Genomic DNA, 55,442 nt, shown 5'->3' on the forward strand with positions numbered 1-55,442 from the left:
GCTCACGGCCAGCAGGAGGATGCTGCTCGGGTCACGTTGCACGGCGTCGGCCGCGGCGCGGATGCGCTGGCTAACCTGGCCGATGTTGTCTGCTATCGTCGACATTCAAGATGCACCCGTGGATATGGAGTCCGCGGCATTCTACTGGAAATGGAAAGCCCTATGGATATCACTCAATTGCTGACGGCCAGCGTGCGCCGTGGCGCCTCCGACCTGCATCTGTCGGCGGGTCTGGTGCCGATGTTGCGTATTGATGGCGAGGTATGGCCATTGGATTGGCCGGTGCTTTCACCACCGCAAGTAGCGGACTTGTTGAGCCCTTTGCTCAATCAACACCAGCAAAAGGATTTCGAAACATCTCTTGAAACGGATTTTGCGTTCGAGCTGCCGGACGTGGCGCGGTTCCGGGTAAACGTGTTCCAGCAGGCACGTGGCGTGGGCGCGGTGTTTCGCACCATTCCCTGCGAGGTCCAGAGCCTGCAAAGTTTGGGGCTGGGCGAAATCTTCCAGCGCATCGCCCGCTTGCCGCGCGGCCTGGTGCTGGTGACCGGACCCACCGGCTCGGGCAAGTCCACCACGCTGGCGGCGATGATCGATGACCTCAATCGGCATCGGCGCCAGCATATCCTTACGCTGGAAGACCCCATCGAGTTTATCCACCGGCCGAACATGGCCTTGATCAACCAGCGCCAGGTGCACCGCGACACCCACAGCTTCTCGACGGCCCTGCGCTCGGCCCTGCGCGAAGACCCGGACGTGATCCTGATCGGCGAATTGCGCGACCTGGAAACCATTCGCCTGGCGTTGACGGCGGCGGAGACCGGGCACCTGGTGTTCGGCACCCTGCACACCACTTCGGCGGCCAAGAGCGTGGACCGGCTGGTGGATGTGTTCCCGGCGGGGGAAAAGGCCATGGTGCGCTCAATGCTGGCGCAATCGCTGCAGGCGGTGGTGTCACAGGTGCTGGTCAAGAAGCTCGGCGGCGGGCGCGTGGCGGCCCATGAAATCATGCTGTGCACGCCGGCCATTCGTAATCTGATCCGCGAGGACAAGGTGGCGCAGATGGTCTCGGCGATTCAGACCGGCGGGGCGGTGGGGATGAAGATGCTGGACATGAGCTTGCAGGCGCTGGTGAGCGAGGGGCTGATCAGCCGGGAGGACGCACGCGAGAAGGCAACAGTGCCTGGGGATATATAGCGTCATTGCAAACAATGAAAGCCAATGTGGGAGGGGGCTTGCTCCCGATAGCGGTGTACCCGTCAGCTCATCTTTAGCTGACCCACCGCCATCGGGAGCAAGCCCCCTCCCACATTTACTGCACGTGAGCCTGGAAAATCAGCGCTGCACGATCCGCAGGTTGTTGTTCTGCTCTTTGGGCAATACGCGCTTGGCGATCACGTAGTTCTTGTCCCAGAACGGCTTTTTCAGCGTGTCGATGCTCACCGACTTGCCACGACGCGGCGCGTGGATGAAGCGGTCGTTGCCCAGATAAATGGCAACGTGGTTCACCTGGCGGCTCTTCAACTTGAAGAACAGCAGGTCGCCCGGCTTCAGGTCCTTGCGGTCAACCTTCTGCCCGTGGCCGGCGGCCATGGCGTTGGACGTACGCGGCAAATCCACCGCCTTGACGTCATTGAAGGCATATTTCACCAAACCGCTGCAGTCGAACCCTTTACTTGGGCTGCTGCCGCCCCAACGATAAGGAGTACCGAGCACATTCACGGCGCGGCTCAAAACAGTGCTGCTCTGTTTGGTGTTGACGGCCATCAGCGCCGGAGTGGCTTTGCCGTGGGCCTTGCTCAGTTGAGTCGGGCGCTTGACGGTCAGCTTGGCTGATTTGGCGTTGACTGGGGTGCTATGAACTTTAGGGGTGAAACCGTTAACGTTGGGAAGACGTTGCTCACGATTGGTGGCGTGGGCGGCCAGTGGCATTAATAGGCAGATGGTTAGCCATGTCTTGAAAAAAGGTCGCATTCGGCGTGGCTCATATGGGTTAGCGCGCAACTTTATAACAGCTTTTTGTGTCGATCTCAGGCCGTTTGTCGACTCAACCTTGACGGTAAAATCAGGAAAAAGGCGACGATTGCCTGTCATTGTCGGACACAAGTCAGGTGGCATAAGGCTTTCAGGGCAGGGAAGATACCATTTGCCGTACGTCGGGCGCCTGTAAAAAAGTCACAAAGAAAGTGAAAAAATTTATCTATCGAGGCAAATGAGGTACGCGATGAACACCTATCAACAGATTGGCCAGCAGCAAGACACCCACAGCAAGGTGATCGGTTACCTGCTGTGGATTTTCGGTTTTACCGGCGCGCATCGCTTTTATTACGGCAAACCCGTGACCGGAACGATCTGGTTTTTCACCCTGGGCTTGCTGGGTATCGGCTGGCTGATCGACTTCTTCCTGATCCCGGCCATGGACCGTGAAGCCGACCTGCGTTTTACCGCCGGGCCTGTCGAATACAACATCGCCTGGATTCTGCTGGCGTTTCTGGGCGTGTTCGGTGTGCACCGCATGTACCAGGGCAAATGGATCACCGGCCTGATCTACCTGCTGACCGGCGGGTTGTTCCTGGTGGGGGTGTTGTATGACTTCTGGACGTTGAATACGCAGATATCGATCCGCAATGCCGAGCGCAACAGCGGCCGATAAATCGCGTAGCCCTGATGGAGCTCATAAGCCTGATGGAGCTCAACTGTGGGAGGGGGCTTGCTCCCGATAGCGGTGGACCCGTCAGCTCATCTGTTGCTGACCCACTGCAATCGGGAGCAAGCCCCCTCCCACATTTACTGTGACCACTTTAAAGGGGTGTCAGGCCTGGTAGCTGATGCGTCCGTCGACCAAGGTATAACGCACCGTCGCCGGCAGGCTATGCCCGATAAATGGGCAGTTCTCACCCTTGGACAGCCAATGCTCCCCGGCAATCGTCGAGCTGGCCGGGTCAAACAACACCAGGTCCGCCGCCGCCCCCACTGCCAGCTTGCCCGCCGGCAGGCGCAACGCTTCGGCCGGGCCACTGCTCAGGCGCGCCAGCAGCGTCGGCAAATCCAGCAAGCCGTCTTCCACCAGGGTCATCGCCAGCGGCAGCAACAGCTCAACGCTGCTGATACCCGGCTCGGTCGCGCCAAATGGCGCCAGCTTGGCGTCACGTTCGTGGGGCTGGTGATGGCTGGAAATCGCCGACACCACACCGGATTTGATCGCCGCCCGCAAACCCTCGCGGTCGGCCAATGTGCGCAGCGGCGGCTGCACGTGGTACAGGCTGGAGAAGTCGATCAGCGCTTCATCCGTGAGGATCAACTGATACAGCGCCACGTCCGCCGTGACCGGCAGGCCACGGGCCTGGGCCTGGGCAATCAGGGCAACCCCGCGTGCGCTGGTCAGTTGGCTGAAATGTGCGCGCACGCCGCTTTGTTCCACCAGCAGCAGGTCGCGGGCCAGGGCCACGGTCTCGGCGGTTTCCGGGATGCCGGGCAGGCCGAGGAAGCTGGCCACGGCGCCTTCATGGGCCAGGCCGCCTTCGGCCAGGTCGCGGTCCTGGGAATGAAAGATCACCGTCAGGTCGAAGGTGGCCGCGTACTCCAGGGCACGGCACAGGGTGCGGGTGCTGCGGAAGCTCTCCAGGCCGTTGCCGAAGGCCACGCAACCGGCGTCGCGCAGGGCAATCAGCTCGGCCAGTTGTTCGCCGTCCAGGCCTTTGCTCAGGGCGCCGATGGGGAACACCTTGCAATTGCCGGCTTCGCGGGCGCGGTCGAGGATCAGTTCGGTCACCGCCGAAGTGTCCAGCACCGGTTTGGTGTGCGGCGGGCAGCACAGGCTGGTCACGCCACCGGCAGCGGCGGCGCGGGTTTCGCTGGCGATGCTGCCCTTGCGGCTGTAGCCCGGCTCGCGCAGGGCAACGTTCAGGTCCACCAGGCCCGGCGCGGCCACCAGGCCGTTGGCGTCGATGGTCTGGCTGGGACTGAAGCCGTTGGGGGCGGCGCCGATGGCAATGATCTTGCCGGCTTCCAGATGCAGATCGGTGACGTGATCCAGGCCACTGGCCGGGTCGATAACGCGCGCGCCAAGAATGCTGAGCTTCACTGGGCGTTCTCCTGCTCGAATTGACGTTGCGCGGTTTGCCCGCTCATGGCCATGGACATCACCGCCATGCGCACGGCGATGCCGTAGGTCACCTGGTTGAGAATCACCGACTGGTTGCCGTCGGCCACCGCCGACTCGATCTCCACCCCCCGGTTGATCGGGCCCGGGTGCATCACGATGGCATCGGGTTTCGCGCCGGCCAGCCTTGCGGTGGTCAGGCCGAACAGGCGGTAGAACTCGCCCTCGCTCGGCAGTAGCCCACCGGACATGCGTTCGCGTTGCAGGCGCAGCATGATCACCACGTCCACATCCTTGAGGCCTTCGGCCATGTTGGTGTAGACCTTGACGCCGTACTGCTCGATGCCGATCGGCAGCAGGGTCTTGGGCGCAATCACGCGGATATCCGGGCAGCCCAGCGCTTTGAGGGCCAGCATGTTCGAGCGCGCCACCCGCGAGTGCAGGATGTCGCCGACGATGGCCACCGAAAGGTTTTCAACGCTGCCCTTGTGCCGCCGGATGGTGAGCATGTCGAGCATGCCCTGGGTCGGGTGGGCGTGACGGCCGTCGCCGCCGTTGATGATCGCCACCTGCGGGCACACGTGCTCGGCGATGAAGTGCGCGGCGCCGGAGTCGCCGTGGCGCACCACGAACATGTCGGCGGCCATGGCTTCGAGGTTGCGCAGGGTATCGAGCAGGGTTTCGCCCTTGCTCGCCGACGAGGTGGACACGTTCAGCGTGATCACGTCGGCCGACAGGCGCTGGGCCGCCAGTTCAAAGGTGGTGCGCGTGCGCGTGGAGTTCTCGAAGAACACATTGCAGATGGTCTTGCCGCGCAGCAGCGGTACCTTCTTCACCGCGCGTCCGCCCACTTCGAGGAACGAGTCGGCGGTGTCGAGGATTTCGGTGAGCAGTTCGCGGGGCAAACCGTCGAGGGACAAGAAATGTTGCAACTGACCCTGAGCATTGAGCTGCAGCGGGCGCTTGGCATCTAAAGGCGTCATCGCGGGGACTCTTTACAAGGCGGTTTAAAGGGCGAGGTCTTGCAGTTCGAGTTCGAGCGGCGTGGGACCGGACAATTTTACCCGCTGGTGGGCTGCCAAAGACAGCGTGGCGCCGACCACGTCCGGGCTGATCGGCAATTCGCCAGCGTCCAGGTCCAGCAGGCACACCAGCGTCACGCTGGCCGGGCGCCCGTAGTCGAACAGCTCGTTGAGGGCGGCGCGGATGGTGCGGCCGCTCATCAGCACGTCGTCGATCAGCACCAGATGCTGGCCCTCCACCTCAAACGGCAGCGCCGAGGGTTGCACCTGCGGGTGCAGGCCGTTCTGGCTGAAGTCGTCGCGGTAGAACGACACGTCCAGGGTGCCCAGCGGCGACTCGCTGCCCAGCTCGGTCAGCAGCGCCTGGGCCACCCACACACCGCCGGTGCGAATGCCGATGAAGCGCGGTTCGCTGATGCCACGGTGTTCCAGGTGGGCGCTGAGGCGTGTCGCCATCTGGGTGATCAGTTCGGCGGGATTGGGCAGGCTCATGGGGGCTCCTTGGTAGGCCTCGCGCAGGCAAGGTCCGGGCTCAAACGTAAAAAGACGCGGCATGCCGCGTCAGTCAGGATGCAAATAAAGCCGTGTTTTCATCCAGCCAGCCCTGCAACAACAGGGCGGCGGCGATGGCGTCCACCGGGTTGTCGCGGTAACTGCCCTTCTGCCCGCCACGGTCACGGCGTTCACCCTTGGCTTCAAAGGTGGTCAGGCGTTCATCGTGGGTATAGAAGGGCAGGTTGTAGCGGCCATTGAGGCGGCGCGCGAATTTTTCGGCGCGCAGGCACATCTCGCTGGGGGTGCCGTCCATGTTCAAGGGCAGGCCGACCACCACGGCGTCGGGCTTCCATTCATTGATCAGGGCTTCGACCTGATTCCAGTCCGGCACGCCGTTCTGGGCCTTCAAGGTGCACAGTTCGCGGGCCTGGCCGGTAATTACCTGGCCGACGGCCACGCCGATCTGTTTGGTGCCGTAGTCAAACCCGAGAATCAAGCGCAAGGCCATCAGGCGTGCCCCGCCTGGCTGGTCAGCAGGTTGAGGTTGACGCGCAGCTTGGCGGCGGCCGCGTCCAGGCGCAGTTCGCTGGCGGTGTTGAACAGGATGTCGGCGTCGAACGGGCAGGTCAGCCAGGCGTTGCTCGCCAGCTCCGCCTCCAGTTGCCCGGCTTCCCAGCCGGCGTAGCCCAGGGTGATCACGCTTTGCGCCGGGCCCACGCCGTCGGCGATGGCGAACAACACATCCTGAGAGGTGGACAGCGACACACCGTCCAGGTCCACCGTGGCCTGGAACGTCGGCCCGGTCGGGTGCAGCACGAAGCCGCGATCGGTTTGCACTGGTCCGCCGATGTAGATCGGTACGCCCTGGCAACGGGCGGGCGTGTCGATGTCCGGGCGCAGTTGCTCAAGGATATCGGCCAGGTTCAGTTCCTGCGGGCGGTTCACCACCAACCCCATGGCACCATTGGCGGTGTGCTCGACGATGTAGGTCAAGGTTTGCGCAAAATTCGGGTCGGCCATGTGGGGCATGGCGATCAGGAAATGGTGCTTGAGGTAGGTCGGGCTGACATTTTTCATGTCCGGTAGTGTGGCGGTGGAGGGGCGACCTGACAAGCTGGGGATGAATGGCCCAAGGCAATTTGTCATCAGTTGCTGTACAGCCGATCACCCTTGGCGAATTTCCAGGTGCGGATGATTTCCAGGCGGTCCACGTCGTTCAGGTCGCCGGAAAACGGCGCAAAGGGCGCGGCCAGGCGCACGATGCGTTGGGCCGCCTGGTCCAGCAGCGGCTGGCCGGAGGACTCCAGCACCTGCACTTCATACAGCGTGCCATCACGGTTGATTGACACCAATAGACGCAAATTCCCGTAAATCTGCTGGCGTCGCGCTTCTTCCGGGTAGTTCAGGTTGCCGATGCGCTCGACCTTCTTGCGCCACTCGTCCTTATACCAGGCACCTTTATCGCGCATGGTCGAAGCAGCGTTGAGGCGGTAGATGCGCGGGCGCTTGGCGTACAGTTGTTGTTCGTGGGCCAGTTCGGCTTCCAGGCTGGAAATCTCGTCGGACAGGGTCGAGCTGTCGAACGTCGGTGCCGGCTTTGCCGGTTCGGGCTGCGGGTCGGTTTTGGTCTTTTCGCGCTGCACCGGCGCTTTCTGCGGTTTGGGCGCGACGGTAGTCACCGCAGGCTTGGGCGTGGCCTGTTTGACCTCTTGCTTGGGCGCCGGCGGCGGGGAGACCTTATTGACCTTGTTGTCCTGGAAGGGCGCCACTTCAGTGGTCTTGGGCACGGCTTTCTTGTCGAGCGTGCCGCTGCCCTGCTGGTTTTCCTGGGCGAGAAAATCGGCCTTCTCGGGCGCCTTTTCGCTCTTGAACGTGGCGAGGGTGATTTCCAGCGTCCGGGTGATCTGCCTCGGCTCGACCATGGTAAAGCCCACACCGAGGATCAAAGCCAGGTGAATCAACGCGGCCAGAAACAGGGTAAATCCGAGCCGATCAGCCGGGCGCACGCCGCTGTGGGAGAGTTCGGGGGGCAGTTCTGGCGGGAGCGTCATGACAAAAAAACCAACATCGCGCGTTTCACAGGTGGGGCATGATAACGCAATGTTGGCGTGTGTCCGGCTGTCTATGTCACTTGGATTGCAGCTTGCGCTCAATCGCGGCCATCAGCATTTCGCCGATGTTCGTGCCAAATGCATTATCGATCTCGCGAATACAGGTCGGGCTGGTCACGTTGATTTCCGTGAGGTTCTCACCGATCACGTCCAGGCCGACAAACAGCAGGCCCTTCTCGCGCAGGGTCGGGCCGACCTGTTCTGCAATCCAGCGATCCTTGTCCGACAGCGGACGCGCTTCACCGCGCCCACCCGCCGCCAGGTTGCCGCGGGTTTCGCCCGCCGCCGGAATCCGCGCCAGGCAGTAATCCACCGGCTCGCCGTCGATCATCAGGATGCGCTTGTCGCCGTCCTTGATCGCGGGCAGGTAGGCCTGGCCCATGATCTGCTGGGTGCCCAGCACGGTCAGGGTCTCCAGGATCACCGACAGGTTGGGGTCGCCGGCGCGGTGACGGAAAATCGAGGTGCCGCCCATGCCGTCCAGTGGCTTGAGGATCACATCCCCATGCTTGGCGGCAAATTCACGCAGCACATCGGCACGACGGCTGACCACGGTGGGCGGCGTGCACTGTGGGAACAGCGTGGCGAACAGCTTTTCGTTGCAGTCGCGCAGGCTCTGCGGCTTGTTGACGATCAGCACGCCGGCGCGCTCGGCCTGCTCCAGCAGGTAGGTGGAATAGACGAATTCCATGTCGAACGGCGGGTCCTTGCGCATCAGGATCACGTCCAGATCGCTCAGCGGGCTGTCGATTTCGTCTTGCAGCTCGAACCACTTCCCGGGGTTGGCAAACACCTGCAGCGGGCGCATGCGGGCACGGGCCTCGCCGTCGCCCTGGTAAAGGTCGCGCTGCTCCATATAGAACAGCGTCCAGCCGCGTGCCTGGGCGGCCAGCAGCATGGCCAGCGAGCTGTCCTTTTTATAGGAGATGCTGGCGATAGGGTCCATGACAATGCCGACGCGAACGCTCATGGGGATTTCCTCTGCAGATAGGGCGCATAAAAAGTGGCGTCAGAGTGGCGCTGCGGGTGTTGTGGGTCAAGGAAAAACCACCGCGCGGGTGCCTCGATAGATTGCACCCCGAGACTGTGCTAAAAAGACTGCCACGGCGCACCAGCCCTTGAATTCCAAGGCTTGCGGCGCTCATGCTGTGCGTCATCAGGCAGCACGCACGAAAAACCGATTCGCTGTGGCGATGGTAGAGCAACTATGGAACAGCATTCCAACGCCTTGAGAGTGATGGTGATCGACGATTCGAAAACGATCCGCCGCACCGCCGAGACTTTGTTGAAGAACGTGGGCTGCGACGTGATCACGGCCATCGACGGTTTCGATGCCCTGTCCCGGATTGTCGATCATCACCCGCACATTATCTTTGTCGACATCATGATGCCGCGCCTGGATGGCTACCAGACCTGCGCGCTGGTGAAGAACAACCCGGCGTTCAAGGCGATCCCTGTGATCATGCTGTCGTCCAAGGACGGTCTGTTCGACAAGGCCAAGGGGCGCATCGTAGGGGTCGATCAGTTTTTGACCAAGCCGTTCAGCAAGGAAGAACTGCTGGGCGCGATCAAGGCCTGCGTGCCGGGGTTTGCCGCAGTAGAACAAGCACACTGACGCCGTCCCCCCTTGGGCCGGCGCCGACCAATGTAGTGGGGAAAACCATGGCACGTGTTCTGATCGTCGACGATTCGCCGACCGAAATGTACAAACTCACCGGCATGCTGGAAAAGCACGGCCACCAGGTGCTGAAAGCCGAGAACGGCGCGGATGGCGTGGCCCTGGCCCGTCAGGAAAAGCCCGACGCCGTGCTGATGGACATCGTGATGCCTGGCCTCAACGGCTTCCAGGCCACGCGCCAACTGTCCAAGGAGCCGGAAACCAACGGCATCCCGATCATCATCATCACCACCAAGGACCAGGAAACCGACAAGATCTGGGGCGCGCGCCAGGGCGCCAAGGATTACCTGACCAAACCGGTGGACGAAGACACCCTGATCGCCACCCTCAACAAGGTGCTGGCCGGCTGACGGCACGCGATCATGACCGAGTCCCACACCGCCTTCGAGCTGCTGCTGGACATCGACCGCCGCTGTCGCCTGCTGGCCGCCGACCTGCCGTCCCAGGAAACCCGCCTGCAGCGCTGGAGCGGCATCGGCTTTCGCCTGGGGCAGCACTGGTACGTGGCGCCCATCGGCGAAGTCGCCGAGGTGCTGCATGAACCGCGCTGCACCTTGATGCCCGGCGTGAAACCCTGGGTCAAGGGCGTGGCCAACCTGCGCGGGCGACTGTTGCCGGTGATGGACCTGGGCGGGTTCCTCGGCCTGCCGCTGTCCAGGGTGCGCAAGCAGCGGCGGGTATTGGTGGTGGAGGTCAACGAGCTGTTTGTCGGGCTGCTGGTGGACGAGGTGGTGGGGATGCAGCATTTCGCACAAGACGCGCTGGTGAGCGATGCCCGCCCCGACGCGCCGTATATCCAGGGCCGCTTCGACGGCGAGCCGCAATGGCAGGTGTTCAGCCCCTTCGCCCTGGCCGAGGCCCCGGGCTTTATGGATGTAGCCGCATGACCACCCCGACCACGCCCAGGCCCCAGGCCGCGTCGCGCAGCCGTTCACAGATCATCGTGCTGTTCATCGCGTTGATCGTGTTCATCATGCTGCTGTTCGCCAACTTCGCGTACCTCAACACCCAGTCCACCTACGACAAACAGTACATCGGCCACGCCGGCGAGCTGCGCGTGCTGTCCCAGCGCATCGCCAAGAACGCCACCGAAGCCGCTGCCGGCAAGGCGGCGGCGTTCAAGCTGCTCGCCGAAGCGCGCAACGACTTCGCGCAGCGCTGGGGCTACCTGAAAAAAGGTGATCGGGACACCGGCCTGCCCGCCGCGCCCAGTGCCGTGCGCAACGAAATGCGTGCGGTGCAGACCGACTGGGAAGCGCTGCTGAAAAACACCGACGCGATCCTCGCCAGCGAACAGACGGTGCTGTCCCTGCATCAGGTGGCCGCGACCCTGGCCGAAACCGTGCCGCAATTGCAGATGGAATCGGAAAAGGTCGTCGACATCCTGCTGCAGCGCGGTGCCCCGGCCAGCCAGGTGGCCCTGGCCCAGCGCCAGTCGTTGCTGGCCGAGCGCATCCTGGGTGCGGTCAATACCGTGCTTGCCGGCGACGAAACCGCCGTGCAGGCCGCCGACGCCTTTGGCCGCGACGCCAACCGCTTTGGCGTGGTGCTCAATGGCATGCTCAACGGCAACCCCGGGCTGCGCATCACCCAGGTCGAAGACCGCGACGCCCGCGCGCGGCTGACAGAAATCGCCGAGCTGTTCGAGTTCGTGTCCGGCTCGGTGGATGAAATCCTCGAGACCTCGCCGCAACTGTTCCAGGTGCGTGCCTCGGCGAGCAATATCTTCAACCTGTCGCAGACCCTGCTCGATGAAGCCTCGCACCTGGCCACCGGTTTCGAAAACCTCGCCAGCGGACGCAGCTTCGACACCCTCGGCGGCTACGTGCTGGGCTTGCTGGCGCTGACCTCGATCATCCTGATCGGTTTGGTGATGGTGCGCGAAACCAATCGCCAGTTGCGTGAAACCGCCGAGAAGAACGAGCGCAATCAGAACGCGATCATGCGCCTGCTCGATGAAATCGAAGACCTGGCTGACGGCGACCTCACCGTAACGGCCTCGGTGACCGAGGACTTCACCGGCACCATCGCCGACTCGATCAACTATTCCGTGGACCAATTGCGCGATCTGGTCGCCACCATCAACCTTACGGCGGGCCAGGTGGCCGGTGCCGTGCAAGAGACCCAGGCCACCGCCATGCACCTGGCCCAAGCCTCGGAGCATCAGGCCCAGCAGATCGCCGAAGCCTCCACCGCCATCAACCAGATGGCCCAGTCCATCGACCACGTCTCGGCCAACGCCGCCGAATCCTCGGCGGTGGCCGAGCGCTCGGTGGAGATCGCCAACAAAGGCAACGAGGTGGTGCACAACACCATTCACGGCATGGACAACATTCGCGAACAGATCCAGGACACCGCCAAACGCATCAAGCGCCTGGGCGAGTCGTCCCAGGAAATCGGCGATATCGTCAGCCTGATTGACGACATCGCCGACCAGACCAACATCCTCGCCCTGAACGCCGCGATCCAGGCGAGCATGGCCGGTGACGCCGGGCGCGGGTTCGCCGTGGTGGCCGATGAAGTGCAGCGCCTGGCCGAGCGCTCATCGGCGGCCACCCGGCAGATTGAAACCCTGGTGCGGGCGATCCAGGCCGACACCAACGAAGCGGTGATTTCCATGGAGCAGACCACCACCGAAGTGGTGCGCGGTGCGCGATTGGCCCAGGACGCCGGTGTGGCGCTGGAGGAGATCGAAGGGGTGTCCAAGACCCTGGCGGCGCTGATTCAGAGTATTTCCAATGCGGCGCAGCAACAGACGTCGTCGGCGGGGCAGATCTCCCTGACCATGAACGTGATTCAGCAGATCACCACCCAGACCTCGTCGGGCTCGACGGCAACCGCGGAGAGCATCGGCAACCTGGCCAAAATGGCCAGCCAGTTGCGGCGTTCGGTGTCGGGCTTCACCCTTCCGCCGCCCAAACCGGTCGACGATTGAAATGCGATTCAAATGTGAGAGGGGGCTTGCTCCCGACAGCGGTACATCAGTCAATGAATCAGGTGCCTGACCCACCGCCATCGGGAGCAAGCCCCCTCCCACAGGGGATCTCCTTTACTGTCGAGATCTTGGCAACACCAGCAACCCACGAATTCTAAGCGGAGCAGTTATGGTTGATCGGCACGACTACGTGGCCCTCGAATGGGTCAAGGGCGACATTGCCGAAACCCTGAAACAGGCCCGTTCGGCGCTGGATGCGTTTGTCGAAACCCGCGACGCCGACGCCCTGGGCGAGTGCCTGGCGTGCATCCATCAAGTGCATGGCGCGCTGCAAATGGTCGAGTTCTACGGCGCGGCGCTGCTCGCCGAAGAGATCGAGGCACTGGCCCTGGCGCTGCAGGCCGAGCGCGTCAGCCAGCGCGACGAAAGCGTCCGCCTGCTGCAACAGGCCCTCGGCCAACTGCCGCTGTACCTGGACCGCGTGCACAGCGCCCGCCGCGATTTGCCGCTGGTGGTGCTGCCGTTGCTCAACGACCTGCGCAGCGCCCGTGGCGAAAGCCTGCTCTCGGAAACCAGCCTGTTCAGCCCGCAGCTGCTGTCGATTGCGCCGCTGCCCGACGACGCCCTGGCCCAGCGCGATCAGCCCGAGCTTCACGAACAATTGCGCCAGTGGCAGCACTGGCTGCAGCAGGCGCTGGCCGGATTGCTGCGTGAAGACCACGGCCCGAGCAACCTGGAAGACATGGCGCGGGTGTTCGCGCGTCTCGAAACGCTGTGCCAGGGCGCGCCGCTGTTGCCCTTGTGGCAAGTCACCTCGGCGCTGGTCGAGGGCATGCTCACGGGCGTGATCGCCAACAGCCCGGCGTTGCGCAGCCTGCTCAAGGCCAGTGGCAAACAACTCAAACGCCTGCTCGCCCAGGGCATTGGCGGGATCAACCAGCCGGCGCCGGATGGCTTGCTCAAAAGCCTGTTGTTCTACGTGGCCAAGGTCAGCCGGCCAACGCCGCGCATGCAGAGTTTGAAAGAACGCTACGGCCTGGATGACGCCTTGCCCGACAGTGCATTGGTGGACGCCGAGCGTGCGCGCCTGGCCGGGCCGGACCGCAATGCCATGGGCTCCGTGCTCGGTGCGTTGTGTGAGGAGCTGGTGCGGGTCAAGGAGCGGCTGGACCTGTTCGTGCGCAGCGACCGCCAGCACATCGGCGACCTCGACGCGCTGCTGGCGCCGCTGCGTCAGATCGCCGACACCCTGGCGGTGCTGGGCTTCGGCCAGCCGCGCAAAGTGATCATCGACCAGTTGGCCGTGGTGCAGAGCCTGGCCCAGGGGCAGCGCGAGCCCAATGATCCGGTGCTGATGGATGTGGCGGGCGCGTTGCTCTACGTCGAGGCCACGCTGGCGGGCATGGTCGGCACCGTGCAGGCGCAGGGCCGCGAAGAGAGCCGCCTGCCCACCACCGACCTGACCCAGATTCACCAGTTGGTGATCCGCGAATCCTGCCAGTGCCTCAAGCAGGCCAGAGAGCTGGTGATCGATTGCCTCGAAGCCGATTGGGACCGCCAGCACCTGGAGTCCCTGCCGGAGCTGCTGAGCCAGGTGCGTGGTGCGCTGGCCATGATCCCCTTGCCCCGCGCGGCGAGCCTGATGCGCGGCTGCGCCGACTACGTGAATGAACAACTGATGGTCAACGATGCCGCACCGTCCGAGGTGCAGCTGGAGCATTTCGCCGAGGTGATCAGCAGCCTGGAGTACTACCTCGAACGCCTGCTCCAGGACCCCGACGCCGACGGCGAACGGGTGCTGGAGATGGCCACCCAGGGCCTGACCGCGCTGGGTTACCTGCCTGCGGCCAAACCCTGGCGCCAGGCGCTGGTGGCGCCGGAGGGTGCGCTTTCGAGCGATGAGGCGCCGAGCCAGTCGCAGTTCGACGCCCTGGCCAGTCCCACCTCACGCCTGAACCCGCCGGCCCGACAACGCCCCGGCAGCCTGTTGCCGCCGCCGGCCGACGAAGCCCCCGTCGACGACGAACTGCGCGAAGTCTTCCTCGAAGAAACCGACGAAGTCCTCGAGGTGCTGCACCGTGACCTGCCCAACAGTGCCGACAAAACCGCCCAGGCCGAAATGCGCCGCGCCTTCCACACCCTCAAGGGCAGCGGCCGCATGGTGCGCGCGCTGGTACTGGCCGAGCTGGCCTGGGCCGTGGAAAACCTGCTTAACCGCGTGCTGGAGCGCAGCGTGGCCCTCGGCGCCGACGTGCAACAGGTGCTGGATGAAACCGTGGCCCTGCTGCCGGAACTGATCGCCGATTTTGCCAGCGGTAACCAGCACCAGCGCGATGAAGTCGACGCCCTGGCCGCGCGCGCCCACGCCTTGGCCAGCGGCACGCCGACCCACGCGGTCGAACCCCACGACCCGATGCTGCTGGAGATTTTCCGCAACGAAGCCCAGAGCCACCTCGAGAGCCTCAATCACTTTCTGCACCAGGCCGCCGAACATGTTCCGCTGCACGTCAGCGATGCCCTGCAACGCGCGCTGCACACCCTCAAGGGCAGCGCCTACATGGCCGGTGTGTTGCCCATCGCCGAACTGGCGCGTCCGCTCGATCACCTGACCCGTGAATACAAGGCCCACCGCCTGCCGCTGGACCTGGACGAAGTGGAGTTGCTGCTGGAAGCCGAAGGCCTGTTCCAGCAAGGCCTGCGCCAGTTGCATCGCGACCCGCTGGTGCCGATCAAAGGCGCGGCAGCGCTGATCAACCGCACCCAGGCGCTGCTCGACCAGCAGCTTCAAGCCTTGCTCGACGCCCCCGGCACAGGCCTGCGCATCAAGCGCGACCCGCAGTTGATCAGCAACTTCCTGGCCCAGGGCATGGATATTCTGCTGGATGCCGAAAGCCTGCTGCGCCGTTGGCAGCAGCACCCCGGCGAGCGCCAGGAGCTGAGCGCGCTGCTGGACGAATTGACCACCCTGGGGGAGGGCGCGCACCTCGCCGACCTGCACCCCATCGACGCCCTGTGCGAAGCCTTGCTCGACCTGTATGGCGCGGTGGAAGAAAGCAGCCTGGCGGTCAGCGCGCGGTTTTTTCATGAGGCCGAACAGGCCCACGAAGCATTGATCAACATGCTCGACCAGTTGGCCGCCGGCCAGGAAATCAGCCCGGCGCCGGCCCGTTTGCAGGCCCTGCGCGAGCTGCTCGACGATGCACTCGACCCGTCCGCCACCGGGCTGATCACCCGCGACGGCCACAACGCCCCGAACATCGCCGAACTGGGCGCCGCCACGGCGCAGTTGGAGCAGGCAACGGCGATGGACGACGAGATTGTCGAGATCTTCCTCGAAGAGGCGGTGGACATTCTCGACAGCGCCGGCCAGTCGCTCAAACGCTGGCTGCTGGACCCGGAAAACGCCGCGCCGCTGTCCCCCCTGCAACGCGACCTGCACACCCTCAAGGGGGGCGCGCGCATGGCCGAAATCGAGCCGGTAGGCGACCTGGCCCAGGAACTTGAGTGCTTGTACGAAGGCCTGGTGGACCGCCGCTACAGCTACTCGGCCGAACTGTCGCGTTTGCTGATGGCCAGTCACGAGCAGTTGGCCTTGCAGCTGGAAGAGCTGCACGATCACCAGCCATTGAGCGACAGCCGCGAACTGATCGACGCGCTGCGTGCGTTTCGCCAGGCCAGTACGCCGGCTGCACCGGTTGCCGCACCGCAGGCCACCAGCGCCGACCCCGAACTGCTGGATATCTTCCTCGAAGAAGCGGCCGATATCCTCGACAGCTCCGGCGCCGCGCTGCTGCGCTGGCAGGCCGAGCCGGGCGGTCGCCAGGAAGTGGAAACCCTGCTGCGCGACCTGCACACCCTCAAGGGCGGCGCGCGCATGGTCGAGATCGCACCGATTGGCGACCTGGCCCACGAGCTGGAGTTTCTCTACGAAGGGCTGTCCGCCGGGCTGCTTGCGCCGTCGGCCGAGCTGTTCGCGTTGCTGCAAGGCTGCCACGACCGCCTGGCACAGATGATCGACGCGGTCGCCGATGGCCTGCCGGTGGGCTCGGTGGACAAGCTGATCACGCGCATCAGAAGCCTGGTGCAGCCCAGCGTTGAACCGCTGGAGCCGGTGGCGTTGCCCGCCGGCAAGACCGAAGCAGCCGTCGACCCCAACGCCGACATGGTGAAAATCTCCGCCGACTTGCTTGACGACCTGGTGAATCTGGCCGGCGAAACCTCGATCTTCCGGGGCCGTATCGAACAGCAGGTCAACGACGCGCGCGCCGCATTGAGCGAGGTGGAAACCACCATCGAGCGCATGCGCGACCAACTGCGCCGGCTCGACAGCGAAACCCAGGGCCGCCTGCTCAGCCGCCAGCAGGCCGAGGCCGAGCGCCTGGGCTATGAAGAATTCGATCCGCTGGAAATGGACCGCCATTCACAGTTGCAGCAGTTGTCCCGCGCGCTGTCCGAGTCGGCCAGCGACCTGCTGGATCTCAAGGAAACCCTTGAACGCCGCAACCAGGATGCCCATGACCTGTTGCAGCAACAGGCGCGCATCAACACCGCCTTGCAGGAAGGCCTGATGCGCACGCGCATGGTGCCGTTCGAACGCATGCTGCCGCGCCTCAAGCGCATCGTGCGCCAGGTGGCGCAGGAGCTGGGCAAAGACGTGGAATTCGTGGTCGGCAATGCCGAGGGCGAGATGGACCGCAACGTGCTGGAACGCATGGTCGCGCCGCTTGAGCATATGCTGCGCAACGCCGTCGACCATGGCCTGGAATCGCGCGAGGCGCGCCTGTCGGCGGGCAAGCCCGAGACCGGCCGCATCACCCTGGACCTGACCCACGAAGGCGGCGACATCGTGTTCGACATGCGCGACGACGGCGCCGGCGTGCCCCTCGACGCGGTGCGGCGCAAGGCGATCAAGCGCGGGCTGCTCAAGCCCGATCAGGAGATGAGCGACCGCGACGTGTTGCAGTTCATCCTGCAGCCGGGGTTTTCCACCGCCGAGAAAATCACGCAGATTTCCGGGCGTGGCGTGGGCATGGACGTGGTGCATGAAGAGGTGCGCCAGCTGGGCGGCTCGATGGTGATCGATTCGACCTCGGGAGCGGGCGTGCACTTTCGCATTCGACTGCCGTTCACCGTGTCGGTCAACCGGGCGTTGATGGTGCAGTGCGCCGACGATCAATACGCGATCCCGCTCAACACCATTGAAGGCCTGGTGCGCGTGCCCCCCCATGAACTGGCTGGGCATTATCAGCAGGACCCGCCGTGTTACGAGTACGCCGGCCAGCGCTATGAGCTGTTCTACCTGGGCGACCTGTTGCACACCGTCGGCTGCCCGAAACTGCTGGGCGAGTACCAACCGGTGCCGGTGTTGCTGGTGCACTGCAATGAGCGACGCGTGGCGGTGCATGTGGATGCCATGGCGGGCACACGCGAGATTGTGGTCAAGGGCCTGGGGCCGCAGTTTGCCGGGGTGCAGGGGCTGTCCGGCGCAACGATCCTGGGCGATGGCCGCGTGGTGCTGATCATCGACCTGCTGGCGCATATTCGCGCGCGGCAACCGGCCTTGCCGGCGCAGACGCTGGACGCGCCGCTGGTGCTCAACGACCCGCTGAAAAAGCGCCCGCTGCTGGTGCTGGTGGTGGACGATTCGGTCACCGTGCGCAAAGTCACCAGCCGCCTGCTGGAGCGCAACGGCATGAACGTGCTCACCGCCAAGGACGGCATCGACGCCCTGGCCGTGCTTGAGGAGCACACCCCGGACCTGATGCTGCTCGACATCGAAATGCCGCGCATGGACGGTTTCGAAGTGGCGATCCAGGTGCGTAACGACCCACGGCTGATGCGCCTGCCGATCATCATGATCACCTCGCGCACCGGCCAGAAACACCGCGACCGCGCCATGGCCATCGGCGTCAACGACTACCTGGGCAAGCCGTACCAGGAGTCGGTGCTGCTGGAAAGCATCGCCTATTGGAGCAAGTCCCATGCTTGACCACCGCGCCAGCCAGGTCACCGGCCTGCTGCTGCCCCTGGCTGATCGTCACTTGGTATTACCCAACGTTGCCATTGCCGAGTTGATCGACTTTCAGCGTGGAGAACCAGCCAGTGACGCACCGCCGTGGTATCTGCGGCAAGTGACCTGGCGTGATCGGCAGATTCCGTTGATCAGCTTTGAAGCGGTGTGCGGCGAAGCCAGCCTGACCGGCGAGCGTTCGCGCATCGTGGTGCTGAACGCGCTCGGCGGGCGGCCAACGCTGAAGTTCATTGCGCTGGTGATCCAGGGCATTCCCCGCTCGTACAAACTCGACAGCGAATTGAGCTACGTGGACGTGCCGCTGTGCCCGCTGGAGCTGGCGGCGGTGCAAGTGGGCGAGCATGTGGCGAGAGTGCCGGATTTGATGGGGCTTGAAGCGCTGCTGGTCGAGTCCGGCCTCGCCTGATGACATGTCGTGTGAAGACTCCATGTGGGAAGGGGCTTGCTCCCACAGTGAATCGCGCTCGGCTTCAGCGCTCAATCGATCCGCGCAAACCGCTCAATCACTGGCTGCTCACGGTGCTCTGCCTGCCACAGGTCGTAGGCGCTTTGCATCGATATCGGAGCATTCCTTACCGTCTGTCGGGATAACACGCTCGAATACGGCTCTCGGAATTTTCCTGCAGGATTTTGGGCTGTGCATGAACTTGTTGAGCACGGCCAGCGCGCCTAGTCTTCGTCCCGTCATCGCAAAAAACGGTGACACGGACGTGCAAGTCCGGTTACATGTCGGCGCATAAACGCCCATAGCCATTCAGCGGGCGTTTTTTATGCCTGCTGTACTTGTTATGGCAGCTGCGCGCGGGAGATCTTTCGAGGTCTGCCGGGGTCCGATATGCCCGGTCTTGCACACCTGCGCACAGCTGCCACCCTTATTCGCGTGCAAGCGGAAAGGGCGCAGCCTCCATCACATATCGGAGCTGTAAATCATGTTCAAACCCACCCCGAGTTCACCCCTCTTCACCGTAACCCCCAAGCAAACCACCGAAACCTTGCTGGTCAACGCCAGCGAAACCCTGTCGTCCCTCAACGCACTCACTTGCACGCTGGCCTTCGATCTGGACGCTTCCCAGCGCGCGATCATGCTCGGCATTCAACAGCTGGCCAAGCTCGGCCAATTGCTGGTCGACAGAGCACTGGAGCAAGTCAGTCCTTCGCCTATCTAAACCACGCCACCGAGCAAATGTATGGGGCTTGCTCCCGATAGCGGTGGGTCAGTTGCCTATTTATCAACTGACCGCCTGTTATCGGGAGCAGACTCCCTCGAACATTTTGTGCTTGATCGTTCCCATAAAGGGACCTATCGTTCCCTTATTGGGACTCTCCGGCCTTCACCATGCAAACCTTATCGCTCAGTTCCGCGCTTTTCACCGTCACCCAGCAGAAAGTGCTTGGCCTGCTGTTCGGCAAGCCCGAGAAAAGTTTCTTCACCAATGAAATCGCGCGCTGGGCCCAGGTGGGTAAGGGTAGTCTCACCCGCGAGCTGACGCGTTTGCAGCTGGCCGGCATCCTGAGCGTAACGCGCCAGGGCAACCAGACCCATTACCAGGCCAACCCTCTGTGCCCGATCTACTCGGAGATGCTGGCTATCGTGCGCAAGACGCTTGGCCTGGATGAGCCATTGCGCAACGCACTGGCACCGTTCGCCGCGCAGATCACCTGGGCGTTTGTTTACGGCTCCATCGCCAAGGGCGAGGCGCACTCATCCAGTGACATAGATCTCATGCTGATCGGCAAAAGCCTCAACTACAGTGAAGTCATGGAACAGCTCATACCGCTGGAAGAGCAACTGGGCCGCACCATCAACCCGACGCTTTACACCCCTCAAGACTGGATCGGCAAATGGAATGCCGGCAACAGCTTTGTGCAACGGGTCGTACAGCAGGACAAGATCAATCTGATTGGGGGAAATCCCCTGGAATCCATGGATGGACAGCAAGGCAAACCTGGAGAATCTGCAACGTAGTGGTGGCTTGAAAGCCGAGCCGCCGGATCGCAAGGAATGTGATGGGCTGATGCGCTCGGCCCGTGACCGGTTGAAAGACGCCGCAACCGCGCCGCTATCGTTCGCCAGTCGTTTCGACCTGGCCTACAACGCCGCTCATGCCATGGCGCTTACAGCCTTGCGTCTGCAAGGGTATCGCTCCGACAAACGCTATCTGGTTTTTCAATGTCTGGTACACACCACCGAAGCGAACAAGGTGGAGGTGAGGTTATTGGTGCTGTGCCATGAGCGCCGAAATCTGGCGGAATATGAGGGCTACATGGATGAAGACGAGGCGCTGCTAAGTCAATTGATGAGCGCCGCAATGGCGCTGTTGAAGAAAGTGGAAGAGCTTCTTGCTGGTCATAAATGGGGATAACGCGCCTTTCCTGCGACCGCGATCCACTGAACACCACTGAGTAAATGTGGGAGGGAGCAAGCCCCCTCCCACATGTTGTTCTTCACTCAGCCCAATTCAGCATTTGCTGATACTCCATTACTCCAGCCGTAACGATCCGCCGTCCAGCTTGATTGATAGCCCTCCCATTCACTCCTAAGGTAAGCCCACGACAGCAAACCCGTGGAGCAACCATGACAACAACAAGCACCCCGAACGCGCGCTGGACGCGGCGGCGCGACGAGAAGCGGCGGCGGCTCGGGCTGGTTTCGCACTACGCAGACGGGGCTGTGTTGCCCGGCGACAGGATCGTCGAAGCCCTCCAAGCGCTGATCCTTCCCGGCGACCGCGTGGTGCTGGAGGGCAATAACCAGAAGCAAGCCGATTTCCTCTCCCGCTCGCTGGCCAAGGCCGACCCCGCCAAGCTCCACGATTTGCACATGATCATGCCCAGTGTCGGCCGTTCCGAGCACCTGGACCTCTTCGAAAAAGGCATCGCCCGCAAGCTGGATTTCTCCTTCGCCGGCACCCAGTCCCTGCGCATCAGCCAGTTGCTCGAAGACGGCCTGCTGGAAATCGGTGCGATCCACACCTACATCGAACTGTACGCGCGCCTGGTGGTGGACCTGATCCCCAACGTGGTGCTCTCGGCCGGGTTCATGGCCGACCGCGCCGGCAACATCTACACCGGCGCCAGCACCGAAGACACTCCGGCGCTGATCGAGCCCGCCGCGTTCAGCGATGGCATCGTCATCGTGCAGGTCAATCAGTTGGTGGACGACGTCACTGATCTGCCCCGTGTCGACATCCCCGCCAGTTGGGTGGATTTCGTGGTGGTGGCCGACAAACCGTTCTACATCGAACCGCTGTTCACCCGCGACCCGCGCCACATTAAGCCGGTGCATGTGCTGATGGCGATGATGGCGATCCGTGGCATTTACGAAAAACACAACGTGCAGTCGCTCAACCACGGCATCGGTTTCAACACCGCCGCTATTGAGTTGATCCTGCCCACCTACGGTGAATCCCTGGGCCTGAAGGGCAAGATCTGCCGCAACTGGACCCTCAACCCGCACCCCACGCTGATCCCCGCCATCGAAAGCGGCTGGGTGGAAAGTGTGCACTGCTTCGGTACCGAGCTGGGCATGGAAAACTACATCGCCGCCCGCCCGGATGTGTTCTTCACCGGCCGCGATGGCTCGATGCGCTCCAACCGGATGTTCAGCCAGCTTGCCGGCCAATACGCGGTGGACCTGTTCATCGGCGCCACCCTGCAAGTGGACGGCGACGGCCATTCCAGCACCGTCACCCGTGGCCGCCTCGCCGGTTTCGGTGGTGCGCCGAACATGGGCCACGACCCGCGCGGTCGTCGCCACGGCACTCCGGCGTGGCTGGACATGCGCCACGGTGACGCGCCCGAAGCGTTGCTTGAACGCGGCAAAAAACTCGTGGTGCAAATGGTCGAGACCTTTCAGGAAGGCGGCAAACCCACCTTCGTCGACACCCTCGACGCGGTGGACGTGGCGCGCAAAAGCGGCATGCCCCTGGCGCCGATCATGATCTACGGCGATGACGTCACCCACTTGCTCACCGAAGAAGGCATCGCCTACCTGTACAAGGCGCGCTCCCTCGAAGAGCGCCAGGCGATGATCGCTGCCGTTGCCGGGGTCACCGCCATCGGCCTGCGCCATAACCCCAAAGACACCGCGCGCATGCGCCGCGAAGGCTTGATCGCCTTGCCCGAAGACCTCGGTATCCGCCGCACCGACGCCACCCGCGAGCTGTTGGCCGCCAAGAGCGTGGCCGACCTGGTGGACTGGTCCGGTGGCCTGTACAACCCGCCCGCCAAATTCAGGAGCTGGTAAATGCGCGCCCTCAAACTGCATGAACTGAGCCTCGCTGATCGCCTGGCCGATCTGGCCGTCGATGCGCTGATCGATGAAGCCGACCTGTCGCCCAAACCCGCACTGGTGGACCGTCGTGGCAACGGCGCTCACAGCGATCTGCACCTGGGCCTGATGCATGCTTCGGCGTTGTCGCTGTGGCCGATGTTCAAGGCCATGGCTGAAGCGGCGCTGGAATGCGGCGAGGTCGGCGTGCCGCTGCGCGAAGCTCTCGGCCGTATCGGCCGCGAAGGCGAGCAGGCGATGCTCGTCACCACCGACGGCGTGAACACCCATCGCGGGGCGATCTGGGCGCTCGGCCTGCTCACCGCTGCCGCCGCGCTGGAGCCACGCGCCCTCACACTGAACGCCGCCCGACTGGCCCTGCTCAATGACCGCTACGCCCCGCACGCCGCAAGCCACGGCGCCTTGGTTGCCCAGCGCTACGGCGCACGCGGCGCCCGTGAAGAAGCCCAGCTCGGCTTCCCCTCGGTGATGCAACGCGGCCTGCCGCAACTGCGCAAAAGCCGCCAGCAGAACACCGGCGAACAGAACGCGCGCCTGGATGCCTTGCTCGCGATCATGACGGACCTTGCCGACACCTGCGTGCTCTACCGCGCCGGCCTTGAAGGCCTGCAGGCGATGCAGCTGGGCGCCCAGGCCGTGCTCGACGCCGGCGGCAGCGCCACCCTCGCCGGGCGCCGCCAGTTGCAGGCACTCGACCAGCAACTGCTGGCGCTGAACGCCTCTCCCGGCGGCGCCGCCGACTTGTTGGCCGCCTGCCTGTTTATCGACCGCCTCGACGGAGCACTTTGATGGAAACCTTGTCCTTTGAATTCCCCGCCGGGCAGCCGCCCAAAGGCCGTGCGCTGGTGGGCTGCGTCGGCTCGGGCGATCTGGAAGTGCTGCTGGAACCGGGCACGCCCGGCACGTTGAACATCCAGGTGCAGACCTCGGTGAACGGCGCGCAGCTGCGTTGGCAGCACCTGTTCGAACGCATCTTTCAGGAACACACGCCGCCGGCGTTGAACATCGATATTCACGATTTCGGCGCCACCCCGGGCGTGGTGCGCCTGCGCCTGGAGCAGGGCTTCGAGGAGATCGGCCATGACTGACCTGCTCAACAAGCACAGCTTCGTCGAACTCGGCGCCCGGCAGCGCGCCAGGGCGCTGCTCGACAGCGGCACGTTTCGCGAATTGATCGATCCGTTTCAGCGCGTCATGTCCCCGTGGCTCAGCCGGCAGGGCGTGGTGCCCCAGGCCGATGACGGCGTGGTGATCGCCAAGGGCAGCATCGCCGGTCTGCCGGTGGTGATCGCCGCCATTGAAGGCAATTTTCAGGGCGGCAGCCTTGGTGAAGTGGGCGGTGCCAAAATCGCCGGGGCGCTGGAGCTGGCGGCTGAAGACAACCGCAAGGGCATCGAGACCCGCGCCGTATTGCTGCTGGAAACCGGCGGCGTGCGTCTGCAGGAAGCCAACCTGGGCCTGGCCGCGATTGCCGATATTCACGCGGCGATTGTCGACCTGCGCCAGTACCAGCCGGTGATCGGCGTGGTGGCGGGCAGTGTCGGCTGTTTCGGCGGCATGTCCATCGCGGCCGGGTTGTGCAGCTACCTGGTGGTCACCCGCGAAGCACGCCTGGGCCTGAATGGCCCGCAAGTGATCGAACAGGAAGCGGGCCTGGAAGAATACGATTCCCGCGACCGCCCGTTTATCTGGAGCCTGACTGGCGGCGAGCAGCGTTTCAACAGCGGCCTGGCCGACCGTTATGTGGCCGACGATGTGGCGCAGATCCAGCAGACCGTCACCGCGCTGTTGCAGCAAGGCGTGCCCGCGCAACCACGCAGCCGGCAGGCCGAGTATTACCTGGCGCGCTTGAACGCGCTGGACGCCACGCCGCAAATCGAGCCGGCGACGGTTCGCGCGCTGTATCAGGGAGAGCGCTCATGAGAGGGTTGCAATGGTTTAACGCACTGAGCACGGGCGCAACAGCGGTCGAAGGCTTGCCGGCCTCGCTGAAAGTCGCTGACGGCGTGTTGGGTGGGCAGCCGGTGCGCTTTATTGCCGTGGTCACCGACCCGGATAACCGCTTCCCCCGTGCACGCAATGGCGAGGTCGGCCTGCTGGAAGGCTGGGGCCTGGCCAAGGCAGTGGACGATGCCATCGTCCGTGGTGACCAGCGCCCGATCATCGCCATCGTCGATGTGCCGAGCCAGGCCTACGGCCGCCGCGAAGAAGCCCTCGGCATTCACCAGGCCCTGGCCGCCGCCGCCGACAGTTATGCCCGCGCACGCCTGGCCGGGTACCCGGTGATTGGGCTGCTGGTGGGCAAGGCCATGTCCGGCGCGTTTCTCGCCCACGGCTACCAGGCCAACCGGCTGATTGCCCTGCGCGATCCGGGCGTGATGGTGCATGCCATGGGCAAGGCCTCGGCCGCGCGGGTGACGTTGCGCAGCGTCGAAGAGCTCGAAGCCCTGGCCGCCAGTGTGCCGCCCATGGCTTACGACATCGACAGCTTCGCCAGCCTTGGCTTGCTGTGGGAGACCCTGTCGGTCAGCCAGATCGAACAGCCCACGGCGGACGATGTGGCGCGGGTCGGCGACTGCCTGCTCAAGGCCATCAGGGATGTAGACGGCCGTGACTTGAACGGTCGTCTGGGCGCCAGCAATCGCGCCGCTTCCAGCCATGTGCGCCAGTTGCTGCGGGAGCAATGGTGAACGCCCATGACCTGCTCTGGGGCATGGCCCCGGCGCAGTTGCCCGCGGACGCCCCGGCCTGGGCGGTGGAGGCCATCAGCGCCGGCCATCCGGTGGTGGTGCGCCGCGCGCTCGTCGCGCCGGGCCATGTGGCGGTCGGTGTGCGCGGGCGTTTGCGTGAGCAGCGTTTTGCCACGGTGATGCCCCTTGCGCAGGTGACCCGGCGGGTGGTGCCGGAAGCGCTCGGCGCCGTGGTTTTGCCACGGGATCTCCCCGCGCTGCGTGCGCTCGAGCACCTGCGCCCACTGTTGGGTCAGCACGCGTGGGGCGTCGCCGGCAGCGCCGGATTTGAATTGGCGACCGGCATTGAAGCGCTGCATGCCCACAGCGATCTGGATTTGATTCTGCGCAGCCCCGAGCGGCTTGAACGCGGCGATGCACAGCGCCTACTGGCTGTCCTCGACACGGCGGTATGCGCCGTGGACCTGCAACTGCAAACCCCGTTCGGTGCGGTGGCCCTGCGCGAATGGGCTGGCAGATCGCGCCGCGTGCTGCTCAAAACCTGCGGCGGTGCGCAGTTGGTTGCCGACCCCTGGCAGGCCGTGGCATGAGCAGCCTGCTGGTGTTTCCGGGGCAGGGCGCGCAACGGCCACGCATGCTTGAGCAACTGCCCGCCGATGTGCTGGACGAGGCCAGCGCCGCCCTGGGTGAAGAGGTGCGCCAACTCGATTCGGCGCAGGCCCTGGCGTCGACCCGCGCCGTTCAGCTGTGCCTGTTGATCGCAGGCGTCGCCCACGCACGGCGGTTGCAGCACACGCCGGATTACGTGGCGGGCCTGTCCATTGGCGCCTACCCGGCAGCGGTGATCGCCGGCGCGCTGGATTTTGCCGATGCGCTCAGGCTGGTGGCCCTGCGCGGCGAACTGATGCAGAACGCTTATCCACAGGGCTACGGCATGACCGCGCTGATCGGCCCCGAGTTATCCACCGTCGAAACCCTGCTGGCCGAGATTCACAGCGCCGAAACACCGGTGTACCTGGCCAATATCAATGCCGATAACCAGACCGTCATCGCCGGCAGTGACGAGGCCATGCAGCGCGTCGCCCAGCGCATCAAGGGCAACGGCGTGGCCAGGCGCCTGGCCGTCAGCGTGCCGTCCCACTGCGCGCTGCTTGAACAACCGGCCCAGGCGCTGGCGCAGGCGTTCGTGCCACTGAAAAGACCGCGTATTACCTACCTGAGCAGCACCCGCGCGCGGCCGATCCACACCCCCGAGCAGTTGCGCGACGACCTGGCTTTTAACATGTGCCGCATCGTCGACTGGCGCGGCACCGTACAAAGCGCCTACGAGCGCGGCGTGCGCCTGCAGATCGAACTGCCCCCCGGCGCCGTGCTCACCGGCCTGTCACGCCGCGTGTTTGACCAGGGCACGGTGATCGCCTGCGAAGGCGCGCGCCTGGACACCCTGCAGGCCCTGCTGCAAGAGGAGGAACGCCGCCACCGATAAAGCACTACCCAAGGCTTTCGAAGCACAACAACAAAAACTTTCGAACGAGCACTTTGAGGACAACAACAATGATTATCTATGGTGTGGCATTGCTGGCGATCTGCACGCTGGCGGGCGTGATCTTGGGCGACATGCTGGGCGTGTTGCTGGGCGTCAAATCCAATGTGGGCGGCGTGGGGATCGCGATGATCCTGCTGATCTGCGCGCGTTTGTGGATGCAAAAGCGCGGCGGCATGACCAAGGATTGCGAGATGGGCGTGGGTTTCTGGGGCGCCATGTACATCCCCGTGGTGGTGGCGATGGCGGCGCAACAGAACGTGGTCACCGCATTGCACGGCGGGCCGGTGGCGGTGCTCGCGGCCATCGGTTCCGTGGTGGTGTGCGGATGCACCATCGCCCTGATCAGCCGCACGCACAAGGGCGAGCCGTTGCCGCCCGAAGAGCCGTTGATCCTCGCTGCGGGAGGTCGCTGACATGTGGGACCTCATCGAGAAAGGCCTGGAACATAACGGTCTGATTACCGCGTTTGCCTTTGTCGGCGTGGTGATGTGGATTTCCGTGGTGCTGTCCAAACGCCTCACGTTCGGGCGCATTCATGGGTCGGCAATTGCTATCGTCATCGGCCTGGTGCTGGCCTGGGTGGGCGGCACGTTGACCGGCGGGCAGAAGGGCCTGGCGGACCTGGCGTTGTTCTCCGGCATCGGCCTGATGGGCGGCGCAATGCTGCGCGATTTCGCCATCGTCGCCACCGCGTTTGAGGTGCAGGCCACCGAAGCGCGCAAGGCCGGGATGATCGGTGTGATCGCGCTGCTGCTGGGCACGATCCTGCCGTTTATCGTCGGTGCGAGCATGGCGTGGGTGTTCGGCTATCGCGATGCGGTCAGCATGACCACCATTGGCGCGGGTGCCGTGACTTACATCGTCGGCCCGGTCACCGGCGCGGCGATTGGCGCGACCTCGGATGTGATGGCGCTGTCGATTGCCACCGGGTTGATCAAGGCGATTCTGGTGATGGTGGGCACGCCGGTGGCGGCGCGCTGGATGGGGCTGGACAACCCGCGGTCGGCGATGGTGTTTGGTGGGCTGGCCGGCACGGTCAGCGGGGTGACGGCGGGGCTGGCGGCGACGGATCGGCGGTTAGTGCCGTATGGAGCGTTGACCGCGACGTTCCATACCGGGCTTGGCTGTTTGCTGGGGCCTTCGCTGCTCTACTTCATTGTGCGGGGGTTGGTGGGCTGAATTCGAGGTGGGTGGTGGCTGGTCTGGCGCTATCAGGCTGGCAGCTGCCGATTGGCATACATCCGACACTCCGCCAGCAGGGCGAGCAAGTTCGGATCGCGCTCCTTGGCCTTCAAGAACACCACCCCAATCTGCTGCTGCAACCGGTACCTGGGTTGCAGCGGTATCAGCTTCACGCGGTTCTCGTACACCGCCGCAATCCGCCCGGGCAGCAGGGCATAACCCACGCCGGAACTGACCATGCTCAGCAAGGTGAAGATGTCGTTGACCTGCATCGCCACCTTCGGCTCGAACCCCGCCTGCTTGAATACCCGGTTGCCATCCTGGTGGGTGGCGAAGCCTTGGGTGAGGGTGATGAAAGTGGCGTCGCGCACATCGGCCAGGTCGATCTCCTGCTCGCGGTCGAAGGGTGAATCCGCGGGCGTGGCGAGGAAAATATCGTCGGAAAACAGCGCGATCTGCTCGCAGTCGGGGTCGTTGGCGTGTTCGTCCAGGGAGATGAGGATCGCGTCCACCTCCATGTTCTTGAGCTTGTAGAGCAGGTCGAAGTTGGAGCCCAGGATCAGGTCGATGTTGAGTTCGCTGCGGCGGATCTTCAGGCCCATGATCAGTTGCGGCACGGTCTTTACGGTCAGCGAGTAGAGCGAGCCCAGCTTGAAACGCTCGGCGGAGAAACCCGCGGCTTCGCGAGTCAGGCGCACGCTGTCGACCACGTCGGCCACCAGTTTTTGTGCGCGCTCTTCGAGTACGTAGGCACTTTCCAGCGGCGTAAGGTTGCGCCCCTCGTGCTTGAACAGCGGGCAGCGCAGGGCGTTTTCCAGGGAGTGAATGGCGCGGTGCACGCTGACGTTGCTGGTGTGCAGCTCGGCGGCGGCGCGGGCCAGGTTGCCGGTGCGCATGAACGCCAGGAAGATTTCCAGCTTCTTGAGGGTGAATTCTTCGTCGATCAGCATGGCCGTGGCTCGGGTTCGAATGCCCTCGATTGTGCCTGCAAAAGCGCAGCGCTCCCAGCCAGGAACAACACACAGCACTTGCACTCTGATGCGCAAGGCTGGACGCTTGCCAGCCTGTTCCTTTGGCTGACGGGAGGTTTACGACAGATGTACCACGGAGAACGATTCAACGCCTGGAGCCATCTGCTGGGTGCGGTCGCGGCGTGTATTGGCGCTGTGTGGATGTTGGTGGTGGCGAGCCTGGACGGCAGCCCCTGGAAGATCGTCAGCGTGGCGATTTATGGCGTTACGTTGATGGTGCTGTACAGCGCCTCGACGGTGTACCACAGCGTGCAGGGCCGGCGAAAAGAGATCATGCAGAAGGTCGATCACTTTTCCATCTACCTGTTGATCGCCGGCAGCTACACGCCGTTTTGCCTGGTAACGCTGCGCGGGCCGTGGGGCTGGACGCTGTTCGGGATTGTGTGGGGGCTGGCGGTGATCGGCATCCTGCAGGAGATCAAGCCGCGCTCCGAAGCGCGGATCCTGTCGATTGTGATCTATGCCGTGATGGGCTGGATCGTGCTGGTGGCGGTCAAGCCGCTGCTCGCGGCACTGGGCACGGCCGGGTTTACGTGGCTGGCATCGGGCGGCGTGCTGTACACCGTGGGCATTATCTTTTTTGCCCTGGAGGACCGGCTGCGGCATTCCCACGGGATCTGGCACCTGTTCGTGATCGGCGGGAGCCTGCTGCATTTCGTGGCGATCATGCATTACGTGCTCTGATCTACAGGCCGTAGGAGCGAGCGCCTGCCGCTATAGCGTCGCCAACTGTTTTTGTGCCCATTGGCTGGCGATGTTCAGCAACGTCGCCAGCATATGCGGCGGCGGCTCGTCGGCGCGGGTCAGGGCGTAAAGGGTGATCGGCAGCGGCGGGGTGAGTGTGCGGATGCAGGTGGTGGCGGTGGATGCGCCAAGCGCGGTAAAGGGGTCGATAACGGTCAGGCCGGCACCGGACTCGACCATGGCGCGGGCCAGGGAGTAAGTCTGCACCGATATCGTCACGCGCGGCGCCGGGTCGACATTTTCCAGGTAACTGTCGAGCTTGGTCGCCAGCGGGTCGGCGCTGGAAAGGCCGATCAGCGGGGCCCCCGCCAGGTCGGCCAGGGGCAATGGCTGGTTCAGCTCGGCGTCGGGCCAATAACCCTTGGACGCCAGCGCCACCAGCACGCCGTTGGCGAGTACCTGGGTGGTAAGCCCCGGATGGCCGGAAAAATTCAGCGTCAACGCCAGGTCAATCTCGCGCATCAACAGCTTCTGCACCAGCTCGCGGCTGTGGTCGCTGGACAGCTCGCAGGCGATGTCCGGGTAGTCGCGTCTCCATTCCAACACCGCCGGTGGCAACAACGACAACGCCAGTGCCGGGATCGCGCCGATACGCACGCTGTGTCCCGGCGCGCGGCGCAAACTCTTGGCCAGGCGCCGCACGCCTTGCAGGCTCGCGGTGACTTTCTCGACTTCGCTTTCCAGCGCCAGCGCCTCCGGCGTGGGCTGCAGTTTGCCGCGAACCCGCAGGAACAGGGGGAAGCCCAATTGCAACTCGGCGTGCTGCAACACTTTGGTCACCGCCGGTTGCGAGACATGCAGCAACTGTGCGGCGGCGCTCACGGAGCCGGTCTGGCGGATGGCCTGGAAGATTTCGATATGACGCAAGCGCATGGCAAGTCCATAACCTTTGTTTATAGGTGGACCATCTTTATTCATTGTCGTCAGCCTGTCACCTGCCCCTAGGCTTGAGCGCTCTTAATCAACGGCTGGGGGGGGCGGTATGGCCAGGCAGGTTTGCATCATCGGAGGTGGGGTCATTGGCTTGGCGAGCGCGTATGCGCTGGTGCGTGCCGGCCATGAAGTGATCGTGATCGATGCGCGCGACAGCCTGGGCAGCGAAACCAGCTTCGCCAATGGCGGGCAGCTGTCCTACCGCTATGTTGCGCCGCTGGCCGACGCCGGGGTGCCGCTGCAAGCGATTGGCTGGTTGCTGCGCGGTGACTCGCCGTTGAAGCTGCGCCCACGCCTCGATCCCCAGCAATGGCGTTGGATGGCGGCCTTTATCGGCGCCTGCCGTGGTTCGGTGAACAAGCGCAACGCCGCCCATTTGCTGCGCTTGGCATCCCTTAGCCAGGACAGCTTGCAGCAATGGCGCGAGGACGATGGCCTGGGCGACTTTGACTGGCGACGCAATGGCAAGCTGGTGGCATTTCGCAACGCCAATACCTTTGAACATGCCCGCCGCAAAGTGACCAATACCCTGCAACAGCAGGTGTTGTCCGCTACCGATTGCGCGCGCCTGGAGCCGGCGCTGCCGGGTGATGATTTTGTCGGCGGGATCTACACGCCCAACGAGGAAGTGGCGGATTGTCATGCCTTTTGCCAGCGATTGGCGGCGCGGCTTGAAGCATCGGGGCGTTGCACGTTTTTGTTGGGGCGCAGGGTCACCGGCATTCGTCACACCGACGGGGCGGTGCACAGCCTCGAGTTGGGTGATGAGGTGATGCCGACCGAACAAGTGGTGCTGGCGGCAGGGCATCGCAGCGCGCAATTGGGCTTGCCGGGGTTGTCACTGCCGCTGTATCCGCTCAAGGGCTACAGCCTGAGCGTGCCGATTGGCGCGCAGCACCAGGCGCCGAATGTGAGCATCACCGACTATGACCGCAAGATCGTCTACGCACGCATCGGTGAGCAACTGCGCATAGCGGCCATGGTGGATATCGTCGGTTTTGATGCCAGCCTTGAGCCCAAACGGCTGGCCCTGATGAAACGCCAGGCCCTGGAGACGCTTCCGCTGGCCGGTGACTACGCCCATGCGGTCGAATGGGCCGGCATGCGTCCAGCTACCCCGACCGGCGTGCCGTTGATTGGTGCCAGTGTCTATCGCAACCTGTGGCTGAACCTCGGTCACGGTGCTCTCGGTTTTACCTTGGCCAGCGGCAGCGCCCAACTGTTGGCCGAACTGATCAACCAACAGGTTCCGTCCATTGACATGCAGGGCCTGACGCCCCGCGCCGCTTGAGGATGCCCCATGACCATCAACCGAATCAGCAGCAACGAGCGTCTCAGTGGCGCAGTCACGTTCAAGGACCTGGTGTTCCTCTCGGGCCAGGTGCCGGGGGAAGGGCAGGACGTGATAACGCAAACCCGCGAAGTGCTGGCCAAAATCGATGCGCTGTTGGCCGAGGCGGGCAGCGATAAGGATCACCTGCTGAACGCGACGATTTATCTCAAGGACATCGGCAGCGGTTTTGCGCCGATGAACGAGGTGTGGTCCGCGTGGCTGTCGCCGGGTATGGCGCCTGCACGCACTGCCCTGCAAGCGGAGCTGGCGCGGCCGACCGTGCTGGTGGAAATCAGCGTGATTGCGGTACGTAAATAACTCAAAGACCAACGGAGCATAACAATGAAAAGAATCCTGTTGACCGGCTGCACCCTGGGGCTTTTGTTTGGCGCGCAGGCCTATGCGACTCAACCTCCTTTGGACGGCACGCTAAGCAAGATCGCCAATGCCCGATCCATCACCCTGGGCTATCGCGATGCGTCGGTGCCGTTTTCCTATGTGGCGGATAACAGCGGCAAGCCCATGGGCTATTCGGTAGACCTGGCAAGCAAGATCGTCGAGCGTATCCAACAGAAAATCGGGGGGGCCGACCTTAAGGTGAAATACAACCTGGTGACCTCGCAAACACGTATTCCGCTGGTGCAGAACGGCACTGTCGACCTGGAGTGCGGCTCCACGGGTGTGACCGCCGACCGGCAGAAACAGGTGGCGTTTTCCTACGGGTTTATCTACGTGAAAGGCCAGTTGCTGACGGCCAAAGACAGTGGAATCAAGGGGTTTTCTGACCTCACTGGCAAGAACGTGGTCACCACCGCCGGCACCACCAACGAACGATTCCTCAAAAGCTACAACGCTGAGCACAAGGCCAATATGTTTGTCATCAGCGCCAAGGACCATGGCGAGGCGTTCAAGATGCTGGAGACGGGGCGCGCGGTGGCGTTCTACATGGATGACGCGTTGCTCTACGGCGAGCGGGCCAAGGCCAGGGACCCGCATAACTGGGTGGTGGTGGGCGAAGAACAATCGCGGGAGATCTACAGCTGCATGGTGCGCAAGGACGACCCGCAGTTTCTCGCAGTGGTCAACGAAGCGCTCGGCGACCTGTACCGCAGTGGCGAGATCAACGGGATTTACCAGCGCTGGTTCGAACAGCCGATTCCGCCCAAGGGCTTGAACCTGGAGTTCCCGATGACCCGCGAGTTGAAGGCGATTATTGCCAAGCCGGTGAGTGACCCGGTGGAGTGATAACCCGATCAAACGGTGGGAGCTGGCAAGCCAGCTCCCACCTGATTGAGTTTGCAAGGCAGGTTAAAAGTCGCCCCACAATTGCTGGGCAACGGCCAGCGCCACCACCGGTGCCGTTTCGGTGCGCAATACCCGCGGGCCGAGGCGGGCGGCGTGGAAGCCGGCGCCTTGCGCGGTTGCGACTTCTCCATCCGTCAGCCCACCCTCAGGCCCGATCAGGAAAGCCAGGCTCGCAGGCCTCGCATGGCTGACCATCGGCTCGGCCACCGGGTGCAGCACCAGCTTCAACTCGGCCTCTGTCTGCTTCAGCCAATCGGCCAGCAACAACGGCGGATGAATCACCGGCACGGTTGAACGCCCGCATTGCTCACACGCGCTGATCGCCACCTGGCGCCAGTGCAGCAGGCGTTTGTCGGCGCGTTCATCCTTGAGACGCACTTCACAGCGGTCGCTGAAAATCGGCGTAATGGCGTTGACGCCCAGCTCGGTGGCTTTCTGGATTGCCCAGTCCATCCGCTCGCCACGCGAGAGACCCTGGCCGAGGTGGATGTGCAGGGGCGATTCAGCCTGGCCAGCGACGCTTTCGGTCAGTTGCACGGTGACGCGCTTTTTACCCACTTCCAGCAGGCTGCCCAGGAACTCCTGGCCGGAGCCGTCGAACAATTGCACGGCGTCGCCTTCGCCCATGCGCAGCACACGGCTGATGTAATGCGCCTGGGCTTCGGGCAGTTCATGTTCGCCAAGGCTCAGCGGCGCGTCGGTGAAAAAGCGGGACAGTCTCATGTCTGTTCTCTGGAAAAGGTGTGAAGGCAATCAACCCGGATCGCGGAAGCCTGGGTGAAAATCGGTTGGCACCGCCACGCTGACTTTGCTGTTGGTCGCGATGTCGATGCCTTCGCTGGCCACTTCGGCCAGGAAGTCGATCTGCTCCGGTGTAATCACATACGGCGGCAGGAAATACACCACGCTGCCCAGCGGCCGCAACAGCGCACCGCGTTCAAGGGCGTGCTCGAAGACCTTGAGGCCACGGCGCTCCTGCCACGGATAGGCGGTCTTGGTGGCTTTGTCCTGGACCATTTCGATGGCCAATACCATGCCGGTCTGGCGCACTTCCGACACATGGGGATGATCGACCAGATGGGCAGTGGCGGTCGCCATGCGTTGGGCCAGGGCCTTGTTGTTTTCGATGACGTTGTCTTCTTCGAAAATATCCAGGGTCGCCAGGGCCGCAGCGCAGGCCAGCGGGTTGCCGGTGTAGCTGTGGGAATGCAGGAAGGCGCGCAGGGTCGGGTAGTCGTCGTAGAAGGCGTCGTACACGTCGTCGGTGGTGACCACGGCCGCCAGCGGCAGGTAGCCGCCGGTGAGGGCCTTGGACAGGCACAGGAAGTCCGGACGGATGCCGGCCTGTTCACAGGCGAACATGCTGCCGGTGCGGCCAAAGCCCACGGCGATTTCATCGTGGATCAGGTGCACGCCGTAGCGATCGCACGCTTCGCGCAGCAGCTTGAGGTACACCGGGTGGTACATGCGCATGCCGCCGGCGCCCTGGATCAGCGGTTCGACGATCACGGCGGCGACGGTGTCGTGGTGCTCGGCCAGGGTCTGTTCCATGGCCAGGAACATGTTGCGCGAGTGCTCTTCCCAGCTCATGCCGTCGGGTCGCAGGTAGCAATCCGGACTCGGCACCTTGATCGTGTCGAGCAGCAGCGCCTTGTAGGTTTCGGTAAACAGCGGCACGTCGCCCACCGACATGGCCGCAATGGTTTCGCCGTGGTAGCTGTTGGTCAGGGTGACGAAGCGCTTTTTATTCGGCAGGCCGCGGTTGAGCCAGTAGTGAAAGCTCATCTTCAGCGCGACTTCGATGCACGACGAACCGTTGTCGGCGTAGAAGCAGCGGGTCAGGCCTTCGGGCGTCATCGCCACCAGGCGCTCGGACAGCTCGATCACCGGCTGGTGGCTGAAACCGGCGAGGATCACGTGTTCCAGCTGGTCGACCTGGTCCTTGATGCGCTGGTTGATGCGCGGGTTGGCGTGGCCGAACACGTTGACCCACCATGAACTGACGGCGTCGAGGTAGCGCTTGCCTTCGAAGTCTTCCAGCCACACGCCTTCGCCGCGCCTGATCGGGATCAACGGCAGTTGCTGGTGGTCTTTCATCTGGGTGCAGGGATGCCACAGCACCGCGAGGTCGCGCTGCATCCACTGGTTATTCAGGCCCATCGGTGATCTCCTCGAAGCGGTCCTGCGCCGGGCGCAGGCGAAACAATCGCGCAAGCCTATGCAATGGGCGGCTGTGTCACAACCCATTACGGATGAATTGGCAGTAAACGCAGGACGGTGTGTCACGTTTATTCCGGATAGCCCTTAATCCGATGTTAATTTACTGTTCATACCCTCCAGATCGTATTTCTCGATATTTCAAAGCAAAATTTTCGGCTTTAATTCGATAGATAAATCGCTAGTCTTGGGCACAGCACTTACAGGATTAAGTACATGCAGTTACGCAATTCTCCGGCCCGTTACGGTTGGGTCAGCATGGTTCTGCACTGGGGCGTGGCCCTGGTGGTGTTCAGTCTGTTTGCGCTGGGCCTGTGGATGGTCGGCCTGGACTATTACAGCGCGTGGCGCAAAGAGGCGCCGGACCTGCACAAGAGCATTGGCATCACGCTGTTTGCCATCATGCTGGTGCGGGTAGTGTGGCGCCTGCTCAGCCCGCCGCCGCCGGCACTGGCCAGCTATGGCCGCATGACCCGTATCGGCGCCGCCTTCGGGCATGCGTTCCTGTACGTGGGCCTGTTTGCGGTGATGATTGCCGGTTACCTGATTTCCACCGCAGACGGTGTCGGTATCCCGGTGTTTGGCCTGTTTGAAATTCCTGCGCTGGTTTCCGGTCTACCGGACCAGGCAGACACCGCCGGCTGGGTGCACCTGTACCTGGCCTGGGTGTTGGTGGTTTTCGCCGGTTTGCATGGCGTGGCTGCGTTGAAACACCACTTTATCGATCGTGATGTGACCCTGCTGCGAATGCTGGGGCGCAAAGCCTGATGTTCAACCTCGACTCACAAGGAATAGAAAGCATGTTGAAAAAGACCCTCGCTGCCCTGGCAATCGGTACCGCGCTGTTGTCCGCAGGTCAGGTAATGGCCGCTGACTACAAGATCGACAAGGAAGGCCAGCACGCCTTCATCGACTGGAAAATCAGCCATCTGGGCTACAGCTACATCCACGGTACCTTCAAGGACTGGGATGGCTCCTTCAGCTGGGATGCCGCCAAGCCTGAAGCCAGCAAAATCGCTGTCGACGTGAAGACCGCGAGCCTGTGGTCCAACCACGCCGAGCGTGACAAGCACATCGCCAGCAAAGACTTCCTGGACGTTGCCAAGTTTGCCGATGCCAAGTTCGTGTCGACCGCTGTCAAATCCACCGGCGAGAAAACCGCTGACGTAACCGGCGACCTGACGTTCCACGGCGTGACCAAGCCGGTGGTCTTCAAGGCCACTTTCAACGGTGAAGGCAAGGATCCATGGGGCGGCGAACGTGCCGGCTTCAATGCCAAGACCACGCTTAACCTGACCGACTTCGGCATCAAGGGCCCAGGCCCGACGTCGCAGACGGTCGACCTGGACATCTCGCTGGAAGGCGTGAAGCAAAAGTAATTTTCTCGTCTGAATGCGTTCGGTGTGGAAGGGGGCAAGCCCCCTCCCACCTTTTTGATCTGTATCACAGGCAAAAAAATGCCCCGTCTCCAAAGAGCCGGGGCATTTTTTATGGCGTTTTGAAACTCAGCGGTTGCGGGTCAGCAGCGCTGGTTTCTCACCACGAGGACGGCCTGGCAGTTGATCCAGCTGCTCGGGTGTCGGGAAGCGGTCGGCTTTCGACTCCTTGTGGATAATCTTCGGCGCCGGGCCACTGCGTGGGTTCTGCACGGCCGGTTCGGAGGAGCGTTGTGGCTCGTCACGGGCCGGGCGGCGGTTGTTGCTGCGCGAGTCTTCGCGGCGCGCCTGGCCGTCACGCGGTGCGCCGTTGCGCGGGCCGCTGCGTTTGGCCGGCGGGGTGCCGGTGGTGCCGCCGCTGCTGTTGCGCGGGCCGTTCTGGCGAGCGCCCTGCGGCTGACCGCCACGGGGAGCAGAGGCGCCAGCGCCGGCGCCTTGTGCCGGAGCACCCGGACGACGGCCACGGCCCTGGGCCGGTTTGGCCTGGGGCACGTAGTCGACGCGGTTACCGAAGTTGTCCACGTCATCGTCGAGGAACTCGTCCGGGGCACGGTCCGACGCGGCGCGTGGCGGCTGGCTCGGCTGACGCTGTTCGCGCGCCGGGGTGCCTTCACGAGGCTTCTGCTCACGGGCCGGGCGTTCGCCACGGGCAGTGGCAGGCGCTTTGTCCTTGCCGCCCTTGTCCTTGCCCTTGTCGCGACGACCACCGCCGCCACCGCCACCGTTCGGGCCATCGCCCTTCGGACCGCGTGGGTTACGCGGGTTGCGCACGTCCGGACGCTCGCGCACTTCTGGCTTTTCGGCCTCTACGGCGCTCGAATCGAAGCCCATCAGGTCGCCGTCGGCGATTTTCTGCTTGGTCATGCGCTCGATGCTTTTCAGCAGTTTTTCTTCGTCCGGCGCAACCAGCGAGATGGCCTCGCCCGAACGACCGGCCCGGCCGGTACGGCCGATACGGTGCACATAGTCTTCGTCGACGTTTGGCAGCTCGAAGTTGACCACGTGCGGCAACTGGTCGATATCCAGGCCGCGCGCGGCGATATCGGTGGCCACCAGGATGCGCACTTCACCGGCCTTGAAGTCGGCCAGGGCTTTGGTGCGCGCGTTCTGGCTCTTGTTGCCGTGGATGGCGACGGCGGTGAGGCCGTGCTTGTCCAGGTACTCGGCCAGGCGGTTGGCGCCGTGCTTGGTGCGGGTGAACACCAGCACCTGTTCCCACGCGCCGTGGGTGATCAGGTGCGCCAGCAACGAGCGCTTGTGGCTGGCGGCCAGGCGGAAGACGCGTTGCTCGATGCGCTCGACCGTGGTGTTGGGCGGCGTGACCTCGATGCGTTCCGGGTTGTGCAGCAGCTTGCCGGCCAGGGCAGTGATGTCGTTGGAGAACGTTGCCGAGAACAGCAGGTTCTGACGTTTGGCCGGCAGGCGGGCGAGAACCTTTTTCACGTCATGGACAAAGCCCATGTCGAGCATGCGGTCGGCTTCGTCCAGCACGAGGATTTCCACGTGGGACAGGTCGACGCTGCCTTGGCCGCACAGGTCGAGCAAGCGACCCGGGCAGGCAACCAGCACGTCAACGCCACGGGACATGGCCTGAACCTGCGGGTTCATGCCGACGCCGCCGAAGATGCAGGCGCTGACGAACTTCAGGTCGCGGGCATACAGCTTGAAGCTGTCGTGCACTTGGGCGGCGAGTTCGCGGGTGGGGGTCAGGACCAGTACGCGCGGTTGGCGCGGGCCGTGACGCTGGGATTTGTCCGGGTGACCGTTGGGGAACAACCGCTCCAGAATCGGGAGGGCGAAACCGCCGGTTTTACCAGTACCTGTCTGCGCCGCAACCATCAGGTCGCGACCTTGCAACACGGCGGGAATGGCCCGCTGTTGCACCGGAGTAGGCTCGGTATAGCCCGCTGCCTCGATGGCGCGGACTAAAGCCTCGGAGAGACCGAGGGAAGCAAAGGACATGAGTAATCCTGTTTTAGTTAGGGCTTGGCCCAAAGGGATAATCTTGCCGGGCGTGAATGGCGCTTAGGGGAGCGTAATCCCGTCCGGTCCTGCTGCGTCTGGCGGGCACTCCACTGGCTCGCGCGGGCTGCAAAGCTGCGCTGTAGCGGGGTTGGGTGCCTTTTTCAAGACCTCAGCGGCCGGGCGTAAGCCTGGCGGGAAGGCCGGAGTATAACAGAGCAATCACTTTACGCCGCTTTCCTGCTGCTCAACGGTGCCTTGCGGTGCAGAAATGGCTTCGACGCCGGCATATTTGGCGCTCAGGGCGGTGTAGGCAGGCTCCTGCTTGAAGCGTTTGAGCTCGGCGGCAAAGCGTTGTACCAAAAGGTCCATGCCCGCGCCACGGCGCACGGCGAGAAACTGCGGCTGGCGGTTGACCACCAGCGGTGCCTGGCTGACCTTGCCCTGCAGCGCAAGGTTCTTGATCAGGTGTTGTCCTACGCGGCGGTCGGTGATCGCCAGGTCGATACGCCCGAGCAGCAGTTTGCCGAAGTTGGCTTCATGGCTGGCGGCGGGCTCGCGGTTGAACTGCGGGGCGTCGTTGAAGCTGTCCGAGTAGAGATAGCCCGGTGACGTACCCACCGTCAGCCCGGCAAGATCGTCGAGGGTGCTGGCCGGGTGCGGGCGGTCGTTGGCGTAGAACAGCACAAACTCCACGGTCGACAGCGGTTCGTCGGGGTACAGCAACTGGGCGTCGCGCTCATGATTGTGAAAGATATCCAGCACGCCATCGGCGTGGCCCTGCTCAATCATCGCCAGGCAGCGCTTCCACGGCAGAAATTGCCACTGCACTTCCACGCCCAGGCGCTCGAACACCATCACCGTGGTTTCGTAGTCGAGGCCGCGCATGGTGCCCTTGTCGTCGTACACATAGGGCGCCCACGGCTCGGTGACAATGCGCAGTGTCTCGCCGTAAGCGGCCAGGCTCAGGCAAGTGAAAAGGGCAGCGCTTAACAGCTTGAAAAGGGCAGGCATGGCCTGAGGTTACGATGCTCCAGCGCTAAAGAGAAGCGCTGGCACGGGCATTTGCGGCGGGGGCTATTTGCCGGGCGTCGTCACCAGGTGTTGATAGATCGTCGTACGCCGCTCGCCCAGCATCAGGCGCACCACGGGGTTGGCGAACCAGCGTTCAAGCTGATGGGCATCAAGGGGGCGATTCTGGCGCTCTTCCTGATTCTGCCGCGCCTTGTCCCACCAAACCGGGCCACATGCCTGGTCGAATTCGTTCTCGTGCTCGTAGCAACCGTAGAGAATTTCGCGCATGAACTGTTGCTGATGCTTGGGCAGCACCAGCGTGATCAGTTTGTACATCAGGCGTTGCAGGCGTGGCGGGCGTGGCAGGTGGGCGGATACCTTGCGCGTGTCGGCCAGCGCCTGGGCACTGGTGGGCGCCGCTGCGTGCTTGGCGATCCACGCCTTGACCTTGGCCCGGAACAGCTGCTTGCGGCTCCAGTAATGGTGGATCAGGTCGGGGCATTCGCGCACGTTGACGCTGCGGTAGGCGGCAATCGACAGGCAGAACTCTTCCAGGGTGTAGGCGCCCTGGGCGTGGGGGAACAATTCGTCCATCAGTTCAATCGAGCGATCCAGCACCGCCGCGTCCTGCCGCGTCAGGCCCATGACCCCGGAGTTGAGGGTCATCATGTCATCGTCCGCCACGCCCATCTCCAGCAGGCGCTGGTGCAGGGCGGTGTAGAGAATGCTTTCGTGGTTGTCGCCGTATCGGGTGTAAAAGGCGTTGCACAGCAGGGTGCCGGGCTGCACGCGTTCGAACAGGGCCAGGGGCGAATGGTGGAAGAAGGTGTCGGTGTCAATCAGCATCGCCACCGGCGACTCTTCGAGCACTTGGCGCAATACCACGTGCTTGGTGCGAAAGTGGTAGCCGTGAGGCTCGCTCCAGCGTTTGCGCGTGGTCTCGTCCAGCGGGCGCACGCGCACTGGCAGCAGGCGATAGGGCTCGGGGTTATCGCTGAATACCTGGATATCCACGGCGTCCGGGGTGGCCTGCAGAAAAGCCAGCGCGCTGGCGATGCTGAAGACGGCTTCCTGGTGGTAGGTCTCGGAGCCGAAGACCAGGTACACCAGTTGCGGGCGGGAAGACGGGGACGCTGTATTCATGAACGACGGGGTTCCGTGGGCAGGTAAAACGTCAAAGGCCCTCGTAAAGACGAGGGCCTTGGCACGGTCTGGCAACCTTCAGCGTGGCAGCTTGAGGTTGTTCCAGATGGCCAGGCTGGGCTCGGTCTGGTTCAGGGTATAGAAGTGCAACCCTGGCGCGCCACCTTGCAATAACTGTTCACACATCTGGGTGATGACCTGCTCGCCGAACGCCTGGATGCTCTTGACGTCGTCACCGTAGGCTTCCAGTTGCTTGCGCACCCAGCGTGGGATCTCGGCCCCGCAGGCGTCGGAAAAGCGCGCCAGCTTGCTGTAGTTGGTGATGGGCATGATGCCCGGCACGATCGGGATGTTCACACCCATGGCTTGAACGCGCTCGACAAAGTAGAAGTAGCTGTCGGCGTTGAAGAAGTACTGGGTGATCGCGCTGTCGGCGCCGGCGTTGGCCTTGCGCACGAAGTTCTGCAGATCGTGTTCGAAATTGCGCGCCTGGGGGTGCATTTCCGGATAAGCCGCCACTTCGATGTGGAAGTGATCGCCGCTTTCCTCGCGGATGAAGCTCACCAGCTCATTGGCGTAGCGCAGCTCGCCGCTGGCCATGCCCATGCCGGACGGCAGGTCGCCACGCAAGGCGACGATGCGCTTGATGCCGGCGGCCTTGTATTGGGTCAGCAGGCTGCGCAGGTCGGCCTTGCTGTCGCCCACGCACGACAAGTGCGGTGCGGCGGGAACCTTGATTTCACTTTCCAGCTGCAACACGGTGTTGATCGTGCGATCGCGGGTCGAACCGCCGGCGCCGTAGGTGCAGGAGAAGAAGTCGGGGTTGAAGCTGGCCAACTGCTTGGCAGTCGCCATCAATTTTTCATGCCCAGCATCGGTCTTCGTCGGGAAGAACTCGAAGCTGTAGCGACGGTCTTGGGACATGGTCATACCCTTGGAAACTCATAAAACCGGTGTGGGAGCGGGCTTGCCCGCGATGCCGGCACCTGGGTATTTCAGGCATACCGGGGTGATGCTATCGCAGGCAAGCCAGCCCCCACAGGAAGCCGGCGCCTACAGAGCAAATCAGTAGCGGTAAGCGTGCGGCTTGAACGGGCCTTCAACCGTCACGCCGATGTAGTCGGCCTGGGTTTTGGTCAGTTGGGTCACCACGCCGCCGAAGCCGCGGACCATTTCCAGCGCCACTTCTTCGTCGAGTTTCTTCGGCAGTACTTCCACGGTCAGACGCTCGGCTTTCTGGGCGGGCGACAGGTCGGCGTACTTCTGTTCGAACAGGAAGATCTGCGCCAGCACCTGGTTGGCGAACGAGCCGTCCATGATGCGACTTGGGTGGCCAGTAGCGTTACCCAGGTTTACCAGACGGCCTTCAGCCAGCAGGATCAGGTAGTCGTCGTTCTGCGGATCAAAGGTGCCAGCGCCGGTGCGGTGAACCTTGTGCACCTGCGGCTTCACTTCTTCCCATGCCCAGTGCTTGCGCATGAAAGCGGTGTCGATCTCGTTGTCGAAGTGACCGATGTTGCACACCACGGCGCGCTTTTTCAGGGCCTTGAGCATGTTCGCGTCACACACATTCACGTTACCGGTGGTGGTCACGATCAGGTCGATCTTGCCCAACAGGGCCTTGTCGATGCTGGCTTCGGTGCCGTCATTGACGCCATCGATGAACGGCGAAACCACTTCGAAACCGTCCATGCAGGCTTGCATGGCGCAGATCGGGTCGACTTCGGACACCTTGACGATCATGCCTTCCTGACGCAGGGACTGGGACGAACCCTTGCCCACGTCGCCGTAGCCGATCACCAGGGCCTGCTTGCCCGACAGCAGGTGGTCGGTGCCGCGCTTGATGGCATCGTTGAGGCTGTGACGGCAGCCGTACTTGTTGTCGTTCTTGCTCTTGGTCACCGAGTCATTGACGTTGATGGCCGGGATTTTCAGCTCGCCCTTGGCCAGCATGTCCAGCAGGCGATGCACGCCGGTGGTGGTTTCTTCGGTCACGCCGTGGACGCGGTCGAGGATGGCCGGGTACTTCTTGTGCAACAGCTCGGTCAGGTCGCCGCCGTCGTCGAGGATCATGTTGGCATCCCATGGCGCGCCATCCTTGAGGATGGTCTGCTCCAGGCACCACTCGTACTCTTCTTCGGTCTCGCCTTTCCAGGCGAATACCGGGATGCCGGCAGCGGCGATGGCAGCGGCGGCCTGGTCCTGAGTCGAGAAAATGTTGCAGGACGACCAACGCACTTCGGCACCGAGGGCAACCAGGGTTTCGATCAGCACGGCGGTCTGGATGGTCATGTGGATGCAGCCGAGAATCTTCGCGCCCTTGAGCGGCTGCTCAGCGGCGTACTTGCGACGCAGGCCCATCAGGGCAGGCATTTCGGATTCGGCGATAAAGGTTTCGCGACGGCCCCAGGCGGCGAGGGACATGTCGGCGACTTTGTAGTCGTTGAATTCTGCAGGCGTGATTACAGCGCTCATAGAGAGCCTCCATTCGTAGTGTGCGAATGGGCGCCGTTGTGCGTTTAGTATCCAGCCGTGAAACCAGGCCGGGCAACGCCCCATCCGAGCCTGACAGGGTGAACCTGCTGCAGCGCCCCTCGGACAGGTGGCGGGAGAACGGTATCAAGGTGAGATGACCGTTTTGAATCGGTGGGGATTATAGCGGTGTACGTGGCACTTCCCAAGCCTTTCCGTCGACGGCATGCAGATCGCTCATGGGCGCAATAGGCATTGGTGCATAGAGCTTGGACGCGGGCTCTGCCATGATGCTGCCCATCATTTGGCCAGACGCTTTGGAGTGACAATGAACTTCCACACCCGCAAATGGGTTAAACCCGAAGACCTCAACCCCAACGGCACCCTGTTCGGCGGCAGCCTGTTGCGCTGGATCGACGAAGAAGCGGCGATCTACGCGATTGTCCAACTGGGCAACCAGCGCGTCGTCACCAAATACATCTCCGAAATCAACTTCGTCAGCGCCTCGCGCCAGGGCGACATCATCGAGCTGGGCATCACCGCCATCGAGTTCGGCCGCACCTCCATCACGCTCACCTGTGAGGTGCGCAACAAGATCACCCGCAAGAGCATCCTGACCGTCGAGAAAATGGTCTTCGTGAACCTCGGCGAGGACGGTTTGCCTGCGCCTCACGGACGTACCGAGATCAAGTACGTGAAGGACCAGTTCCAGGAAGACGGCCTCAGCGAATAATACTGCCGGGGCCAGTGAACGCTATTGATTGGCCATAGGTCGTACCTGAACATCGCCCCCCCGTTCAGGTATCACCATGGCCACGCAAGCAGACGGCAAGACTCCCAACCTGTCGCAGGAAGAGCAGCAGGACGTAGACGAGAACCAGCCGCCCCGCGCGGCGGTGCTGCACGAAATCATTCGCACCCAGGGCGATCAGGAACTGGAGCGCAACGTCGCCGCACTGTGGTGGTCGGCACTGGCTGCCGGGCTGACCATGGGCCTGTCGCTGATGGCCATGGGATTGCTCAATTCACGCCTGCCAGACGGCGAGGCCTTCAAGGTCATCGCCAGCTTCGGTTATTGCGCAGGCTTCCTGGCGGTGATCCTTGCGCGCCAGCAGCTCTTTACCGAAAACACCCTGACCGCTGTGCTGCCGGTAATGAGCAAGCCAACCCTGGCCAATGTCGGCCGGCTGTTGCGCCTGTGGTCGGTGGTGCTGGTGGGCAACCTGTGCGGCACCTTGCTGGTGGCTTACGTGATGTTGCACCTGCCGATCTTCGACGCCAAGACCGACATGGCCTTCCTCGAGATCGGGCGCAAGATCATGGAAAACGACGCCGGCCAGATGTTTGCCAAGGGCATTGTCTCGGGCTGGATGATCGCCACCATGGTGTGGATGATCCCGTCGATGGAAAGCGCCAAGATGTGGATCATCATCCTCATCACCTACCTGATGGCGCTGGGCGACTTCACCCACATCGTTGTTGGCTCGGCGGAAGTGTCCTACCTGGTGTTCGCCGGCGAGCTGTCGTGGCACGACTTCTGGCTGGTGTTCGCCGGGCCGACCCTGGCGGGCAATATCATCGGCGGCAGTTTTATCTTTGCCTTGATCAGCCATGCGCAGATCCGCAGCGAAGGCAGCCTGCCCGGCAAACAGGCTGCGGACCCCAGGCATCCGCAGCAGGTCAAGCAGGATCAGTGAGCGTCGGGCGTGGCCTCGGGTTCGCCCCGGGTCACGCGCTTGACCAGTTTGCCGATACTCAACCCCTGCAGCAGGATCGACGACAGCACGACGATGTAGGTGATGCTCAGCAGCAGGTCGCGTTCCGGGCCCAACGGCAATGCCAGGGCCAATGCCACCGAAACGCCGCCGCGCAGACCGCCCCAGGTGAGGATGCGAATGGTGCCGCGCGGCACCGTGCGCCAGCGCCGCAACAGCAGGATTGCTGGCGCCACGGTGAGCAGGCGCGAGAGCAGAATGGCCACCGCCAGCAAACTGGCCGCGAACACGTGCAGCCAGTTGAACGGCAACAGCAGCAGTTCCATGCCGATCAGCGCAAACAGCAGCGCATTGAGCATGTCGTCGAGCAATTCCCAGAAGCCGTCCAGGTAGCGCCGGGTCATGTCGTTCATGGCCAGCTTGCGCCCCAGGTTGCCGATGATCAGGCCCGCCACCACCATCGCAATCGGCGCGCTGACGTGCAATTCGGACGCCATCGCCGAGCCGCCGATCACCAGCGCCAGGGTCAGCATCACTTCGATCTGGTGCTGCTCGATGCTCTTGATCATCAGGTACACGAGGTAGCCGATCAGCCCGCCGAACACCACGCCGCCAATCGCCTCATGGGCGAACAGCATCGCGGTGGCGCCGACAGTGGGGGTTTCTCCCAGCTGCGCGATGCCCAGCAGCACGGTAAACACCACCACCGCCGTGCCGTCGTTGAACAGCGACTCGCCGACGATGGTGGTCTTCAGCGGTTTCGAGGCGTTGGCGGTACGCAATACGCCCAGCACCGCAATCGGGTCGGTGGGCGAAATCAACGCGCCGAACAGCAGGCAGTACAGGAAGCTGACGTGCCAGCCGAACAGCGCAAAGATGTAGTACGCCAGGCTGCCGATCACCACGGTGGCGATCAGCACGCCGAAGGTCGCCAGCAGGCCGATGGGCCAGCGGTAGCTGCGCAGGTCGTTGAGGTTGACGTGCAGGGCGCCGGCGAACAGCAGGAACGAGAGCATCCAGTTCATCAGCAGGTCGCCGAAGTCGATCTGGCCGATGAGCTGCTGGATGCGTTCCTCCAGGCCAGGAAAGCCGAGAAAGCTCAAACCCTGCAGAATCAGGGAAAACAGCAGCGCAGTGACCATCACGCCGATGGTGGGCGGCAGGCCGATGAACCGGTAGTTCACGTAGGTGAGCAGGGTAGTGAGGCAAATGAAGGCGGCGACAAGTTCAAGCATCCGGGGTCCTTGGAAAAGAGGCAACGTGATTGATGGGGCATGGACCGCAATATCAACGTGATGTTGCAGGCCGTTGGGGCGAAAGCGCGATAGAACCTTTCTGCGTGCCATGGCACCTAAGCGATTAGGTGCGATTGGGCGTTTTTAGTGCTAGAAGTCTAATCGCTGCATAAAACGACAAAAGGAATTCAGTGATGACGGTAGCGTTCTGGTGTGTATTGATTGCGATTTTTTTGCCTTACCTGTGCACGGGGGTGGCCAAGTTCAGCGGCGGCAAGTTCGGCCCACGGCAGAACCACGACCCTCGCGCCTACCTGGAAACCCTCGATGGGTTTGCCAAGCGCGCCCACAGTGCGCAACTCAACAGCTTTGAAGTGACCCCGGCGTTCGCCGCGGCGGTGATTATCGCGCACCTGGCCGGCACGGCCGAACTGGTGACCATCAATGTACTGGCGGTGCTGTTTATCACCAGTCGCCTGCTGTACATCATTTGCTACCTGGCGGACTGGGCGATGCTGCGTTCGCTGGTGTGGGTAGTGGGCATGGCGCTGATTGCGAGTTTCTTCTTCGTCTCGATCTGAGGCCTGATGCAAACCTGCCTGTCTTGGCGGGGCTGATCTGTGGCGAGCGGGCTTGCCACAACAGACCCGCTCTCCACAAAACCTCAGTTTGCTGGGCGATCGCGTTGTCAGGTCCCGGTCGGCGCATCCGGTACATGCGGCAACGCTACGCCCTTGGGCCAGAGCATCCAGATTTGTCCCTGCTGCTTCATGCTCCCTGCCAATTCACCCGCCGCTTCGCCGGTGCCCCAGAACAGATCCGCACGCACCTCGCCGGTGATCGCGCCTCCTGTGTCCTGCGCGGCCACCGGCCGTGCGATGGGGGAGCCGTCCGGTTTGGTGGTGGACAGCCACAGCAGGCTGCCCAGCGGGATGACCTTGCGGTCCACCGCCACGCTGTAGCCGGCGGTCAGGGGTACATTGAGCGAGCCACGTGGGCCTTCGTTGCTGTCGGGGCGGGCGCTGAAGAAGACGTAGCTGGGATTGCTCGCCAGCAGTTCGGGAATGCGTTGCGGGTTCGCCTTGGCCCAGGCGCTGATGGCGCCCATGGTCACGTCTTCTTTTTTCAGCTCGCCTTGTTCCACCAGCCAACGTCCAATCGGACGGTAGGGATAGCCGTTCTGGTCGCCATAACCGACGCGCAGTTGGCGCCCATCGGCCAGTTGAATGCGCCCGGAACCCTGAATCTGCAGGAATTGCAGGTCCATGGGGTTGGTCAGCCAGGCAATCGGCTTGGCCGTGGAGCCTTGGCTGTTGACGGTGGCCGCATCGTCATAGGGCTTGAGTACGCGGCCTTCGAGGCGCCCGCGCAGGCGTTTGCCTTTGAGTTCGGGGTAGATGCTCGCCAGGTTGACGATGATCAGGTCGTCCGGCACGCCGTACACCGGCACGTGGGCGCTGGCGGTTTCGGTCAGGCTGCCGGGGTAGACCGGCTCGTAATAGCCGGTGATCAAGCCGTTCGCGCTGTCGTCCGCCGAGCGCAGGCCGAACACGTCCAGACGCTCCTTGAGAAAACCGCGTACTGCCACGGCATTGGCGGGCACGCTGGCCGCTGCGGCGCAGGTCGTGCCCCATACCGGGTCGGCCTTGAGGCGTTGGCAGGCGCTGCGCCAGGACTCGAACCCGGCCAGCAGGTCGCTGTCGGACACGGCCGGCAAGGCTTCCCACGGCGCGCCGACATACGTGGCGATGGCGTGGGGCTTGGCAGGCTCCGGTTCAACGGCGACGTTGCCGGTGTCTTTGCCCATGTCGCAGCCGGCCAGCAGCGCGATCATCGGCAGGGCCCACGCCAGGCGGCGGCCCCAGGGTTTAACGGTGACATTCATGCATGCACTTCCTGAAAACGATTTGGCGATCACGGGCGGCGGTTATTGGTCGAGCTCTTCCACCGCGTCCTGCAACTCCTTGCGCGACTGGGCGAGCTTGTCCTTGCGCTTGTTGATCTTGTCGGCGTCGCCCTTTTTCATCGCCTTGTCGAGGTCGGCCTGCCGGCGGCTGACTTCGTGCTTGGCGTCGAGCACCTTGTTTTCACGCTCCTTTTTCAGGGATGCGTCGGTGCAGTTGGCGGTGACTTCACTCAAGGCTTTTTCCAGGCCGGCCTGCTGTGCGCCGTTGCCCTGGGCCCTGGCCTGCTCGATCTGGGTGCTGATGGCCTGGCGCTTGGCGGCGCAGCCGGTGAGTGGGGCAGCTTCTTCAGCGGCCAGCAGCGGCATGGTCATGAAACTGGCGACGGTAAACAGCGCGAAAGGGGCTAGAAATTTCATGTATTACTCCAGGGTCGCAATCGAAGGGGCGGGCAGGGTTCAAAACCCGTCAATACCGGCCACGCGTAGTGTTTCAGCCAGGCTCAGTACGTGCGGGTCGCGAAAAAAAGCGCTCAGTTGCGCCGCGCGACCCGGGCCGATGCCATCGATGGCGAGCCAGGCCTGGTGGTCTCTGGCGACCAGCGTCTGCCAATCGCCTTCCAGATTGTTGCGTGCCGCAGGCGGTACACCCAAGGCTTTGAGCCATTGTGCGAACGGCCGTTGCCGGGCGCTGTGCAGGCTTTCAATTACTCGTGCGCGGCTGCGATCACCGAAGCCGTCAATGTTAGCAAGCTCTGTCGCATCCAGGGTCAACCAATCGAGCAGGTTGGCGATCAGACCTGCCTCGATCAACAGGCTCCAGGTTTCACGGCCCATATGGGGCAATGCAAGCCCCTGGCTACTACTCAGCCAGGTCAGGCGTGCGAGTAACTGCTCATCGCACCCCGGGTCCAGTTGCCAGCAACTCAAGGCGTGATACTGACGCGGGTCGGGGACGGCCATGTCCTCCCTGTGCGTACTGCGCAGGATGACCTGGTCCAGGTGCGGGATGATCTGGCCGGCCAGTGCGATCGATACCTGGTCGCCAGGGCGGATGTCCAGGGCGTGCCAGCGTTTCAGCGAGCCGGCACTCACCCGGCTGATCTGCCGGTCGTCCAGCCGCACCGGCTCCAGCTCCAGTATGGGTGTGATGCGCCCGGTGCGACCGATCTTGAACTGGACGTCACGCACCAGCGCCAGGGCTTTGGCCGTCGGGTATTTCCAGGCGGCCGCCCAGTAAGGCGGGCTGGTTTTCCAGCGCTCGGCGGGTGCGCGCTGAGCCTGGTGCAGCACCACGCCGTCGCTGGCGAAGGGCAGGGGCTGGTTGTACCAATGGGCGCGCCAGCGTGCTGCTTCGGTGAGGTTCTGGATGGGCTGGCTGTAGCGCCGGGTATCGCTGAAGCCCAAACGATCAAGGATGGCCAGGCGCTCGACGAAGGAGGGCGGGCCTTCCGGCCAGGCCCAGACAAACAGGCCGATGCCGGCGGCCTCTGCGTCGCTCAGCTGTCGGCGGTTCATCAGGCCGGCCACCTTGCTGCGATTGTTGAGCCCGCCCTGCGCCGATTGCACGTGGTCATCAAGGCGCCAGTAGAGTTCGCCCTGCAGCACCAGATCGAGGGGCTCCGGCAGTTGCTGGACAATGCCGGAAATCCTGCGCGCAGACACGGACCAGTCCTGGCCAAACTGGCCATCGCCGCGACTGATCACCTGCGTCAAGCGGCCTTTGCGGTACAGCAACGTAACCGCGACGCCGTCGACCTTGGGCTGGACCCACACGTCATGCCGGCTGCCCAGCCAGACGCCGACGGCCGCTTCGTCGGCGAGCTTTTCCAGGCCGGTATGGGCGACCGGGTGGCGCAACGTTCCCCGTGCGCTGGCCAAGGGCTGATCAGCGACCGTGGTGGTCTGTGGGACACACTGGCGCCAGTTGGCCAGACGTTGGCGGGCCTGGTCATAGAGTTCATCGCTGACGGGCGACTGACCGAGTCGGTGGTAGCTGTCGTCCCACAATCGGATCTGTTCAGCCAGGGTGCCAACCTGCGTTTGCGCTTGTGGGGGGCAGTCCTGGGCCCATGTTCGGCAGGCCAGGGTACAGAGTAAGAGAACAATCGCCAGACGCATCATGAGCATCCTTGCTCGAAAAGGGGGCTCAGCCTAAATGATTCCCCCGGCCACAAAAAAGCCCCGACAGGGCGGGGCTTTTTACCGGGTATTTCCGCTTGCCGAAGTTACAGGCCGGCGGTGGTGCGCAGGTCGTTGGCGCGGTCGGTTTTTTCCCAGGTGAAGGTGGTGAAGGTGTCGTCGCCGACGGTCTTCTGTGCAGGCGTGCGGCCGAAGTGGCCGTAGGCCGCGGTTTCCTGGTACATCGGGTGCAGCAGGTCAAGCATGGTGGTGATTGCGTACGGGCGCAGGTCGAAGATCTCGCGCACCAGCTTGACGATCTTGTCGTCGCTGATCTTGCCGGTGCCGAAGGTATTCAGCGAGATCGACGTAGGCTGGGCGACGCCGATAGCGTAGGACACCTGAATCTCGCAGCGCTCGGCCAGGCCGGCGGCCACGATGTTCTTGGCCACGTAACGACCGGCGTAAGCCGCCGAGCGGTCAACCTTGGACGGGTCTTTGCCCGAGAACGCGCCGCCGCCGTGACGGGCCATGCCACCGTAGCTGTCGACGATGATCTTGCGCCCGGTGAGGCCGCAGTCACCCACCGGGCCGCCGATGATGAACTGGCCGGTCGGGTTGATGTGGAACTGGGTGTCCTTGCTCAGCAACTCGGCCGGCAGCACGTGCTTGACGATCAGCTCCATCACGCCTTCGCGCAGGTCGGCGTAGGAAACGTCCGGATTGTGCTGGGTCGACAGTACAACGGCGTCGATACCCACGACTTTGCCGCCTTCGTAACGGCAGGTCACCTGGGACTTGGCATCCGGGCGCAGCCACGGCAGCACGCCGGATTTGCGTGCTTCGGCCTGACGCTGCACCAACTGGTGCGAGAAGGTGATCGGCGCCGGCATCAGCACGTCGGTTTCATTGCTGGCGTAGCCGAACATCAGGCCCTGGTCGCCGGCGCCCTGGTCTTCCGGCTTGGCGCGGTCCACACCCTGGTTGATGTCCGGAGACTGCTTGCCGATGATGTTCATTACGCCGCAGGTGGCGCCGTCGAAGCCGACGTCGGAGCTGTTGTAGCCAATGTCGGTGATCACGTCACGAACGATCTGCTCCAGGTCGACCCAGGCGGTGGTGGTCACTTCACCGGCGATGATCGCTACACCGGTTTTCACCAGCGTTTCGCAGGCCACGCGGGCGAATTTGTCTTCAGCAATGATGGCGTCCAGCACCGCATCGGAAATCTGGTCGGCGATTTTGTCCGGATGCCCTTCGGACACGGACTCGGAGGTGAAAAGGGAGTATTCGCTCATCTCGATGATTTCCTGATATTTACCGATGGTGAGTGTCGCCAGCCGGTCGCTGAAAATGGCGGACCTGGATCTGGAAACCATTACGTAAACCTACATAGAGGCTTTCCCCGGGAACGAGTCCCGCAGCGGTGGCCCAACGGGCCAGATCGTCCTGTTCAAAACCCAACCAGAGATCACCGCAGGCCTCCCTGGCCCAATTCTGGTTGTGGCTGCATAAATCTGTTACCAGCAGGCTACCGCCGGGGTGCAGCAAATTCGCCATCTGCTTGAGGGCGTCGGCGGGTGCGGCGAAATGGTGCAGCACCATATTCAGCACCACGCAGTCGGCTTGCAGACTGTTGTGATTAAGCGCGTCCGCCAACTGCAGATGGACGTTGCCCAGAGCTTCACGCTCGCAGAGCTGGCGCGCGAGTTCGAGCATCGCCGGGCTGTTGTCCAGCGCGGTGACCTGGTGAAAACGCCGCGCCAGTTCCGGCAGGAAACCGCCATCGCCCGGGCCGACTTCCACTGCCGTGGCTTCATCACTGAAGCTCAGCTTGTCCAGCAGCGCCAGTACGCTGTCGCGGTATTGGGGCAGGCCGGCGATCAGGTCTTGCTGAGCGCGAAACTTCTCGGCAACCCGTGCGAAAAAGTCCTGACTGGCGGCGGCACGTTGCCCGTGGACGAGGCTGATGCGCGATTGCACCTCGCCGGGGAGGTTCAGGTTGTCGACTTCTTCAAGCAGCGCAGCGTGCAGCTTGCCGCCCAGCAGATCGGTGTGCGGCAGCGCGCGACGGTAAAAGATCGCGTTGCCTTCGCGGCGGGTGGCCACCAGGTCGGCCTGGGCCAGGACCTTCAAGTGGTGGCTCATGCCGGACTGGCCGATGGCGAAGATCTGCGCCAGCTCCAATACGCCAAAGGAATCGTTGGTCAATGCGCGCAATACGTTCAAACGCAACGGATCACCAGCGGCCTTGCATAAGGCTGCCAGTTCATCGCCGTCGTCAGGACGCAGGGAGGGCATGGGTAGGTTCATAAGGCCAGCAGTCTAGTGACGGGTTGGGGTGTCCGCAAGGCCAATATCAAAAAGTTTTGATATTGGTCGATAATCGGTGGTTATAAGCAGCCGCTATAATCTTTGGACGCGCCAACCCGCTCAAACCGCAGGAAAAACACCCTCAAGTCACTATCTGTCATTGCCCGCAGGCGGTGGCTGAGGGAAAATGCCGGTCCTTTTTTCCGTTTCTTTTATGCAAACTCCAGGAGATCAGCGATGCCCAGCCGTCGTGAGCGTGCCAACGCCATTCGTGCCCTCAGCATGGATGCCGTGCAAAAAGCCAACAGCGGCCATCCCGGTGCCCCGATGGGCATGGCGGATATCGCCGAAGTTCTTTGGCGTGATTACCTGAAACACAACCCGAGCAATCCCTCCTTCGCCGACCGCGACCGCTTCGTGCTGTCCAACGGCCACGGCTCGATGCTGATCTACTCGCTGCTGCATCTGACGGGCTACGACGTCACCATCGACGACCTCAAGAGCTTCCGCCAGCTGCACAGCCGCACGCCGGGTCACCCGGAATTCGGCTACACCCCAGGCGTCGAGACCACCACCGGTCCCCTGGGCCAGGGCCTGGCCAACGCAGTGGGTTTCGCGCTGGCTGAAAAAGTCCTGGGCGCGCAATTCAATCGTCCTGGCCACAACATTGTCGACCACCACACCTACGTGTTTCTGGGTGATGGCTGCATGATGGAAGGCATTTCCCACGAAGTCGCTTCCTTGGCCGGTACGCTGGGCCTGGGCAAGCTGATCGCTTTCTACGATGACAACGGCATCTCCATCGACGGCGAAGTCGAAGGCTGGTTCACCGATGACACCCCGAAGCGTTTCGAAGCCTACAACTGGCAAGTGATCCGCAACGTCGACGGCCACGATCCGGAAGAGATCAAGACCGCCATCGACACCGCGCGCAAGAGCGTGCAACCGACCCTGATCTGCTGCAAAACCACCATCGGTTTCGGCTCGCCGAACAAGCAGGGCAAGGAAGACTGCCACGGTGCCCCGCTGGGTGACGCGGAAATCGCCCTGACCCGCGAAGCGCTGAAGTGGAACTACGGCCCGTTCGAAATTCCGGCCGATATCGCCGCTGAATGGGACGCCAGGGAAAAAGGCCTGGCGGCTGAAGCCGAGTGGGACCAGCGTTTTGCGGCCTACTCCGCTGAGTTCCCGGAACTCGCCAACGAGCTGGTACGTCGCCTGGCCGGTGATCTGCCGGCCGACTTCTCGGAAAAAGCCTCGGCCTACATCGCCGAAGTCGCGGCCAAGGGCGAGACCATCGCCAGCCGTAAAGCCAGCCAGAACACCCTGAACGCCTTTGGTCCGCTGCTGCCCGAGATCCTCGGCGGTTCGGCCGACCTGGCCGGTTCCAACCTGACCCTGTGGAAAGGCTGCAAAGGTGTGTCGGCCGAAGACGCCAGCGGCAACTACATGTACTACGGCGTGCGCGAGTTTGGCATGAGCGCCATCATGAACGGCGTGTCCCTGCACGGCGGCCTGGTGCCATACGGCGCGACCTTCCTGATGTTCATGGAATACGCGCGCAACGCTGTGCGTATGGCTGCGCTGATGAAGAAGCGCGTGATCCATGTGTACACCCACGACTCCATCGGTCTGGGCGAAGACGGTCCGACGCACCAGCCGGTCGAGCAACTGACCAGCCTGCGCACCACGCCGAACCTGGATTGCTGGCGCCCGGCCGACGCGGTGGAATCCGCGGTGGCCTGGAAGCATGCCATCGAGCGCAAGGACGGCCCTTCGGCACTCATCTTCTCGCGTCAGAACCTGCAGCATCAGGTGCGTACGGACGCGCAGATCGCCGACATCAGCCGTGGCGGCTACGTGCTCAAGGACTGCATCGGCGAGCCGGAGCTGATCCTGATCTCCACCGGTTCCGAAGTGGGGCTGACAGTGCAGGCCTACGACAAGCTGACCGCGCAAGGCCGCAACGTACGTGTTGTGTCCATGCCGTGCACCAGCGTGTTCGAAGCCCAGGACGCTGGCTACAAGCAATCGGTATTGCCGTTGCAGGTCAGCGCGCGTATCGCCGTTGAAGCGGCACACGCCGACTACTGGTACAAGTACGTGGGCCTGGAAGGCCGAGTGATCGGCATGACCACCTACGGTGAGTCGGCGCCGGCGCCAGCGTTGTTCGAAGCGTTCGGTTTTACCCTGGAAAACATCCTGGGTCAGGCTGAAGAGCTGCTGGAAGACTAAGGCTGTAGATTGAGGTGGCTGTGCTGACCTCTTCGCGAGCAAGCCCGCTCCCACACTTGAATGGGTTCACAATTCCAACTGTGTGAACCCGATCAAAATGTGGGAGCGGGCTTGCTCGCGAAGGCGGCGGCACATTCACCCCTTCACCCAAGTTGATCGAGAACCCCATGCCCCAACCGCGTCCCTATAAAGTTGCACTCAACGGCTACGGCCGCATTGGCCGTTGCGTCTTGCGTGCGCTGTTCGA

Annotated in this window: 55 protein-coding genes, 1 pseudogene and 1 riboswitch (2 of these 57 cut by a window edge); of the genes and pseudogenes, 31 read left to right on the top strand and 25 right to left on the bottom strand. The window is 63.1% G+C overall.

Annotation, left to right across the window (positions count from 1 at the left end):
* Positions 1-105, bottom strand: the 5' end (the start) of a protein-coding gene (locus tag TU79_RS02345; protein ID WP_057006520.1) for a YggS family pyridoxal phosphate-dependent enzyme. The gene continues 591 nt to the left of window position 1, outside the view; the window shows 105 of its 696 coding nt (coding positions 1-105); its start codon is at positions 103-105; its stop codon lies beyond the left edge, outside the window.
* Positions 106-162: 57 nt separating this feature from the next.
* Here TU79_RS02345 and TU79_RS02350 point away from each other — a divergent pair, with 57 nt between their 5' ends.
* Positions 163-1,197, top strand: a complete 1,035-nt coding sequence (locus TU79_RS02350; RefSeq protein WP_057006521.1) for a type IV pilus twitching motility protein PilT — start codon at positions 163-165, stop codon at positions 1,195-1,197.
* A gap of 138 nt (positions 1,198-1,335) precedes the next feature.
* On the opposite strand, the gene TU79_RS02355 is transcribed toward TU79_RS02350, so the two are convergent.
* Positions 1,336-1,974 (bottom strand): C40 family peptidase, encoded by a 639-nt coding sequence (locus tag TU79_RS02355; protein ID WP_057006522.1) that lies wholly within the window; start codon positions 1,972-1,974, stop codon positions 1,336-1,338.
* Between the two features lie 268 nt (positions 1,975-2,242).
* Here TU79_RS02355 and TU79_RS02360 point away from each other — a divergent pair, with 268 nt between their 5' ends.
* A complete protein-coding gene (locus tag TU79_RS02360) occupies positions 2,243-2,653 on the top strand; it encodes an NINE protein (RefSeq protein WP_169793778.1) in 411 nt (136 codons plus the stop codon).
* Between the two features lie 159 nt (positions 2,654-2,812).
* Here the strand turns inward: TU79_RS02360 and TU79_RS02365 are convergent, their stop codons facing one another.
* The 7 genes from TU79_RS02365 to gshB form a co-directional block, all read right to left on the bottom strand.
* Entirely contained in the window at positions 2,813-4,084 is a 1,272-nt protein-coding gene (locus tag TU79_RS02365) for a dihydroorotase (protein ID WP_057006524.1), read from the bottom strand.
* Positions 4,081-5,085 carry an aspartate carbamoyltransferase catalytic subunit gene (locus TU79_RS02370; protein ID WP_057006525.1) on the bottom strand — a complete coding sequence of 335 codons (1,005 nt, stop codon included), beginning with the start codon at positions 5,083-5,085 and terminating at the stop codon, positions 4,081-4,083. Before TU79_RS02370 ends, TU79_RS02365 begins: the two co-directional genes overlap by 4 nt.
* A gap of 24 nt (positions 5,086-5,109) precedes the next feature.
* On the bottom strand, positions 5,110-5,616 hold the full coding sequence (gene pyrR / locus TU79_RS02375) for a bifunctional pyr operon transcriptional regulator/uracil phosphoribosyltransferase PyrR (protein WP_057006526.1): 507 nt from the start codon (positions 5,614-5,616) through the stop codon (positions 5,110-5,112).
* Between the two features lie 73 nt (positions 5,617-5,689).
* On the bottom strand, positions 5,690-6,127 hold the full coding sequence (ruvX, locus tag TU79_RS02380) for a Holliday junction resolvase RuvX (protein WP_003234589.1): 438 nt from the start codon (positions 6,125-6,127) through the stop codon (positions 5,690-5,692).
* On the bottom strand, positions 6,127-6,696 hold the full coding sequence (locus tag TU79_RS02385; RefSeq protein WP_057006527.1) for a YqgE/AlgH family protein: 570 nt from the start codon (positions 6,694-6,696) through the stop codon (positions 6,127-6,129). The genes ruvX and TU79_RS02385 overlap by 1 nt, the downstream gene beginning before the upstream one ends.
* 68 nt (positions 6,697-6,764) lie before the next feature.
* Positions 6,765-7,670 (bottom strand): energy transducer TonB, encoded by a 906-nt coding sequence (locus TU79_RS02390; protein WP_057006528.1) that lies wholly within the window; start codon positions 7,668-7,670, stop codon positions 6,765-6,767.
* A gap of 76 nt (positions 7,671-7,746) precedes the next feature.
* Positions 7,747-8,700: a glutathione synthase gene (gene gshB / locus TU79_RS02395; RefSeq protein ID WP_057006529.1), complete on the bottom strand. Its 954-nt coding sequence runs from the start codon at positions 8,698-8,700 to the stop codon at positions 7,747-7,749.
* A 237-nt stretch (positions 8,701-8,937) separates the two neighbouring features.
* Here gshB and pilG point away from each other — a divergent pair, with 237 nt between their 5' ends.
* The 6 genes from pilG (at position 8,938) to TU79_RS02425 (ending at position 18,780) form a co-directional block, all read left to right on the top strand.
* Positions 8,938-9,345, top strand: a complete 408-nt coding sequence (pilG, locus tag TU79_RS02400) for a twitching motility response regulator PilG (protein WP_057006530.1) — start codon at positions 8,938-8,940, stop codon at positions 9,343-9,345.
* Between the two features lie 47 nt (positions 9,346-9,392).
* Positions 9,393-9,758: a twitching motility response regulator PilH gene (gene pilH, locus TU79_RS02405; RefSeq protein ID WP_003234583.1), complete on the top strand. Its 366-nt coding sequence runs from the start codon at positions 9,393-9,395 to the stop codon at positions 9,756-9,758.
* Between the two features lie 12 nt (positions 9,759-9,770).
* Complete coding sequence (locus tag TU79_RS02410) at positions 9,771-10,295, top strand: chemotaxis protein CheW (RefSeq protein ID WP_057006531.1); 525 nt, start codon at positions 9,771-9,773, stop codon at positions 10,293-10,295.
* Entirely contained in the window at positions 10,292-12,343 is a 2,052-nt protein-coding gene (locus TU79_RS02415) for a methyl-accepting chemotaxis protein (protein ID WP_057006532.1), read from the top strand. The genes TU79_RS02410 and TU79_RS02415 overlap by 4 nt, the downstream gene beginning before the upstream one ends.
* A gap of 169 nt (positions 12,344-12,512) precedes the next feature.
* Entirely contained in the window at positions 12,513-18,332 is a 5,820-nt protein-coding gene (locus TU79_RS02420) for an Hpt domain-containing protein (RefSeq protein ID WP_057006533.1), read from the top strand.
* Complete coding sequence (locus TU79_RS02425; RefSeq protein WP_057006534.1) at positions 18,325-18,780, top strand: chemotaxis protein CheW; 456 nt, start codon at positions 18,325-18,327, stop codon at positions 18,778-18,780. Before TU79_RS02420 ends, TU79_RS02425 begins: the two co-directional genes overlap by 8 nt.
* Positions 18,781-18,851: 71 nt before the next feature.
* Here TU79_RS02425 and TU79_RS26780 read toward each other — a convergent pair.
* Positions 18,852-18,935, bottom strand: a pseudogene (locus TU79_RS26780) (HigA family addiction module antitoxin); the annotation flags it as partial.
* Positions 18,936-19,303: 368 nt separating this feature from the next.
* Here TU79_RS26780 and TU79_RS02430 point away from each other — a divergent pair.
* From TU79_RS02430 to madM, 12 genes are all read left to right on the top strand, one after another.
* The gene (locus TU79_RS02430; RefSeq protein ID WP_057006535.1) at positions 19,304-19,540 is read left to right on the top strand and encodes a DUF6124 family protein; all 237 of its coding nucleotides are present in this window, start codon (positions 19,304-19,306) and stop codon (positions 19,538-19,540) included.
* 170 nt (positions 19,541-19,710) lie between these two features.
* On the top strand, positions 19,711-20,340 hold the full coding sequence (locus tag TU79_RS02435; protein ID WP_057006536.1) for a nucleotidyltransferase domain-containing protein: 630 nt from the start codon (positions 19,711-19,713) through the stop codon (positions 20,338-20,340).
* Positions 20,303-20,737: a hypothetical protein gene (locus TU79_RS02440; protein ID WP_057006537.1), complete on the top strand. Its 435-nt coding sequence runs from the start codon at positions 20,303-20,305 to the stop codon at positions 20,735-20,737. The genes TU79_RS02435 and TU79_RS02440 overlap by 38 nt, the downstream gene beginning before the upstream one ends.
* A 212-nt stretch (positions 20,738-20,949) precedes the next feature.
* On the top strand, positions 20,950-22,620 hold the full coding sequence (mdcA, locus tag TU79_RS02445) for a malonate decarboxylase subunit alpha (RefSeq protein WP_057006538.1): 1,671 nt from the start codon (positions 20,950-20,952) through the stop codon (positions 22,618-22,620).
* The gene (locus tag TU79_RS02450) at positions 22,621-23,454 is read left to right on the top strand and encodes a triphosphoribosyl-dephospho-CoA synthase (protein WP_057006539.1); all 834 of its coding nucleotides are present in this window, start codon (positions 22,621-22,623) and stop codon (positions 23,452-23,454) included.
* Entirely contained in the window at positions 23,454-23,753 is a 300-nt protein-coding gene (locus TU79_RS02455; protein ID WP_057006540.1) for a malonate decarboxylase subunit delta, read from the top strand. Before TU79_RS02450 ends, TU79_RS02455 begins: the two co-directional genes overlap by 1 nt.
* Positions 23,746-24,588 (top strand): biotin-independent malonate decarboxylase subunit beta, encoded by an 843-nt coding sequence (locus TU79_RS02460; RefSeq protein WP_057006541.1) that lies wholly within the window; start codon positions 23,746-23,748, stop codon positions 24,586-24,588. Before TU79_RS02455 ends, TU79_RS02460 begins: the two co-directional genes overlap by 8 nt.
* Entirely contained in the window at positions 24,585-25,355 is a 771-nt protein-coding gene (gene mdcE / locus TU79_RS02465) for a biotin-independent malonate decarboxylase subunit gamma (protein ID WP_057006542.1), read from the top strand. Before TU79_RS02460 ends, mdcE begins: the two co-directional genes overlap by 4 nt.
* A complete protein-coding gene (locus TU79_RS02470) occupies positions 25,349-25,945 on the top strand; it encodes a malonate decarboxylase holo-ACP synthase (protein ID WP_057006543.1) in 597 nt (198 codons plus the stop codon). Before mdcE ends, TU79_RS02470 begins: the two co-directional genes overlap by 7 nt.
* Positions 25,942-26,841, top strand: coding sequence for a malonate decarboxylase subunit epsilon (mdcH, locus tag TU79_RS02475; RefSeq protein WP_057006544.1), 900 nt, complete (start codon positions 25,942-25,944; stop codon positions 26,839-26,841). Before TU79_RS02470 ends, mdcH begins: the two co-directional genes overlap by 4 nt.
* 68 nt (positions 26,842-26,909) lie before the next feature.
* Positions 26,910-27,314: a malonate transporter subunit MadL gene (gene madL / locus TU79_RS02480; protein ID WP_057006545.1), complete on the top strand. Its 405-nt coding sequence runs from the start codon at positions 26,910-26,912 to the stop codon at positions 27,312-27,314.
* A gap of 1 nt (position 27,315) precedes the next feature.
* Complete coding sequence (madM, locus tag TU79_RS02485; protein ID WP_057006546.1) at positions 27,316-28,080, top strand: malonate transporter subunit MadM; 765 nt, start codon at positions 27,316-27,318, stop codon at positions 28,078-28,080.
* 32 nt (positions 28,081-28,112) lie between these two features.
* Here madM and TU79_RS02490 read toward each other — a convergent pair whose 3' ends face one another.
* Positions 28,113-29,033: a LysR family transcriptional regulator gene (locus TU79_RS02490; RefSeq protein ID WP_057006547.1), complete on the bottom strand. Its 921-nt coding sequence runs from the start codon at positions 29,031-29,033 to the stop codon at positions 28,113-28,115.
* Between the two features lie 147 nt (positions 29,034-29,180).
* Here TU79_RS02490 and trhA point away from each other — a divergent pair, with 147 nt between their 5' ends.
* Positions 29,181-29,798, top strand: a complete 618-nt coding sequence (gene trhA / locus TU79_RS02495; protein ID WP_057006548.1) for a PAQR family membrane homeostasis protein TrhA — start codon at positions 29,181-29,183, stop codon at positions 29,796-29,798.
* Between the two features lie 30 nt (positions 29,799-29,828).
* Here trhA and TU79_RS02500 read toward each other — a convergent pair whose 3' ends face one another.
* Entirely contained in the window at positions 29,829-30,731 is a 903-nt protein-coding gene (locus TU79_RS02500; protein WP_057006549.1) for a LysR family transcriptional regulator, read from the bottom strand.
* Between the two features lie 109 nt (positions 30,732-30,840).
* On the opposite strand from TU79_RS02500, the gene TU79_RS02505 reads away from it, so the two are divergent.
* From TU79_RS02505 to TU79_RS02515, 3 genes are read left to right on the top strand one after another with little or no spacing between them, the layout of a single operon-like run.
* On the top strand, positions 30,841-32,082 hold the full coding sequence (locus tag TU79_RS02505) for a D-amino acid dehydrogenase (RefSeq protein ID WP_057006550.1): 1,242 nt from the start codon (positions 30,841-30,843) through the stop codon (positions 32,080-32,082).
* A 9-nt stretch (positions 32,083-32,091) separates the two neighbouring features.
* Complete coding sequence (locus tag TU79_RS02510; RefSeq protein WP_057006551.1) at positions 32,092-32,442, top strand: RidA family protein; 351 nt, start codon at positions 32,092-32,094, stop codon at positions 32,440-32,442.
* 24 nt (positions 32,443-32,466) lie between these two features.
* A complete protein-coding gene (locus TU79_RS02515; protein WP_057006552.1) occupies positions 32,467-33,369 on the top strand; it encodes a transporter substrate-binding domain-containing protein in 903 nt (300 codons plus the stop codon).
* A gap of 63 nt (positions 33,370-33,432) precedes the next feature.
* Here TU79_RS02515 and TU79_RS02520 read toward each other — a convergent pair whose 3' ends face one another.
* Positions 33,433-34,152, bottom strand: a complete 720-nt coding sequence (locus TU79_RS02520) for a 16S rRNA (uracil(1498)-N(3))-methyltransferase (protein WP_057006553.1) — start codon at positions 34,150-34,152, stop codon at positions 33,433-33,435.
* Between the two features lie 30 nt (positions 34,153-34,182).
* Positions 34,183-35,589 (bottom strand): adenosylmethionine--8-amino-7-oxononanoate transaminase, encoded by a 1,407-nt coding sequence (locus tag TU79_RS02525; protein WP_057006554.1) that lies wholly within the window; start codon positions 35,587-35,589, stop codon positions 34,183-34,185.
* Positions 35,590-35,862: 273 nt separating this feature from the next.
* On the opposite strand from TU79_RS02525, the gene TU79_RS02530 reads away from it, so the two are divergent.
* Entirely contained in the window at positions 35,863-36,414 is a 552-nt protein-coding gene (locus TU79_RS02530; RefSeq protein WP_057006555.1) for a cytochrome b, read from the top strand.
* 32 nt (positions 36,415-36,446) lie between these two features.
* Complete coding sequence (locus TU79_RS02535) at positions 36,447-37,025, top strand: YceI family protein (protein ID WP_003234547.1); 579 nt, start codon at positions 36,447-36,449, stop codon at positions 37,023-37,025.
* Between the two features lie 126 nt (positions 37,026-37,151).
* Here TU79_RS02535 and rhlE2 read toward each other — a convergent pair whose 3' ends face one another.
* The 5 genes from rhlE2 to ahcY form a co-directional block, all read right to left on the bottom strand.
* Positions 37,152-39,044, bottom strand: coding sequence for an RNA helicase RhlE2 (gene rhlE2, locus TU79_RS02540; protein ID WP_057006556.1), 1,893 nt, complete (start codon positions 39,042-39,044; stop codon positions 37,152-37,154).
* Positions 39,045-39,266: 222 nt separating this feature from the next.
* Positions 39,267-40,058, bottom strand: a complete 792-nt coding sequence (locus tag TU79_RS02545) for a substrate-binding periplasmic protein (RefSeq protein ID WP_057006557.1) — start codon at positions 40,056-40,058, stop codon at positions 39,267-39,269.
* A gap of 63 nt (positions 40,059-40,121) precedes the next feature.
* Positions 40,122-41,201: a hypothetical protein gene (locus tag TU79_RS02550; RefSeq protein WP_057006558.1), complete on the bottom strand. Its 1,080-nt coding sequence runs from the start codon at positions 41,199-41,201 to the stop codon at positions 40,122-40,124.
* Between the two features lie 78 nt (positions 41,202-41,279).
* The gene (gene metF, locus TU79_RS02555) at positions 41,280-42,125 is read right to left on the bottom strand and encodes a methylenetetrahydrofolate reductase [NAD(P)H] (RefSeq protein ID WP_057006716.1); all 846 of its coding nucleotides are present in this window, start codon (positions 42,123-42,125) and stop codon (positions 41,280-41,282) included.
* A 141-nt stretch (positions 42,126-42,266) separates the two neighbouring features.
* On the bottom strand, positions 42,267-43,676 hold the full coding sequence (gene ahcY, locus TU79_RS02560) for an adenosylhomocysteinase (RefSeq protein WP_057006559.1): 1,410 nt from the start codon (positions 43,674-43,676) through the stop codon (positions 42,267-42,269).
* A gap of 21 nt (positions 43,677-43,697) precedes the next feature.
* A riboswitch (S-adenosyl-L-homocysteine riboswitch) is annotated at positions 43,698-43,803 on the bottom strand.
* 198 nt (positions 43,804-44,001) lie between these two features.
* Here ahcY and TU79_RS02565 point away from each other — a divergent pair.
* Positions 44,002-44,406, top strand: a complete 405-nt coding sequence (locus TU79_RS02565) for an acyl-CoA thioesterase (RefSeq protein WP_057006560.1) — start codon at positions 44,002-44,004, stop codon at positions 44,404-44,406.
* 76 nt (positions 44,407-44,482) lie between these two features.
* Complete coding sequence (locus tag TU79_RS02570) at positions 44,483-45,370, top strand: formate/nitrite transporter family protein (RefSeq protein ID WP_057006561.1); 888 nt, start codon at positions 44,483-44,485, stop codon at positions 45,368-45,370.
* Here TU79_RS02570 and TU79_RS02575 read toward each other — a convergent pair.
* Positions 45,364-46,623 (bottom strand): cation:proton antiporter, encoded by a 1,260-nt coding sequence (locus TU79_RS02575; protein WP_057006562.1) that lies wholly within the window; start codon positions 46,621-46,623, stop codon positions 45,364-45,366. The genes TU79_RS02570 and TU79_RS02575 overlap by 7 nt on opposite strands.
* 194 nt (positions 46,624-46,817) lie before the next feature.
* Here TU79_RS02575 and TU79_RS02580 point away from each other — a divergent pair, with 194 nt between their 5' ends.
* Positions 46,818-47,204 (top strand): MAPEG family protein, encoded by a 387-nt coding sequence (locus tag TU79_RS02580; protein WP_057006563.1) that lies wholly within the window; start codon positions 46,818-46,820, stop codon positions 47,202-47,204.
* Positions 47,205-47,311: 107 nt separating this feature from the next.
* Here the strand turns inward: TU79_RS02580 and mltA are convergent, their stop codons facing one another.
* The 5 genes from mltA to TU79_RS02605 form a co-directional block, all read right to left on the bottom strand.
* Positions 47,312-48,508: a murein transglycosylase A gene (mltA, locus tag TU79_RS02585; protein ID WP_057006564.1), complete on the bottom strand. Its 1,197-nt coding sequence runs from the start codon at positions 48,506-48,508 to the stop codon at positions 47,312-47,314.
* 42 nt (positions 48,509-48,550) lie between these two features.
* Positions 48,551-48,946 carry a DUF1090 domain-containing protein gene (locus TU79_RS02590; protein WP_057006565.1) on the bottom strand — a complete coding sequence of 132 codons (396 nt, stop codon included), beginning with the start codon at positions 48,944-48,946 and terminating at the stop codon, positions 48,551-48,553.
* A gap of 39 nt (positions 48,947-48,985) precedes the next feature.
* Entirely contained in the window at positions 48,986-50,650 is a 1,665-nt protein-coding gene (gene ligB / locus TU79_RS02595) for an NAD-dependent DNA ligase LigB (protein ID WP_057006566.1), read from the bottom strand.
* Positions 50,651-50,754: 104 nt separating this feature from the next.
* Positions 50,755-51,945: a methionine adenosyltransferase gene (metK, locus tag TU79_RS02600; RefSeq protein ID WP_057006567.1), complete on the bottom strand. Its 1,191-nt coding sequence runs from the start codon at positions 51,943-51,945 to the stop codon at positions 50,755-50,757.
* Positions 51,946-51,964: 19 nt separating this feature from the next.
* Positions 51,965-52,960: an ArsR/SmtB family transcription factor gene (locus tag TU79_RS02605; protein ID WP_057006568.1), complete on the bottom strand. Its 996-nt coding sequence runs from the start codon at positions 52,958-52,960 to the stop codon at positions 51,965-51,967.
* 237 nt (positions 52,961-53,197) lie between these two features.
* Here TU79_RS02605 and tkt point away from each other — a divergent pair, with 237 nt between their 5' ends.
* Positions 53,198-55,195: a transketolase gene (gene tkt, locus TU79_RS02610; protein ID WP_057006569.1), complete on the top strand. Its 1,998-nt coding sequence runs from the start codon at positions 53,198-53,200 to the stop codon at positions 55,193-55,195.
* A 167-nt stretch (positions 55,196-55,362) separates the two neighbouring features.
* On the top strand, positions 55,363-55,442 hold the start of the coding sequence (gene epd, locus TU79_RS02615) for an erythrose-4-phosphate dehydrogenase (RefSeq protein ID WP_057006570.1). It continues 979 nt past the right edge of the window; the window shows 80 of its 1,059 coding nt (coding positions 1-80); its start codon is at positions 55,363-55,365; its stop codon lies beyond the right edge, outside the window.

The sequence above is a fragment of the Pseudomonas trivialis genome (genome assembly GCF_001439805.1).
GTDB lineage: Bacteria > Pseudomonadota > Gammaproteobacteria > Pseudomonadales > Pseudomonadaceae > Aquipseudomonas > Aquipseudomonas trivialis.

What these genes read in the sequence shown, in the direction of transcription:
- TU79_RS02470 (WP_057006543.1), top strand. Translation starts at nt 25,349, where the DNA reads ATGGTGAACGCCCATGACCTGCTCTGGGGCATGGCCCCGGCGCAGTTG.
- mdcE (WP_057006542.1), top strand. Translation starts at nt 24,585, where the DNA reads ATGAGAGGGTTGCAATGGTTTAACGCACTGAGCACGGGCGCAACAGCG.
- TU79_RS02590 (WP_057006565.1), bottom strand. Translation starts at nt 48,946, where the DNA reads ATGAAATTTCTAGCCCCTTTCGCGCTGTTTACCGTCGCCAGTTTCATG.
- TU79_RS02550 (WP_057006558.1), bottom strand. Translation starts at nt 41,201, where the DNA reads ATGAATACAGCGTCCCCGTCTTCCCGCCCGCAACTGGTGTACCTGGTC.
- TU79_RS02535 (WP_003234547.1), top strand. Translation starts at nt 36,447, where the DNA reads ATGTTGAAAAAGACCCTCGCTGCCCTGGCAATCGGTACCGCGCTGTTG.
- TU79_RS02490 (WP_057006547.1), bottom strand. Translation starts at nt 29,033, where the DNA reads ATGCTGATCGACGAAGAATTCACCCTCAAGAAGCTGGAAATCTTCCTG.
- TU79_RS02350 (WP_057006521.1), top strand. Translation starts at nt 163, where the DNA reads ATGGATATCACTCAATTGCTGACGGCCAGCGTGCGCCGTGGCGCCTCC.
- TU79_RS02370 (WP_057006525.1), bottom strand. Translation starts at nt 5,085, where the DNA reads ATGACGCCTTTAGATGCCAAGCGCCCGCTGCAGCTCAATGCTCAGGGT.
- tkt (WP_057006569.1), top strand. Translation starts at nt 53,198, where the DNA reads ATGCCCAGCCGTCGTGAGCGTGCCAACGCCATTCGTGCCCTCAGCATG.
- TU79_RS02545 (WP_057006557.1), bottom strand. Translation starts at nt 40,058, where the DNA reads ATGCCTGCCCTTTTCAAGCTGTTAAGCGCTGCCCTTTTCACTTGCCTG.
- TU79_RS02420 (WP_057006533.1), top strand. Translation starts at nt 12,513, where the DNA reads ATGGTTGATCGGCACGACTACGTGGCCCTCGAATGGGTCAAGGGCGAC.
- TU79_RS02580 (WP_057006563.1), top strand. Translation starts at nt 46,818, where the DNA reads ATGACGGTAGCGTTCTGGTGTGTATTGATTGCGATTTTTTTGCCTTAC.
- ahcY (WP_057006559.1), bottom strand. Translation starts at nt 43,676, where the DNA reads ATGAGCGCTGTAATCACGCCTGCAGAATTCAACGACTACAAAGTCGCC.
- TU79_RS02515 (WP_057006552.1), top strand. Translation starts at nt 32,467, where the DNA reads ATGAAAAGAATCCTGTTGACCGGCTGCACCCTGGGGCTTTTGTTTGGC.
- metK (WP_057006567.1), bottom strand. Translation starts at nt 51,945, where the DNA reads ATGAGCGAATACTCCCTTTTCACCTCCGAGTCCGTGTCCGAAGGGCAT.
- TU79_RS02460 (WP_057006541.1), top strand. Translation starts at nt 23,746, where the DNA reads ATGACTGACCTGCTCAACAAGCACAGCTTCGTCGAACTCGGCGCCCGG.
- TU79_RS02510 (WP_057006551.1), top strand. Translation starts at nt 32,092, where the DNA reads ATGACCATCAACCGAATCAGCAGCAACGAGCGTCTCAGTGGCGCAGTC.
- TU79_RS02410 (WP_057006531.1), top strand. Translation starts at nt 9,771, where the DNA reads ATGACCGAGTCCCACACCGCCTTCGAGCTGCTGCTGGACATCGACCGC.
- TU79_RS02455 (WP_057006540.1), top strand. Translation starts at nt 23,454, where the DNA reads ATGGAAACCTTGTCCTTTGAATTCCCCGCCGGGCAGCCGCCCAAAGGC.
- pilG (WP_057006530.1), top strand. Translation starts at nt 8,938, where the DNA reads ATGGAACAGCATTCCAACGCCTTGAGAGTGATGGTGATCGACGATTCG.
- TU79_RS02390 (WP_057006528.1), bottom strand. Translation starts at nt 7,670, where the DNA reads ATGACGCTCCCGCCAGAACTGCCCCCCGAACTCTCCCACAGCGGCGTG.
- TU79_RS02525 (WP_057006554.1), bottom strand. Translation starts at nt 35,589, where the DNA reads ATGGGCCTGAATAACCAGTGGATGCAGCGCGACCTCGCGGTGCTGTGG.
- pilH (WP_003234583.1), top strand. Translation starts at nt 9,393, where the DNA reads ATGGCACGTGTTCTGATCGTCGACGATTCGCCGACCGAAATGTACAAA.
- madM (WP_057006546.1), top strand. Translation starts at nt 27,316, where the DNA reads ATGTGGGACCTCATCGAGAAAGGCCTGGAACATAACGGTCTGATTACC.
- TU79_RS02575 (WP_057006562.1), bottom strand. Translation starts at nt 46,623, where the DNA reads ATGCTTGAACTTGTCGCCGCCTTCATTTGCCTCACTACCCTGCTCACC.
- TU79_RS02500 (WP_057006549.1), bottom strand. Translation starts at nt 30,731, where the DNA reads ATGCGCTTGCGTCATATCGAAATCTTCCAGGCCATCCGCCAGACCGGC.
- trhA (WP_057006548.1), top strand. Translation starts at nt 29,181, where the DNA reads ATGTACCACGGAGAACGATTCAACGCCTGGAGCCATCTGCTGGGTGCG.
- TU79_RS02355 (WP_057006522.1), bottom strand. Translation starts at nt 1,974, where the DNA reads ATGCGACCTTTTTTCAAGACATGGCTAACCATCTGCCTATTAATGCCA.
- TU79_RS02440 (WP_057006537.1), top strand. Translation starts at nt 20,303, where the DNA reads ATGGACAGCAAGGCAAACCTGGAGAATCTGCAACGTAGTGGTGGCTTG.
- TU79_RS02430 (WP_057006535.1), top strand. Translation starts at nt 19,304, where the DNA reads ATGTTCAAACCCACCCCGAGTTCACCCCTCTTCACCGTAACCCCCAAG.
- TU79_RS02425 (WP_057006534.1), top strand. Translation starts at nt 18,325, where the DNA reads ATGCTTGACCACCGCGCCAGCCAGGTCACCGGCCTGCTGCTGCCCCTG.
- TU79_RS02415 (WP_057006532.1), top strand. Translation starts at nt 10,292, where the DNA reads ATGACCACCCCGACCACGCCCAGGCCCCAGGCCGCGTCGCGCAGCCGT.
- TU79_RS02505 (WP_057006550.1), top strand. Translation starts at nt 30,841, where the DNA reads ATGGCCAGGCAGGTTTGCATCATCGGAGGTGGGGTCATTGGCTTGGCG.
- TU79_RS02565 (WP_057006560.1), top strand. Translation starts at nt 44,002, where the DNA reads ATGAACTTCCACACCCGCAAATGGGTTAAACCCGAAGACCTCAACCCC.
- TU79_RS02570 (WP_057006561.1), top strand. Translation starts at nt 44,483, where the DNA reads ATGGCCACGCAAGCAGACGGCAAGACTCCCAACCTGTCGCAGGAAGAG.
- TU79_RS02530 (WP_057006555.1), top strand. Translation starts at nt 35,863, where the DNA reads ATGCAGTTACGCAATTCTCCGGCCCGTTACGGTTGGGTCAGCATGGTT.
- TU79_RS02520 (WP_057006553.1), bottom strand. Translation starts at nt 34,152, where the DNA reads ATGAGACTGTCCCGCTTTTTCACCGACGCGCCGCTGAGCCTTGGCGAA.
- metF (WP_057006716.1), bottom strand. Translation starts at nt 42,125, where the DNA reads ATGTCCCAAGACCGTCGCTACAGCTTCGAGTTCTTCCCGACGAAGACC.
- TU79_RS02605 (WP_057006568.1), bottom strand. Translation starts at nt 52,960, where the DNA reads ATGAACCTACCCATGCCCTCCCTGCGTCCTGACGACGGCGATGAACTG.
- mdcH (WP_057006544.1), top strand. Translation starts at nt 25,942, where the DNA reads ATGAGCAGCCTGCTGGTGTTTCCGGGGCAGGGCGCGCAACGGCCACGC.
- TU79_RS02385 (WP_057006527.1), bottom strand. Translation starts at nt 6,696, where the DNA reads ATGAAAAATGTCAGCCCGACCTACCTCAAGCACCATTTCCTGATCGCC.
- gshB (WP_057006529.1), bottom strand. Translation starts at nt 8,700, where the DNA reads ATGAGCGTTCGCGTCGGCATTGTCATGGACCCTATCGCCAGCATCTCC.
- rhlE2 (WP_057006556.1), bottom strand. Translation starts at nt 39,044, where the DNA reads ATGTCCTTTGCTTCCCTCGGTCTCTCCGAGGCTTTAGTCCGCGCCATC.
- ruvX (WP_003234589.1), bottom strand. Translation starts at nt 6,127, where the DNA reads ATGGCCTTGCGCTTGATTCTCGGGTTTGACTACGGCACCAAACAGATC.
- ligB (WP_057006566.1), bottom strand. Translation starts at nt 50,650, where the DNA reads ATGATGCGTCTGGCGATTGTTCTCTTACTCTGTACCCTGGCCTGCCGA.
- pyrR (WP_057006526.1), bottom strand. Translation starts at nt 5,616, where the DNA reads ATGAGCCTGCCCAATCCCGCCGAACTGATCACCCAGATGGCGACACGC.
- mdcA (WP_057006538.1), top strand. Translation starts at nt 20,950, where the DNA reads ATGACAACAACAAGCACCCCGAACGCGCGCTGGACGCGGCGGCGCGAC.
- TU79_RS02450 (WP_057006539.1), top strand. Translation starts at nt 22,621, where the DNA reads ATGCGCGCCCTCAAACTGCATGAACTGAGCCTCGCTGATCGCCTGGCC.
- mltA (WP_057006564.1), bottom strand. Translation starts at nt 48,508, where the DNA reads ATGAATGTCACCGTTAAACCCTGGGGCCGCCGCCTGGCGTGGGCCCTG.
- madL (WP_057006545.1), top strand. Translation starts at nt 26,910, where the DNA reads ATGATTATCTATGGTGTGGCATTGCTGGCGATCTGCACGCTGGCGGGC.
- TU79_RS02435 (WP_057006536.1), top strand. Translation starts at nt 19,711, where the DNA reads ATGCAAACCTTATCGCTCAGTTCCGCGCTTTTCACCGTCACCCAGCAG.